The sequence below is a fragment of the Spirochaetota bacterium genome (genome assembly GCA_025061835.1).
Classification (GTDB): Bacteria; Spirochaetota; Brevinematia; order DTOW01; family DTOW01; genus SKYB106.
This window is the reverse complement of record JANXAC010000002.1, coordinates 57,672-115,342: the sequence shown is the minus strand read 5'-3', so window position 1 is coordinate 115,342 and position 57,671 is coordinate 57,672. Positions and strand designations below refer to the sequence as shown.

Sequence of the window (57,671 nt, the reverse complement as noted above, 5' to 3'; positions counted from 1 at the left end):
TGTTGATAAAGGAGATGTAGTAAGTGTTGAGGATGATGGGAGAGGGATACCTGTTGATATACATCCTGAGTATAAGGTTTCGGCTTTACAACTTGTGATGACTAAACTTCATGCGGGTGGTAAGTTTGATAATAAGACATACAAGGTTTCCGGTGGTCTTCACGGAGTGGGTGTTTCAGTTGTGAATGCTCTTTCTGAATTTCTTGAAGTGTATGTCAAAAGGGAAGGCAAACTATACTACCAGAAATACCGAAGAGGTGTTCCAGAGACGGAGGTTGTAATAAAAAAGACAGGTATTGAGGGAACTGGAACGATAGTGAGGTTCAAGCCTGATAAAGAGGTCTTTGACAAAGGTGTTACATTCAGTTATGATATCCTTAGTGCTAGGTTGAGGGAACTAGCATTTCTCAACAAGGGTGTAAGGATAGAGATAATCGATAGGCGGGGTGATCATGAAAGGAAAGAGTCTTTCTACTATGAAGGGGGGATTGTAGAATTTGTAAATGCTTTGACGCAGGAGATGAAACCTATCTCAAACACTTTCTATATCTACGGTGAGAAAACATTATCAAGCGGTAGGAGCATGATAGTGGAAATCGCATTTAGATACACAACCGACTACGAGGAGATAGGTTATTCTTATGTGAATTCCATAAAGACGATAGAAGGTGGAACTCATCTTACAGGTTTCAAGAGTGGTATTACAAAAGTAATGCTAGAGTTTTATGAGAGAACTGGTATGGACAAAAAGGAAAAGATAGAACTCTCTGGTGAAGACTTTAGGGAAGGTATAGTTTATGTTGTAAGTGTCAAACTACCAGACCCGCAATTTGAAGGACAAACGAAGGAAAAGTTAGGAAACAGTGAGGTTAGAGGGCTCGTTGAGGATGTTGTCTATGAAAAATTAGTTCCTATCTTTGAGAGAAACCTAGATGCAGTTAGGAAGATTTTGGAGAAGGCTGTTGAGGCTGCGAGAGCAAGAGAGGCTGCGAGGAAGGCAAGAGAGCTTGTGAGAAGGAAGAGTGCTTTGGATTCCTTCTCTTTACCAGGTAAGTTAGCGGATTGCTCCGAGAAAGAACCTGAGAGGACGGAACTGTTCATAGTTGAAGGTGAATCTGCAGGTGGTAGCGCGAAGCAAGCAAGAAATAGGGAATTTCAAGCGATCCTACCACTCAGGGGAAAGATAATGAACGCGGAGAAGGCTAGGATTAACAAACTTCTTGATAACGAAGAGATAAAAACAATTATCACGGCGATAGGAACTGGTATAGCAGACACATTTGACATTTCTAAAATCAGATACGGTAAGATAATTATAATGACGGATGCTGATGTTGATGGGTCTCATATAAGAACACTTCTCTTGACATTTTTCTATAGATATATGAAGCAACTTATAGAGGAGGGGTATATATACTCGGCTGTTCCGCCTTTGTATAAGGTATCGGTAGGACAAAAAAACTACTATGTATACTCTGATGAGGAGAAAGACAGGATAATAAAAGAACTAAAGTCAAAAAACTATACTGTTCAAAGATACAAAGGACTTGGAGAGATGAACCCCGAACAGCTCTGGGAGACTACTATGAACCCGTCAACAAGGAAACTCCTTAAGATAACGCTAGAGGATGCTATCAAGGCAAACAACATATTCTCAATACTTATGGGAGAAGATACTAAGAAGAGAAGAAACTTCATAGAAACTTATGCTAAAGAGGTTGTTGAGATAGATGTCTAGTAATGGCTGTTGGTTAGGCAATGGTAATGAGTTTGGATTTGGTTATCATTGAGAAGTAGAGGATAACAGAAAGGTCTTGGTTTGGAGATTAACATAAGTATTGCTATGGAATTTCAAATTCTTTTGAAAAATTCTATCGTTCCGATTATCATATAAGTATGAAGTATGTGTTGTATCAGGTAAGCAAATATACTTTGATAACTATAATTCTTATAGTTGTTGTCATATATCTTGCTAAGACTGACAGGTTACCTATGTTTCTGCCTGATAATGTAAGGAATACCCTTATTGATTTGAGTGATTACTTATTGAGTTATCAGACATTGAGAGTAGTGTATTCACCTTTTCAAAGTGCTTTAGATTTCATAGCGGATGATGGCTATTCTTACAAGTATTCTGTTTTACCTAAGACCATAGTTGATAGGCTTCATTCGGAATTCAGTTCAATTGAGAACTCTATAAATCTTTTCCTTAACAATCCCTTGTTTGAAACTTGGATCATACCTAACACATTTCCATCAGAAATACTAAAAGAAACATTTAAAAACTATTTCTACGAGGACTTCTATTCCGGTTTTTCAATATACTCGTCAAAGTTTATAGAGATATTCTCGTTAGGTGTTAGCACAAGTAATGAGGATTTCAGAAAGTTTCTGTTATCAACTGATACAGTGGAACATTATAAGGATTACATTCTTAAAGTAAGAAAGTTGTCAAAATATCTGGATTTCATAGATGGTTTTTTGGTTATTTATATTGATAAAAACAAGTTTTTCGAACATATACTAGGCAGTTCAAAAGATGATTTTGCTCTATTCTATATTTCACTTGATAAGGATATAGTGTATTCATCAACAAGTGTTCCTAAAGAGTATTTGCTAGAGAATATCGGGTCAGAGTATATATCGCTTTTTGGTAGAACATTAAGCCAGAAGGTTTTAAAATACGAGTCACTAGATATAGGTTTTGTTATACCTGAGCCGAGTTGGACTAGGTGGATATATGTATCTTTGAAAATATCTATCCTTATAGGTATTATTGTTATTCTTTTCTACATAAATAGGAATATAGTTTTAAAACTCAAGAAATCTTCAGAACTGAAGAAGAAAATGATAGATGAGATAAAGAAGATCATTAAAGATCAACCATTGCAGAGATCGGATATGGCCGTATCTAACCTACTTGTAAGAACGACAGAGGAAAACTTAAAATTTTTTGAGAATCTTGTTGAGAATGATGTAAAGGTATCCAAAGAGTTAAAGAAGAAGGTCTCTTTCTTTAGGTAGTCTAAGATGCCGTTGTTTGAATATTATGTTCCCTCGAATGTAATAATAGGTAATGACATAGACAACAGGATAGGCGAATTTTGTGATAAGTTGGGTAAGAGAGTTGTTGTTGTCTTGGAAAACTCTAAGTATATATCAGATAACAAGATTGGTGAGAGGGTAGAGAGTAGTATAAAGGTTTTCACTGATGAGGTATTGATTTATGATGAACTTGAGAGAAGCACTAACAATCAGATAAAGATAGATAACCTCAAAGATATAGTTCAATCTACTAGACCTGATATTATAGTTGGTGTAGGTGGATATCATGTATTGAGTGTTGCCAAGACTGTAGCGTCAATATATGATAAGATTTTGTCATCGGATGATGTTTTCAAGAAGCGCTATACACAGTTTAGAAGAAAGCGAGTGTCTTATATAGAGGTTCCGATAACATTTGGTATTGTTCCAGGTTTATCAAAATCTTGTTTTGTCTATGATAAGGATGTAGGCTATAAGACAGTATATAGCGATATGTATTCTTATGCTGATGCCGTGATATTTGATACATCTTTAATATCGTTTTTGCCACCGTATTACATAGGCACACTTGCAGTAGATGCTATGGCTGTAGCTTTTGATGCTTTCATATCAAGAGGATCAACTCCTATATCAGATGCACTATCGTACAAGGCTATAGAAACATTCTATGTAAATATAAAGAAGTTTATAAATGAACCTAGTAATATAAATATTATTCAAAATTTGTGTTACGCTGGTGTAATGGCGAGTATATCTGTTTCCCTAAGCTCACCAGGTCTATCAACTTCAATCGCACAGGCTGTGAATTCTATTTTGGATATACCTTCAGAGAGAGTGTCTTCTGTGATATTCCCGCATATAATTGACTACAACCTAACTTCAGTTCCAGGCAAGCTCATACAGACTGCGATGGCTTTAGGTGAAAAGATACAAGATATAACCGTCATAGAAGCGGCAATAAAGTCTGCAGAGTCCATAAGAAAACTACTACTTGACCTTAATATACCACTCAGGCTCTCAGAAATAGAATACTTTGACGAAAAGCAAATTGACAAGATATCAGATATATCGTCAAGGTATGATTTTATGGCACTATTACCACGACCTGCGAATAGAAATGAGATAAATGCTATTCTTCAAGCAGCGCTTTAGGAGTTTTAACTCTTCGGATATTCTATCCTCTGGTGTAGTATATACTTAAATGTTTCTTTTATAGCTTTTTTGATTTTATTCATATCCTGTAGTGTTAAATTACTCATAGACAGTTCCTCACTCAAAGTATGTCTTAATATTATATTATCAATCTCATCGGAGATCTTTTGAAAATCAATGTTCTTGTTAGAAGTTAGAGATCTAACTGTAGCTTCAATTTTGTCACATATAAAAATGATGCTTGACTCTTTTGAAGTTGGTTTATAGTTAGGATACCTGAACAGTCTTTCATCAACATTTGGGTTTTCTTTAAGTGCTTTGTTATAGAAGTAAAGTATCAGTCCTCCACCATGATGTTCTAGCATTATCCTTTCAATCTCAATCGGCAATCTGTATTTTTTGGCAAGATCCACACCTCTGTTTGGATGTTCCTTTATTATCTCTGCATATCTATAGATATTTACATCTTCTCTTGTCTTACCACCAATGTTTTCTGTAAAGTATTCGGCATTCTCAATCTTTCCTACATCGTGATACAGCGCTCCAACTTTTGCTAGCAGAGAGTTTGCTCCTATTTCGTTTGCACACGCTTCTGCAAGTATGCTAACATTCAGAGAGTGATAGTATGTTCCTGGAGCCCTTTCTAAAAGCATTTTGAGCAAAGGATTGTCAAGTGATGATAACTCATAAAGCTTGAATGGTGTTGCAATTCTGAAGAAGTATTCGTAGAGAGGTAATATAAGAAATACAAGCAATACATTCCCAAATACACTTACAAATGATAAACCACCTGATAATATTAAGTTTCCAAATTCAAATGATTCAACAAAATGTATCAACGAATAAATACCAAAACTTACCAGAAATATTACAGTAGCAACTATCACGAAACTGGATCTTCTCTTTATCCTGTATGACATCATTGATGCGACTACTATCAAAATAAACCAGTAAATAGCCACGATGTAACTACTATAAATTACCAGAAATATTGTTGCCGTATAGAATATTCCTATGACAATTGTTGATTTTCTTCCGCATATTAGGCTATTAACTATAGAAAACGAAGTGAAAAGTGAGACGAATAAAACTGCATCTCCCAAAGTCCCTTTGAGATAAAATTGTGGATACATTGAAGACATAAGGAAAAGAGAGTTTATCGTCAATATGTTTCTGTTTTTTACTTCCTTGAATATTGACAAAAGAAATATTGAGAAAACTACGAGAATTAGTATCAATATTTCAATAAAGATTGTTTTCCATATTAGCTTTGAGTTCAATTCATTGAAGTATTCTCTGACTATCCCTAATCTTTCTTTTGTTATCAACTCACCCTCTTTGACTATTTTGTCACCTTTCTTTATCATTATCTCAAAAGGTATGTTTTTTGTACTAAGGTATTTTTGGAACTCTTCTTCTTGAAGTGATCTATCAAATACAGTGTTAGGTATTATAGAGTTTGCTATAACATAAGACATTTCATCTTTGAGTATTGGAACGAATGTTTTACCGAATACTGCTTCAATAGCACTCTTTACATCCTCTTCTGAATTAAGTGGTAGAAATATAACTTTTTTAGGAATGTAGATATTAGTTCCATAGATGACTTTGAAATTTGATAGATTGTTGATGTTTATCATCTCATTACTATCAATGATTGCGGTCTCTTTCAGAAACCGAGCAAAAAAGTTTGTCATCAAAACTTTAGGGAGCTTTGGTAGCAATAACAATCTATTGTCCTGCTCTAAAACCTCAACAAACTTGGAAATTCTGTATATGTCTTCTTCTATTGATATGGTTCGCTTTAGTATTGTTGGGAAACTAGACCTTGCAGTTTCAATATCAAATGTATTTGTTAAAGATACATCTATTTGAGATACTATATCGTATCTGAAAACCTGTCCTTCTTTTATGTTTGATATTGTTTGATTGTTGATATTGATCTGTTCAAAATAGGTGAGTATAGGGAATGGTGATGTTGATAATACTAGAACTAGAAAGAGGAATTTGTATTTCAAAGATCCTTGAAAGGATCTTTTTATTAAACTCTCATCTACCATAACTATACTTTTTCTAGGATCAGTGAGAACACCTTGTTTATGTCTCCTGCTCCTAGAATGACTACTGCAGAGTTAGGTTGTATTACTTTTGAGACTATCTCTGCAACTTCATTTTTGTTTTCAACAAAGAAAGCATCTTCTGTTCTATTTAGTTTATATAGTTCATCTACTATCATTCTTGCTGATACACCGTCTATTCTATTCTCTCTTGCTCCATAGACTTCTGTTACAATAATCTTGTCGGCTATGTTAAGTGCCAAGGCAAAGTCTCTATACAGGTAATGTGTCCTTGACCACAGGTGCGGTTGGAATACTGCGATAACTTGATGTTTTCCAAGATTTTTTGCTGATGTTAGTGTTGCCTTTATCTCCGCTGGATGATGTCCATAATCATCAATGATCGTTAAGTAGTTGTCTTCATACTTTATCTCAAACCTTCTTTCAGCGTTCTTAAACTCTCTCAAACTTGCGGCTACCACTTCTGGTGCTACGCCTAGAGATATTGCAACACCAAAAGCGGCAAGTGAATTATAAACATTATGTATCCCTGGAACATTTATAGATAGAGTTGTGATGAACCTGTCATTAAAATACACATCAAAATCTGTCGTTCTATGGTTTAATCTTATCTTATCAGCAAATATATGGTTTCCTTCTCTTATACCGTAGGTTATACATCCGACTCTTTGAGACTCCATCAGTGAAATATGAGTATTGGGGTCATCTCCATTTACTATAACTACACCATCATCCTTCACGTTGTTTATGTAAGTTGCGAATGCTTTTATAACATTATCCATAGTTTTATAGTATTCAGCTACATGGTCATTGTCAACACTTGTTACAACACCTATGTCAGGATGGAAGTGTAGGAAACTACCAAAAGCTTCACATGCTTCATAAACCAGGTATTTACTGTTTCCCACTCTAGCATTACCACCTATGTATGCTAGGTTTCCTCCGTTTGATACAGTTGGGTCAAAGCCTGCGTCAATAAGTATCTTTGAAACCATTGAAGTTGTAGTTGTCTTACCGTGAGTTCCAGAAATTCCGATTGAAAAGTATTCTCTTTCTATCTCCGATAGCAATTCTGCTCTTGAGATGGTTCTTATACCTTTTTTTCTTGCTTCCATAACTTCGGGGTTATCATCACTAACAGCATTAGTATAGACAACAAGGTCTATGTCGTTGGTAATGTTTCTAGGATTATGTCCTATGTGGACCTTTATTCCGATCCTCTCAAGTTCTTTTGTTTTCTCACTTTCGGTTCTATCTGATCCAACTACCTCAATATCTTTGGATTTTAGGATTAAAGCAAGACCACTCATTCCAATTCCACCTATACCTACAAAGAAGACTTTTTTCATAAAACCCCCATTATTTCTCTAGAAAATTATCGTTTATTAGAACGATGTGTTTATATTTTAACTTAGTAGGTCTCTAAAAAACAATATCACAAAAATCAAAGTATGAAATTGTTTTAAAGATTAGATATATAAAACAATTTGACTACACGATTATAACTTTTATAAATTTTATTGTCATTTGGAGGAATCTTGTGAAGCAACAACCGCCAAACAAACCTTCTGGTAATTTTCAATCAAATAATGATCGTTCCAATTTATGGACCATAATTATAATACTTGGCATAGGGGCATTAATAATATACCTTGCATCTCCGATCGGTAATGTTAGGTTCACACCTGAGGTTAGCTTTACTGAATTCACTAGAATGGTTAAGAACAAGCAAGTTATAAAGGCTACGATAGAGAACGGTAAGGTAGTTTATGGTGAGGCTATATCAAAGGATAAAGGTGCAGTATTCTCGTTTAAAGTGATACTACCACATTTTGCTGATACAAAGTTTTTGGAATTTCTCACTGAAAACGGTGTTGAGGTTTATGGAAAGGATACGACAGGTTTCTCAGACCTTATAAATATGCTTATATTCATAGGGATACTAATAGGTGGCTTACTTCTTTTGAGTTGGTTTTTCGGTAGGCAAGTTGGTAATGCACCCGATAACACTAGAATATTTAATTTCACAAGAAGCAAAGCTAGGGTGTATAGGGATCCTCCGAAGAAAGTTACATTCAAGGATGTTGCAGGTATAGATGAGGTTAAAGAAGAAGTAATGGAGATAGTGGATTTTTTGAAAGATCCAAAGAAGTATATAAAGATTGGTGCTAGGATACCTAAAGGAATACTGTTTGTAGGACCTCCTGGGACTGGTAAAACATTACTAGCGAAGGCTATAGCAGGTGAGGCAGGCGTTCCATTTTTGAGCATGAGTGGTTCAGAGTTTGTTGAGATGTTTGTTGGTGTTGGTGCTAGTAGAGTGAGAGATCTGTTTGAGCAAGCTAGGAAGAATTCTCCTTGTATAGTGTTTATAGATGAGATTGATGCTGTTGGTAGGTTCAGAGGGGCAGGTTTAGGTGGAGGACACGACGAGAGAGAGCAGACTCTCAACCAACTACTTGCGGAGATGGATGGCTTTGACTCACAGGAGGGGATTATTGTAATTGCAGCAACAAATAGACCTGATATTCTAGATCCAGCTCTCCTTAGACCAGGGAGATTTGATAGGCAAGTTGTTGTTGATATACCTGATATCAAAGCAAGAGAAGAGATACTTAAGGTTCATATAAACAAAGTTCAGGTTGCCGATGATGTTAATGTGTCTATAATAGCAAAAGGAACACCAGGCTTTACGGGTGCAGACCTTGAAAATTTGGTAAATGAGGCAGCTCTTATTGCTGCTAGAGAAAATTCTGATAAAGTTCATATGTCTCACTTTGAGAAAGCAAGGGATAAAGTACTCATGGGACCTGAAAAAAAGGTTTATGTTATAACACCTGAAGAAAAAACAATAACAGCATTTCACGAGTCAGGTCATGCAGTAGTATCTCATTTGCTACCTTATGCAGACCCTGTCTATAAGGTGTCTATAATTCCTAGAGGTAGAGCTCTCGGTGTGACTCAACAGTTGCCTATAAATGATAGGAAACTATACAATAAGGAGATGCTCTATCAAATGATAATGGGTATTTTGGGAGGTAGAGCAGCTGAGGAGATTATTTTCGGGTCTAAATTCATATCTAATGGTGCTCAAAACGACATAGAGAAGGCAACAAAGATAGCTAGAGCAATGGTATGTGAGTGGGGAATGAGTGAATTACTAGGACCAATACAATACGGTGAAAAAGAGGGGCCTGTGTTTTTAGGAAAGGATATAGTCGTTAAAAAAACCTACAGTGATAGAATAGCTGAGGTTATTGATAGTGAAATAAAATCAATAGTTAACTACTGTTATACCGAGACATTGAATATATTGAAGAATAACATTGATAAACTTAAAGAGCTTTCAAAGGAACTACTTGAGAAGGAAACTTTAACATCAGAAGATATTGAACGAATCTTAGGAAGAAAACCAGAGAGAGAGAATATATTCTCCACAGTGCTATCGCAACTTCGCCCAGCAATATCTACTAACTAGTTATAGATTGTCACCTATCATAAAGATTGTTATGATTCTTTTAGAAATAACTCAAGTTTGAGAATAATTTGTGAGAGTGTTCAAAAAATTCCTGTGTGTCTTGAGAGATTTAGATGGGGAGAAGAATGTGTTCGTGAAAGTATATTAAATAATGTCTCTCAATGATATTCTTCTTGAAGAGTATCAAACGAATATACAGGGAGATAGAAAGAATAATCGGCGAAGATCATTACAGAGGTAGAAAGAAGAAACGCAAGGATGTTCTGATTATGCTGATAGGTCATTTCAAGAAAAGAGGGGTAAGGTGCTTGGAAGTTAGGGATGAGGAGGTGGAGTAGGAGTTTGGTGGTGGATGTATTAGGATTTGTAATGTTTGGGATGTTGGGGGTAAAAAATTTTTTTGTTTTTGGTGTTTTTATTACACTTGCAGGGAGGTATTAATCAGAACAAGGTATTCACAAGCATTACATACATTTTTTGAGCAGCCTCATATTTTCTTGACAAAATGATTCATTTATTATATCATTCTACTGACTGAAGAGGTAAATGTATGGTTAATAGGTATTTATTTTCTCTGGGAACTATAGATGTTTTTAATAAATCCCTACGACACTTCTATAAAACCAGCGGTGTCATGAATGCGATCAAATCAGGTCAAAATCCTGCCGATATGATAAACGAATATCTAGACAATGGTGATATTGAACCTTTACAGATTATACCTATATCCTACGCACTTTTAGTTCAAAAATTTAACTACAAGTATGTCTCATACAACCTCTCTAATTCTGTTGACAACTTTAACACAATAGTTAAAAAAATCTCTACTTGGGACAAAGTTGACATTGTGATAATTTACCATAATCCTACTGTAGGTTGTCTGGCTATAAACCCTAAATCGTTAAGACACTTCAACAAGGTAGGTTTTTTAGGTAAGAACCAGTTAGTCGTTGTTTATGCTAAATGCATTTCGGACAAGGAAGACAAAAAGGAAGAGATAGAAAGTAAAGCCTTGTCGCTGGTAATAGACCTTCTTGATGGTAAAGACATAGGAGATATGGATAGTGTTTTGAAAAGTAAGGATGTAAAGAAGTCAGAAGTAAAGAAAGAATCCAGTGAAGAAGTAAGTGATGAATCATTCCAGATAACTCCTAAGTATGGTGTTGAAGTAACTAACGAGTTATTCCACAATGGGAATGTGGAAGCGTGGAAAAATATTATTGAGTCATACAATGTCAAATATCCTCATCTTAAGGTTATGGTATTCCATGGAGGAGAACAGATTAACGACCTTAACGCTCTATTCAAATGGGGGAAAGTCAAACATGGAGATACCATATTCTTCTGTGTAGCAGGTAGAGGTATAAGAGATATAAGTAAGCTCAGAAAATATCTTTTCGAAGGAGCGAGTAATAGATTTCATACCTTCCTAAAGAAGGATGTTAATAAGCCACTTGAGTTGTTTTAATGGAGTATTTTTATGAAGAGTAGAAAAGAAGAAGACAATATTGAAATACTTAAAAAGAAACTTGAAGAGAAAGAGAAAATTATAAGAGATCTTGAAAAGATAATAAAAGCTTATGAATCTGTATCCGAGATAAGTAGAAATGAACTTTTAGATGCATACAAGACAATTGAAGCACAAGAACGTGTTCAGTTGTTGACACAATCAGAACTAAGAGAGAAAGATGAGATAATAGAGGCAGAAGAAAAGATTCTTGAGATGAGTGCGGATGAATTAAGACAAGCCAAGAAGGAGTTGGTAGCTAGGGAAATAGTTGAAGAGCTTGCCAGAAAAGAACTCCTAGATAGAGATAAGGTCATAAAGGCTATGGAAGTAGTTTCTGACATGATGGCTAAAGATATAAAGGAACGAGATAAAATAATACAGGCTTTTGAAGTAGCAGAAGAACTAGCAAGAGAGGAGATGATGTCTCTCAGAAAAGAAGCTGAGGCTAAAGATAGTGTTATACAACTAGCACAAGAGGAGAGAAAAGAGGCGGATAATATTATAAAGGCTTATGAGAGTCTTGAAGACTTCGCAAGAAAAGAAAAAGAAAATATTGTAAAAACAACTAAGTATCTATTTGATATTTTTATAGAATCTCTAATCAGACTGGGAATAGTTGATAGAAATAATGAGATCAAAATGAAAGAAGTAGCAAAAGAGTTGATAAACGAGAGATGGTATATTGCAATTCCTAAGATAGGGGAAATTGATTTACCTACAGCATTAAAGATAATAGAAGCACACGAGATCATAGAAGAGTTTATGAGAAAAGAGAAGATGGAGATGGATAATATACTCAAAGCTTATGAGATACTTGATGAGGTTAAGAGAAAACAGTTTATTGAACTGTATGGAATACTTTCTGCTTATGAAAATTTGCAGAGCTATATATCAAAAAACAGAGAATTCTTTGATAAGGTAATAAAGGCTTATGATTCTGTTCAAGAACTAGACAGACAAGAAAAGATTGATATGGATAAAACCATAAAAGCTCTTGAAGTTGTTGAGGAATTAGCAAGACAGGAACTCATAGAAAGAGATAAGATAAATAAAGCCTACGAGATTGTTGAGGATATGGCTAGAAAAGAACTGATAGAAAGAGATAAATTAATACAAGCACACGAGATTGTTGAAGAACTGGCTAGACAGGAGATCATCCAACTAAAGGAGATCACTAGAGCACACGAGATTGTTGAGGAACTGGCTAGAAAGGAACTTATGGATAAGGATAAGATTATTGATGCTTACGAGAAGCTATCAGAATATACGCTAGAAGAGATCAAAAAGATTAGGGAACAAGGGGAATAGCTATTCCTTATACTTCCGATATATCTCTTCAAATTTATGATGCAACTCTTTGAATGCTTGTAGTATATCTGGGTCAAAATGAGATGGTTTAGTCCTACCATCACCTTCAATAATTATTTTTACAGCTTTTTCATGTTCAAATTCTGGCTTGTAGGTTCTTGGTGATCTTAGCGCATCATACACATCTGATATTGCTACTATTCTAGCACTTATTGGAATTTTGTCCTTTTCCAATCCGTAAGGATAGCCGCTACCATCCCATCTCTCATGGTGTGATAATGCTATATCCTTAGCCATACTTAACTTCTGATGATCTCCTAAAATTATTGCTCCTGCTATTGTATGTTCCTTCATTATTTCAAATTCTTCTGGTGTCAGTATCCCTGGTTTTCTGAGTATCTCCCTAGGAATCTTTAACTTACCTATATCGTGCATTTGTGAAGCATAATATATAGAGTTGCAGAACTCATCACTGAATCCTAGGTATTTTGAAAGCATCTTTGAATATTCTCCTACTCTGTATATATGAAAACCTGTCTCTTCATCCATTTCTTCAGCTGCCCTTGCAAGAGATTGCATAGTATATACAAAGGCATTGTCCACCTCTTTAACCTCCTCATATATCGCTTTCATAAGTAGATAGTTAACTAGCAAAGATCTCATTAGGTCTATATCCCACGAAGATATTCTTGAGGAATAATTTATGGATATTATCGCCGAATCCTCTGTTGAAACTGCTAGAAAATTGTATATAGGATTAACTATGCTAGATATCTCTTTTGATATAAGGTTTGAGAATTCACGAGGAGGAATACCTTCTTCAACATAGTCTGAATAAATAACTTTGTTCCTGCCAAACTTCTTCCTAGAGTAAAACTCAATAGGGATATCCACAGTGTCCAAGTATGTTATTTGTCTTCCTTGCAGTATCGCAAACACTTTAGACCTTATGTATGTTCTCTTTATTTCACCTATGGCCAAAAATGAAGGAGTATTCACATCTGGTTGTAGGAGTAGTTTTGAAATTATCTCAATCTCTACATCATCAAACGAAGTTGTTTTGTAACCAAGTATCTTGTCTAATAATACTGTTGAATGTAAGCTTAAACTTGTTATGTTTTTAAAAGTCTTCTCAATCCTCTTTTTAGCTATTAGATTACTTATTACATAAGAAATCATGTTGTTTATGTAAAGAAAATCGTTTTTTACCATCATCTGGATATCTGAGAATGTTTCAAGTGTTTCTCTTGATGTCTCTTCGTTAAAGTCGTAGAATAAGAGCACACTAAAAATATGCGATTTTGTTGGTATAGACTCTATATTCCTTATAAGGCTAATGCCAGACTTATTATCAACCTCGTTATCACATATCAACAGGTCTATATCCATCTTTTCAAGGACCTTCAATGCTTCGTAATAATTATTCACACTGAAAACATTGAAATTGTTTATCAGAAGCGAAGTTGTTATCTCTTGTCTTAAATCAGTGTCTTTGATAAACAGCAAGGCACTATACTGAGAGTCTATTGCTAACTCTCTTGTAATTACTGATTGTGTTTCTAATAGTAGTAAGTGGAATATCTCTGATAGGAAAGTCTTCACTGCTCTATTTATCTCAAATCTATCAGATAACCTTATGGTCAATACAAATTTAAGCTCACCTTGATAGGTAATAGGTATCAGAATATCGTTATCAGACTTTTTGAAGAATTCAGGACTTTCAACATTATCCTTTGTGAAGAATTTGTGAAACCTTGAAACTAGAATATTTAAGTCTTTATCTGTAAGTTTAAAATTCTTTGCTGATTCCACAAAGCCCTTATCACCATCCAGCACTACAAATGGGTTCAATGTTTTCTCAAAGCTACTAAAAGTGTATAGCTCCACTATGTTCCTACCAAAAAACCTCTCAATGAATTTTTGAAGTCTATTGACTAACTCTCCTACCGTCAACGAAGATACTTCTTCTTCTCTTATACTACTTATATTCATTCTCACAAATTTAGTCAAAACATCATTAATCTTGTTAAGGATTAGTTTGTATATCACTACCGATATAAGTGCCGATAACATGAGTACAAAAAAACTTGAAATGACCAATAATTGGTGAGATGCATATAAATTGACTAAGGATATTATGCTAATATACAGAATTGGAAGGACCGTAAGAGACGCGCTTAAAAATAAGGCAAGTATCTTGACTCTGATCTCCTGATTGTATGATAGTGGTGAGATAGAAGATACAACAGAACGAAGTATTGGTGATATTGAAAATGGAATGAAGGATATAAATATTTCACTATCAACCCTATATAGATCCAAAACAACTGATACTAAGAGTGGAATTATTAGTGAAAGATCTTCAAAAATCTTTAATCTTGATATTTCATTAGTTATCTTCAAATATATTATTGAGAATATTGATATAGATGATGCGAGTATTATTAGGACTATGAGTAGATTTTTGAATGATAAATCATCTAGAAAGACTATTGAAACTACTACTAAGATAACAGCAGCTACGGATGAATAAACTAGTAGCAATCTTAAAAGATTAATTGTTTTGTATTTGTAAAACTTTTTAGTTCTTATGTAATCAGCAAGTCTGATATTAAGGATAATCAACGATAAAAATGCTGATAGATATATGAGTAAATCATATAGAAATACCTGAAGATTAAGGATCTTTAACAAGGTCGCCATAAGAAGAGAAATAAAGATTAGGAATATTGATAACTCTTGTAGGAAACCTAACAGTTTCTTCCTTTCTACCAGAGTTATCAGAAGAGAATATATTGTGAAAACGGAATAATTTATGAAACACGCTAATAATATCTCAATCATAACTTCACCTAGTGTCCAATAAAAATATAATTAACAATCAAATAGTTTCAAGAAATCTTACAGTCTGGAGCTTTGATAACCTGTGAGATAGACTTGATTGCTTTGGAATAATTGTTTGTTGAATTAAAACTTAACATTATTCATAATATAACCGATAATAGAGTTGAATAAGAGGTGCTTTTATGTTTATAAGAGGTGTTGGTGGTCCTGAACCAATAAAGCCAAATAATACTGTAAGCAAAGGTGGGAAGGTAAATATCAATCAAAATAACCAGGTTTCAAGAGATGAGGTTAGTATATCAGAAGATGCAAAACAGATACTTCAAAGAAAACAGGCTGAGGATGTAGCACTAGCAACCATAAGAAACACTCCAGACATAAGACAATCAGCGGTTGAGAGAGGCAAGAGGTTTATAGAGTCTGGTGAATACAAGAGTGAGAAAGCTATAGAAAATGTTTCAAAGAAGATAAGTGATGAGATTATCGCATCCGCTATGATTAGGAAAGAGGATGGTAAAATTTAACCATCAGTGATAAGGTATAAATTAACCCTTGATTTTGAATTTTCTTTCTAAACAGTCAGAGTAATTAGGATCGTCGATCTTATAATCTTATTGAGTTTGAAAAACTAGTTTTTGTCACCTATCTTTGGTTATCATCTATTTCTGCAAACAAATGCTATGTTAAGGTATGTGTGTGGCTGGATAGTGTAAATTATATTTTCATCCTTTTATCGTTATTATTGGTCTTAGTCGTGCTACCTTATTTGATATTCTTGATGAAGAAACAGACTCTATAACTTTGTCTATATCCTTGTATGCTTGTGGTGCTTCTTCAGAGATACCGGCTTTTGATGATGACAAAACAGTTATACCTCTATTTTCAAGTTGCTTTATAATCTTCTCGTAAGGAAAATTTTTCTTTGCTTGGTTTCTTGACAGAGACCTGCCTGCACCATGTATCGTTGAACCGAATGTTTTCTCCATAGCAATATCTGTTCCAGATAGAATGTACGAGAATGATCCCATTGAGCCACCTACTATCACAGGTTGTCCCGTCTTTGAATACTTCTCGGGAATACCTAATGTTCCAGGACCAAAACCTCTAGTGCTTCCTTTTCTATGAACGAAAACTTTTTTCCTCTTACCGTCTATATTATGTAACTCCTCCTTGACATTGTTATGACCAACATCATAAAGTATTTCCACTGATGTGTTTCTAAAAACCTTCTTAAATACCTTTCTTACCAAGTATGTAATAATTTGTCTATTTGCAAATGCGTAATTTATAGCACATTTCACTGCACCTAGGTATCTCCTACCTTCATCTGATTTTATTGGAGCACAGGCAAGTTCCTTTTCTTTAATAGGTATTTTGTATTTTTCAACTGCATTGAGAAATATCCTAATGAAGTCTGTATTTACTTGATGTCCGAAACCTCTTGAGCCAGTATGTATCGTTATCACAATTTGTCCTTCAAAAAGTCCAAATACTTCTGCTATACTTCTATTGTATATCTCATCAACAACCTGAACCTCTAGATAATGATTCCCAGACCCTAGAGTCCCAATCTGTCCCTTCTCCCTTTCTATCGCTTCTTCACTAATATAGTCTGGTATAGCAGATTCAACAGTTCCATTCTCTTCTATGTTTTCAATGTCTTCTCTTTCTGCATATCCATTATCAAGACACCATTTAACGCCTTCTGTTAAAACTTTGAAAAGTTCTTTCTTTGAGAGTTTAATATCCCCATCTTTGCCAAGACCGGCTGGGATAGTTTCAAATAGCTTCTTTGAAAGGAGTTCTAGATCCTTTTTTGAAATTCTTCCTAATTGTAAGTCTGTTTTTAATGTCCTAACACCACAGTTTATATCAAATCCCACACCTCCTACTGTAAAAACACCATTCTCATCAAAAGCAGTCACGCTCCCTATTGGAAAGCCATACCCCCAGTGTGCATCAGGAAGAACAATCACGTCCCCAACTATACCAGGTAGGTAAGAAACATTAATAGCCTGCGTCAAAACAGCATCATCCATACCTTCAAGAATTTCCTTTGAACAAAAAAACCTAACATTCGTATTCATCCCTTCTCTTCTTTTGTATATCCATTCGTATTCATTTACCATTTCAATATTTGTAGTTTTCATACATCACACCTAAGACGAATTAGGATTATTATGTTAATTATAAATGATTTAGTAGTATTTACCAGTTAGAAAATTTCAAAATACTACGGAATTCTATATTCAATACTGAACAGATATGTAACATTATTGAAACCTGTTGCACCACTCAATATCCAGGGTAGAGTTCCATTTACTATAACACTGTTCAGGAATGAATAACTTACGACCCAGTCCAGTGATAAATCCTTGATTGGTTTTATTGAGAAACCCAAAGACAGAGATGATAGAGGTGTTGAAAGACTGTTATCTATTACGGTCCCATTGATTTGCCTATTATTCACTTCAGAGTAATAATTCTGGTAGATATACTTTGATAATCCTCCTCTGATTAAAAACCAATCTACAAATGGTATTTCAAACGATGCGAATATCGGAACATACATTGATGATGTAGAAGTGGAAAACTCTTGATTACCTGAAGCAGTTTTCCTAAATGAATTCTGAATACCTAGAGAGAGACCTAAAGAAACAAGTATGTTATTTATGTAAGTGTTAAACGAAGCACCCGTTGTTATGATAACATTCTGGTAATCTTGGTTTACAGTCGTATCTGCTTCAAGATTACCATCGCCATTGATGTCAACTCTAATCACTTGAGATGCAGGTAGAGAATAGGTAAAGTATCTAGCAATACCTAGAAGATATGATGTTCCGCCGAGTCCTAGTCTTGGTTGAGCAGTTATATCTAAACCGAAAGCTCCTCCTGACTTCTCTTCTATAAAGTTTTGGTAGTTATTCACTTGAGGAACATTCGTTCTATAGGAATTTTCGTAAGAAGGTAGATAAATCTTAACACTAGCGTCAACCTTAATAAACGAAAGATCAACTATACTCCCTAATATTATCTTTATCTGAGATATAGATTGTCTTGCATTAACAGAGTTTGTTAAAGTATCTCCCTGATAGAGTGATATATTAAAGTTTGTATAATCACTAGCATATCCAAAACCTAAATATGGTCTTAATAGTTTGATGCCCAATATCTGACTAACACCTAACAAAACTTCAATTCTGTTTCTCAAGTGATCGTTTAAAGTAGTTGTTAATGAGACTACGAAGTTTGTTAATAGTGCGAGTTCGTAGTATGGGTAGTTAATTATAGCACCTATGTTAAGCTTCTCTATAGGTGTGTTTATTGAATACTTTACAACTCCATAGGAGTTATCAAATATACCTACACTTCCCTGTCTTGGTTCTATTACCAAGAAGTTTGAGTCAGAGTTCACATAACCGGAAATGTAAGTAATGTTGAAGTTATCCTCAATTAGTGATGATGTTCCTAGAGGGTTGTAATAATTAAAGTAATTCATCCCGACTAACCTTGATTCTGATGCATTCACACTTACACTGGTAACAAGCAATAATGATATTATAGTGAATATCAATGCGAATCTCACCATAAATCCCTCCATACTAGTAATATTTTTACAAATAAACTTGTGTAATTTTCAAATTTAGCTATGATTTTCACTAAACTCTCCTACAAACTTCAGTCCTTCAATCTTGAAAGTAGTAAATTACTTATTTACTATATCCTTGTGTTAGGAAGAGGTGTATGAAGTTTCTAAAAAGTATTTTACTTCTAACGACATTACTAGCATTGGCAAGTTGTAGTTGTGAATACCAAGAAGAAAAGGTTGGTTTGATATTCGTAAATCCTAAAAACGCGGAATTGGTGAAAGACAAAAATCTTGAGGTTCTTTTGAGGCTTGAGGGTAATATTCAAAATACAACAAAAGTTAGGGTTTTTCTAAACGAAAGACTTATACTCTTATCAGAGCCGAAGGAAGAATTATCTACTCGGGTAGAGTTGTCAGAGAGAACTAACAATTTAGTAGTTGTTTTAGGAGATAGAAACAACAACCTTTACACCAATCAAATAGTATTTCTATTCGTTCCTGAAGTCAAGCCGAAGGAGATAGTAAAAAGAAAGTACAAGGTTAAGCCTGTGAAGGTTAGGAATATTCCAAGGTATGAAGATGTTAAACCGGAATTGAAACCTGAAATAGTTCTACCACAAGTTGAGGAGATTCGTGAGAGTGAATACATATCATCAGTTGAGCTGAATATAGATGATGAAGGATTGGATTATTACAAGGACTACATAAATTTGAAATACAAGGTGGTATTTAACAAAGAGTTTGCTTCAACTGCTATTCAAAATTTCAAGATGACTTACATTGAAATTAACGATTTCACTGGACAGAACTTATTCTCTGAATCTAACAAGGAACCTGTAGGTAGTATGGAAATTGATATAACTTCTTTACCTACAGGATTTTATTCAGTATCCATTAGAGCTGAGGATATAAAAGGTAAATTCTACGAATCTTCTAGATGGATAAAAGTAGATAAGACTCCTCCTACTATAGTGGTTGAAGGATTAACAAACAAGACGATTGTTCGTGGTATTTTTGAGTTCTACGCTAAGTTTAGTGACGAGGATGTTGGATTATCAAACTACTCTGTTTCTATAGGTAATCAGACGATACAATCAAGGAGAGAAAAAGATAGAGTAGTTTTCACTTTTGATTCAACTAAGTTCAAAAATGGTTCTTACGAGATATTCATAACCGCTTTGGATAAGTTAGGTAATACTTCCAAAGTTAAGTTTTCTGTACTATTGGATAATTGGTTTGAGGAGATTGTAGACTCAACGTCCGGTTCAGGTTTCAACCTCTCATCATTCGTGGATAGTGATAACAACATACATCTTGCGTACTATAACTTCAACTCTAAAAATCTGTTTTATGCTTTTAGGAAAAATCAAAGCGACAGATGGATTATAGAAGTGGTAGATAAGGATGTAGATTCTGGTAGGTATCCTTCCATATTTGTTGACAATTTTAACAGGATACATATCTCTTACACGTACATAAACGAACGATGGGATGATGAGGACTTAAGGTATGCGATAAAGGAGGGTAGGGAGTGGAAAATCTTCACACTGGACAATCAAGATAAGGCAGGTAGATACACAAGCATAGTAGTTGATGAAAGAGGTGTTCCTCACATATCATATTACAACTATACACTAGGTAGTTTGAGATATTTGACATACAACATAAAGATGGATAGATGGGAAGTTTCAGTTCCTGATAGCTATGAGAATGTCGGTAGTGATACGAGTATTTCTGTTTTCAACAATGTTGTGCATATAGTCTATCTTGATAACGCTAACGGTGATATCAAGTATTGTAGGAAGGGAGTGGATGAAACAGAAGCAGGTTGGAGGTTTGAGGTAATTGATGCCGATGGTAAGGTAGGGTATTACTCAAGTATGAAAATTGATAAGTTTGGCAATATACATGTCTCATACTACGACTCAACTCTCAAAGCACTTAAATATGCAGTGAAAACCAAAGGTAAATGGAACATACAGGTAGTGGATAGAAAAGATGACCCTGGTAGGTTTACATCCATATTTGTTGATGAGAAAGGTAATCCTCACATATCATACTTCGTTGAGTCAAAGAAGGAGATAAGGTATGCTTACTATGATGGAAGCAAATGGGATATACAGGTGGTATCAAGTATGAAAGCAGGAGGCTACTCATCTATTATCGTTTATAACGGCAAACCTATGATATTCTTCTACGATGTGAGGTCAAATCAACTGAAACTTGCTAGAAAATAAAACCTTGCTTGAATCCGAATAAATTAAGTTATCCAAGTTTGTAGGGTAGGGGGTTAAGTGAAATCAAACTGGTGCAAAACGAAGGTAGTTGTTAGGATGGAGAAAACAGTAGTATTAACTGAAAACTATGTATAAGGAAAGTTATTAGACAAAAAGGTGAGTTGAATGTTGTTAAAGATGAAGTATGGTGTTGAAGAGAGTCTAGACTTAATGATTCTATGTTTTTATTCCTAGTTGCTTCTGTAATTCTTCTTCATCTTTTGTCATTCTATCGTACAAATCCCTGCCCATCTCAAGAACATCGGCAGGTTTATCGGGGCTTTTCTTTCCTATACCTACGAATTTTGCTATATCTCTTTTGCAGTCGGAGAGTATTTTAAGTTTCTTTTCAGGGTCTTCTTCAAGAAACAAAAGTCTGTATTTCAAAACTGCTTGAATGTATATGATACCGTCAAAACCAAAGTCCTTGTCAGTATCTGGGCCAAAGAATTTTATACCGTCAATTGTTTCTTCTCGTCTTGATTGTTTTTCAATGAATGTAGTGTAAAATTCAAGAGCCTTTTTGTATAGTAGTAGCTGTAATCTAGCGTATTCTTGTTTCTTCTCTTCCTCAAGTAAATCTCCTGCTAACCATGCCCCCCTTAAGGCAGATACAGCCTTCTTGAATGAAGGTGCGAGTTTTTTTGATTGAAATGAGTATGAACTAATAGCGAGTATATAACTAAGTAATCCATGCTTTAGGTCTCTTTGTCTCTCAAAATCAACTGTTCGTATTATTGATATAGCATACTCACCTCTAACTTTCCTATAACTCTCTAACCTTGTTATCTCTTCTTGCGAGAGATACTTATTGACAAAGTCATCCTTATACGCCGCATACAAACAGTTAGGACACACTGTAACTGGATATATAAGTGGGTTTACTTTTCCCCACTTCTGGGTTGGGATATATAACCTTCTTAATTCTTCGGTTAGCCTACCTGCGTTTAATCTACCACCACCACTCATTAGTTCTTCTCGCTTAAAAGTATAACCACAAACAGGACATTCTATAGGTTCTTTTGAAAAGAAAGTAAGTTCTGGCATAAGTGAAATCTGAAAAAATCTATACTACTGTGTCAAATTAAAGAATTTTAAAGTATTTCTGCTATCTGGACTGCGTTGAGTGCTGCTCCTTTTCTTAAGTTATCTGCTACTATCCACATTACAAGACCGTTTTCAGTTGAAATATCCTCTCTTATCCTTCCAACATAGACATCGTCTGTGTCATGTCCGTTGAAGATGGGAGTAGGATAAACATCCTTGAATGGGTCATCCATAAGTTTAACACCTTTAGCATTACTTAATAATTCTCTTGCTTTCTCCGATGTTACCTTTTTTTCAGTTTCTATCCATACAGCCTCGCTATGCCCTTTTACAACAGGTACTCTGACGGTAGTTGCTGATATCTTTATTTCATTATCGTGAAGCATTTTCCTCGTCTCATTAACTATCTTCATCTCTTCCTTTGTGTATAAGTTATCAAGCACAACATCAATCCTAGGTATAACATTCATAAAGATAGGATAAGGGAATTTGGTAGGTTTATAGTTTAGTATTCCATCTCTACCTAATGTTGAGTAAGTTTTGATTTCATCCTCTAGTTCCTGAATTGCCATTCCTCCTGCTCCTGAAACTGCTTGGTATGTTGATACTATGATTCTCTTTATTCTTGAGTAGTCATAGATAGGTTTTAGAGCGACAAGCATCTGGATTGTAGAGCAGTTTGGGTTTGCTATTATGCCTTTGTGCCACTTCACATCTTCGGGATTAACCTCTGGTATCACTAACGGAACGTTATCATCCATTCTAAAAGCACTGGAATTATCAATAACTATTGTTCCGTCTTTCGCTGCGATAGGAGAAAACTTTTTTGATGTATCAGCACCAGCGGAAAATAATGCAATCTCAATCCTATACTTCTTAAATACGTCTTCTTTGAGTTCCAAGACTTCAATATCAACACCTTTGAATTTAAGTTTCTTTCCCTTACTTCTTTCGGATGCGAAAAGATAGAGTTCTTTGACAGGAAAGTTCCTTTGTTCTAATGTTTTGATCATCTCTTGTCCGACTGCTCCAGTTGCACCAACTACTGCTACTATCTTTTCAGACATATTCAACTCCTTATAAGACTATGTATTATCAAAGAGATAAAATTAGTGTTTCAAAAAGAATAGAAACTTGAAAAGTTTATGCTGATAAGAATGTCTTCTTGAGTGGTGATTTTAATATTTCTTTCATCACCTTCAATAGTTTTTACTCTTGAAATTCCTTCCTTAATGACTAAAGAGCTGTCATCAGGCAAATCAACGAATTTGCCTAAATACCTTCTATATGCCTCAAATATAACCTCATACTTGAAGCACTGGGGGGTTTGAACTCTGAATACTGAGTTTCTATCAAGAGTATTCGCGACATATCTATCGCTTCTTACTTCAACGAGTGTATCAACAGATCTTAAAACAGGTATGACTGCACCGGTTTCTTCAACATTTGAAAGCAATTGTCTTATAAGTTCGTTTGTTACGAATGGTCTAGCACTATCGTGTATCAGCACATAAGAGTTTAGATTCCTAACCGACATAACTCCGTTCATTGATGAAAGACTTCTTGTCTCGCCACCAACAACAACATCACTGACTTTATGGAAAATATTACATATATTTCTCGTTGCTTCCAAGTATTCTTTGTTAGAAACGACGATTATTTCGTCAATAAAGTGATCTGAGTTAAAAACCTTTAATGAATAATAAATTATTGGATGTCCGTTTAGTTCATATAATTGTTTAGGTATATCTTTACCAAACCGTTGTCCTTTGCCACCTGCTAGGACGATGGCAATAACTTGTCTATCATTATACATTATACATATTCAGATAGTTTCTTAATTCTCTTAAGCATGTTAGGATGTGTTGTAAATAACTCCATCATTTTTTCTCCTAGCGAAACTCTTATTTTACCTCTCTTAAGTTGCTCAAGTTCAGATCTATCAATTTGGAAGTTTCTATTAGTATCCAACTGTGCTAGTTCTCTTATCTCTTCTTCTGCTACGCTTGGGTCATTCAAGAAGAATGCTTTGAGACCTGCAACTTGGGCTTTTTCTTCCTCTTCCGCTACGGCAGAAGAATAAACCAACTTATACAAAGCGCTTGCCAGGTGTTCTGGGGGATTACCGAACTTCACGGAGCCGTAGTCCGCTAGGTATTCTCTTACCCTTGAGATTGCGAGGACTAGGAGATTTGAGATAAAGTATAAGATTAACATCAGGATGCCAATCAAAGCACCAGGATTCCCTTCTCTGTTATTACCTCCACCAAAATACATAAAGAAGATAGAAAGGTTGTATAGTATCATAGGTATTACGGAGACGAGTGTTGTTATAAGCATATCTCTATTCTTTATATGGGCAATCTCATGACCTATCACTGCTCTGAGTTCATCTCTATTCAGAATTCTCATAATCTCGGTGGTAAGTGCTACTCTTCCATCTCTTACACTTCTTCCAAACGCAAATGCGTTTGCTATTGGCATATCAGATATTCCAATCTTTGGTTTAGGTATTCCTGCTTGTTGTGCCATCTCTTCTACCATTCTGTGTATTTCCGGATACTCGTTGTCAGAAATGTATCTTACTCTCATACTCCATTCAACTATTTTTGGAGCTATGAGATATTGTATGAGCAAGATAACTCCAGATAGTGCTAGATTGAACATCACTCCTTGCTGACCTACCAGTGCTATCACGAGATATAGGATACCGAATAGTGCCCCTATGATGAATACCATCCTCATGGTAAGAGAGAGCATAATTAACCTCCATTACATAAAAGCCGTTATAAATATAATAAAATTCCAAGATTCTAGTCAAGTAGGTAAGGAGTTATATTATCTAAATTTTACTCTTGACATTCACAATTAAGTATTTTTGTAAATTTTTTAGGATTTATTACTTTGACACAGTGCTATTATAATTTCTTTGAGATTTCCTGTAGCAGTTTTATTATCTCATCAAACTTTGGGTTCATAATGCTTGAACTTATGAATGTCACTATTCCTGAAAATATCCCAAAAAGGAATACCATTAACCACTGTAGGAAACCTATCCTTCTGTTGATATCTTCAAACCTTTTGTTGATATCTTCAAACCTTTTGTTAATATCTTCAAATCTTTTGTTAATGTCTTCAAACCTTTTGTTATTATCTTCAAATCTCTTATTTATGTTTTCAAACCCAATCTTCACAGTTTCTGAAAGGACCTTTATATCAGACCTTATTCCTTGTAATTCCTCTTTTATTTCACTTCTATCTGCTTTGGAGTCTATTTCTGATTTAAAACCTAAGTAAATGTCGTCGTATATAAGTTCAACCATCTCTTCAACACTATCTTCATCAAAATCCTTAAGAACTCTCCTGATCTTATTCTTAACTTTTTCTCTATCTAGAAGTGTAGGCATATTATTTTCTTACGATGATATTTTAATCAAAGTGAGATTTATTTTCCACATTTGCATTCAGTGAAGTTTAAAAACTCACAAAAGATGACCTTCACTTAATCCTTAAATATTTTAGATTTATGTTTTCTCTAATTTTGCTGTTATTTACTTTCCCAGTAGTTGTAAAATTCCTAATAAGATCTCGGACTTTATTGAGCCACATTTGAGCAAATTCAGATTTATATCTGTGTTTAATTATAATCTTAATGTATGACTGTTAGGGAAGTTGTGAGAGATAGATTGAGAGAGGCAATAAGGAAAGATTTTGAAATACATTATTCACAAGAAGAAACAAGCATTGACTATCCCCAAAATAGACAGTTTGGAGATTACTCAACTACTATACCTTTTAAGGTATTCAGAGAACTTAGATCAAAAGGTGTTCAAATGTCTCTTAATGAAGTCTCGGGTAAGTTGAGGGATAGTCTTGTTTATCTTTTTTCTAGTTCTTCTCCACCTTTATTTTCAGAAGTATCTGTTGCTAATGGTGGTTTTATAAACTTTAGGGTTTCATCGGAGTTTCTAGAGGAGTTAGTAAGAAGGGTAGCAGAGGATGAGGAGTATGGTAAGTCAGAGTATGGTAAAGGTAAAGGAAGAATACTTCTTGAGTATGTAAGTGCTAATCCAACAGGGCCTCTTCATATAGGTCACGCAAGGTGGGGAGCAATCGGAGACTCTCTTTACAGAGCGTTTAAAACATCAGGATATGATATACAAACAGAGTTCTATATAAACGATGCTGGAAATCAGATTAGACTACTCTATGAGTCTGTGGAAGCAAGAAGGCAAGGTAGAGAGATACCTGAGAATGGATACTCTGGAAGCTATATTGAGGAGGTAGCACAAACAGATGAGGACCCTGTTGAAGTTATACTAAAGTGGCATAGGAAGGATCTTGATGATTTCAGAGTTCATTTTGACAATTGGTTTTCTGAAAAAACGTTACACGCAAGCGGTGAGGTTGAAGAAACTATAAACTTCCTTGCTGAAAAGGGGTTTGTGTATGAGAAGGATGGAGCATTATGGTTCAGAAGCACTGCTTTTGATGACGATAAAGACAGAGTTGTAAAGAAATCGGATGGAGAATACACTTACTTTGGTGTGGATATTGCCTATCATGTCAATAAAATAAGGAGAGGTTTCAATAGACTTATAAACATTTGGGGAGCAGACCATCACGGCTATGTAAAGAGACTCGTATCTGCTGTAAATTCCATATACAGTGATGTCAAGATTGATGTTATACTTGGGCAACTTGTCTCTCTTTTCAGAGGCGGAGAACCTGTGAGAATGTCAAAAAGGACAGGAGACATTATAACCTTGAGAGAGGTGATTGATGAAGTTGGGGTTGATGCTGTAAGATACTTTATGGTTTCAAAAAAAGTTGATACTCATATCAATTTTGATCTAGAGGAAGCAAAGAAGCAGAATGAAGAAAACCCTGTGTATTACTTACAGTATGCGCACGCAAGAATTTCAGGTATATTGAGAAATACCGAAGGTCTTGAGAGAGTACCATCTCCTATTATTGATCAAAGTTCATCAATTACGAGAGAAATAGCAGTTATGATACTAAGGTTTCCTGAAGAAATAATAGACATAACAATATCCTTGGAACCTCAAAGGATGACGAATTATCTAAATGAACTTGCTACGATGTTTCACAAGTTCTACTCTGAGTGTAGAGTAATTGACTACGGAAAGGTTCTTGAAGGAAGGGAGATACTTGTTAGGGCTGTTAAGAATGTTTTGAAAAGAGGACTTTGGATAATTGGAGTATCTGCTCCTGAGAGGATGTAATGTGGATTGATTTTGGAGGTATTGCTTATGATAATGTTGGTTAAAATGGCTTTTAGAAATATATGGAGAAATAGTAGAAGGTCCATTCTTGCTATAACTTCCGTTGCTATTGCAATCATGGCAGTTGTTATATTACAGGGGCTTGTTAGTGGGATTATGGACAATATTGTTAGAAATTCAACAAAGAGTGATACAGGACACATTAGGATATCTACAAGAGAATATATGGAAAGGATAGAACAAATGCCTGTCTATTACCTTGTTAGAAATCCTGAAGAGGTTTTGAAGATAGTCAGCGAAATTCCAGAAGCAAAGCGTAATATTGTTTTATCTACTGAGAGGATTAAGTTTCCAGCGCTTATAGAGTTTGGTGGTAGAAATAAAGTAGGAATATGTATCAGTGGAGATATTGAGAAGGAGAAGGAATTACTGATGCTACACAAAAGTATCATAGAGGGTAGATATTTGAGTGGTTCTGTGATTGAAGAAGACGGATTAAAATACAGAGAGATTATAATAGGTAAGAAGATGGCGGATGTGCTTGGGATAAAGGTAGGAGATACGTTTCCGCTTATGCTACAAGGCAGTGATCTAGGTATAAGAATACCTAGATTTAAGGTTGTTGGGATATTCAGCACGGGTATTAACTTGCTTGATGATAATGTGTTTATGTTGTCCATTGAGGATGCAAAAGAAGTCTTAGGAACTGGAGGAGGTGTGCAAGAGATCATAATTATGCTCAAAGACTACGATTCCGCAGGATGGATAGCAGAGAAGATAAACCAAAAACTATCTTCTTATGTAGAATACAACAATGTGATGGCACTTGACTGGAGGAAGGCTGGTGGAATAGCGGGTATATTTGACCAGGTTCTGAGTATCTACATATTAATCTACCTTATAATAGTAGCTCTTGGAACTCTGGTAATAATAAGTATAATGACGATGGTAATACTTGAGAGAAGAAGAGAAATAGGTATCCTCAAGGCCATGGGTTTCAGTAAGCCAAGAATTCTGGCATTATTCACACTTGAAGGAACGATACTAGGAGCATTTGGAACAATACTAGGAGTCGTGTTGGGCATACTAATAAGCATACCTCTTTCAATATATGGTATAGATTTTTCTTCTTCGATGGGGAATATGAATATTCCAATGGACAATGTGATAAAGTGGTTGATAACCATAGGAGGAATATTCAACGCTATCGTTGTTGGAGTCTTAGTGTCTTCGGTTGTGTCGCTAATACCTTCTAGGCATGCGGCAAGTATGAACCCTGCTGAAGCAATAAAGGCATAGAATGTAGAAGTCAATTATTTCTGATTGGTTATCATTTTTGAATTTTTACCGAACCTAGTAGTAGGATTTGCTATCCTACGAGGTTGTAGTATTTTAATTATATGAGTGTGGATAAGAAGTTATTGTTATTCATAATAGGAACTGTATTCTTGTTCTTTGTTTACAACGGATACTCGCAGAGTAGCAAGAAGAAGTTTGGAATAGATAAATTGACTGGAAGTGGTATAAATACGGAGGAAATTGTTGAAAAGCTCGTTGAAGCAGAGAGTAGCAAGGGAGAAAAGTATCAGCAAGAGATAAGTAACCAGACTATAAGAAAAGCAATTATAAATTTCGTAGAGCTTAACCTTAGGGAGTTGAGGGACATAGCAAAGTCTCTTTACGACTACAGGTCTCCGTTTCAGAACAGGGTTGGATATTCAAGTGATGATAGTATAGTTCAAGTTTTACCGAATAGAGGAGCTGAAGTTGGGGATATGAGAGTAAGAGTTGAAAGGATGGCAAAACCAGATGTATTCGTATCAGACCCTCTGCCTTTGGATACCGAACTTAAGCCTTTCAAAATAAAAATATCACTACTTGATAAGGAAGTAGAGATTGACTTTGGTGGCGGTAAATTGAGAGACCTTGCCAAACTTATTAACGAAAAAGCATCTCAAATAGTTTCTGCTTCTGTTATTAAGATTGATGCTAACAACGAAGTTTTAAGAATAGAAGGTAAGAAGACAGGCAAAAGTGCTAAGGTTATTATAAATGGAGACTTGTCTGAACTTGTGAGAATTGGATTACTTACAAGGGATAAGGTTATAACATCTCCACCAAACGAGTTGAACATACTATCACAATTTACCTCGCTACCTTCACTAACACTCAAAGATAAGGAAGAAATAACCAGAGATATTAGGTATGTGGTATCCAAAAATACTATTTTAGAAGTATCAAACCTATTCACTCAACAACCTATTCCTAAACCAAAAGAACTTGAGATTAGAGTTATGGAAAGTGTTAAAGTTAGCAACGTTGAAGTAAAAGGTGGAACACCTATAACAACCTTTGACATACTCAAGGAATACACGACCAATGATTTCGTATTTATAGTCATACATTTAGTAGATGGAACGAAGTATGAATTAAGAATACTTCCTTCAGAAACTTCCAAAATCACCACTCTTTCAATGTTTGAAGGGAAAGAAGTTGAGAAGTTTGTTTTGAGAAATAACAACGACCTATCAAGAATGACTTTCTATAGAATAGTAATCAAGGACAAAGTTGAAGAGGTTAGAAGACTTTCGGAATACGAACCTAAAAACTACATATCCAGAGCAGAGAATGCAGTTGTCTATGTAAATGGTGTTAAGATTGAGAGGGAGGAGAATGATTTGAAGGATATAATTAATGGAACTTTGAAAGTAGTTGGAGAGAACCCTAGTAAGGAGGTTACTACTAAAGTAGATTACGATTACAAGTCAATAACCAACAGTATATCAAATCTGATTGAAAAATACAACGATGTTATGATTTACCTTTCCAAGATAACCAAGCCGATGGTAGATAGGAGACAACTCTATGAAAAGCCAGATGAGGAGAAAGAGGAAGGATCATTTGCTACAGATATGGAATTTATAAGGTTGAAGGATAAGTTAAGAATGTTTGCGATGCAACCTTACCAGACCAGACAAACTAATATTAGACTACTTTACCACATAGGAATATATACAAAGAACATATCAACCAAACTGGATTTTGAGTCTGATTTATGGGAGTATGTTAGGAGAGGTATTTTAACGATTGATAATGACAAGCTTGTTAGTGTCGTTATTGAAAACATAATGGCTGTAAGTGATGTGTTTAGTTATGATACCAACGGAGACAAGGTTGTTGACACAGGATTTGCTTACAATATAACTGTGGTTTGTGATGAATACACTAGAGCAGGTGGTGTCATAGCAAACAAGAAAAAACAGATTGATAACATTATAAAGTCAAACAAGGACCTTTATACAAAGTTTCAGGACAGACTTGAAGACTACAGAGTTTCACTTGAGAGGAAGTTTGGAAAACTACAGCAAGTGTTGAGAGAAAGCAAATCTAAACAAGACTGGTTCAATAGTCAGGTAAAGGTATTAAGCGGTGAGAATAACAGGTAGAACCTTATAGTAGATTTGTCAAATTGTGTTTTCAATCCTTACGTAGTTTTGGTTTAGGGTTAGTAATAGAACTATCAGGGTTCTATGTATCTTGGTTTTCGGTGTTTGGAAGAGGTGGATTTTTTAGATCTGTACATCTGTTGCTTTGTTATCATTTTTTCAAACTTTGATAATTGTAGAACCTGAAGGAAGTGTGCTTTCAGAGTAGGGTTAGTAGGAATTATTTGTTATCGTAACTCTCAAGGTATTTCACGAGCTCTAGGATTTTTGATTTTATCAAATCTCTGATAGGTCTTACTTCTTCTATTGGTTTGTCTTTGGGGTCTGGGATGTTCCAGTCTATGTATTCTTTTGATGGGTAGTAGGGGCAGGTATCTCCACATCCCATATTCACGACGAAATCAAACTTATCAATTGGTAAGTCTGAAAATCCTTTTGGTCTTTCGTTGAGTATTTTGACTCCGATCTCTTCCATACATTGTTTTACAACTGGGTTAATTTCTCTAGCAGGATTTGAGCCAGCACTGTATGGATTGATTATATGACTTCCTAACTCCCGAGCGAAGGCTTCTGCCATCTGACTTCTACCAGCATTCTGAACGCAAAGGAACAACACATTGTATTTCATAAATCTTATTCTTTATGAGAAACTTAAACAATTTGTAAATGTTTCGTAAAGATAAAGTCAAATGTTAGTTTTGGAAATTTTTACTCAATCTTGTCGTTTATTTCATAGACAATTGGTTTTTTGAGGGTTTCGTAGGATATTTTGCCGTCTGCAATAAGTGATAGTGTTTTAACTAGTATCTTATGTTCTTTCTCAAGGACTCGCCTTGATAGTGTGTCAGGAGTATCGTTTGGAAGAACCTTTACCTTTGCTTGCATAATTATCTTGCCGCCATCAACAATCTCATTAGCGAAATGGACCGTGCAGCCGTGAATTTTCTCACCGGCTTCTAGAACTCTAGCGTGTGTTTCAAGTCCGGGATACTTAGGTAAAAGCGATGGATGGATGTTTATTATCCTGTTTTTGAATGAAGAGAGTAGGGGGGTTTTTATTATTCTGATAAATCCCGCCATAACTACTATGTCAACACAGTGTCTTTTGAGTATCCTAACATATTCCCACTCTCTTTCTTCCTCAAATTTAGTTTTATACTTGCCCGGATAAACGTATATAGCCTTGACACCATAACTTCTAGCAACTTCAATACCTTTTGCATCTGGTTTGTCGCTTATTACAATTACTACTTTCCCTCTAATCTTGCCTTCTTTGCAGCCCTTTATAACTGCTTCCATGTTTGAACCGCGCCCAGAAATAAGAATACCTATCCTAATCTTGTCTTTTTTGCCTAGAATTGACAGAAAGAATCTTTTGAGTTTAATAAGAAAGCAATACATAGTTTTAGATACTTCTTAAGAAACCACCATCAACTTGGATACTAGTACCGTTTACATAACTTGCTTTTTCAGAGCAGAGGAATGTAACAAAGTTTGCTATCTCTTCTACACTTCCATATCTTCCGAGAGGTATGGATGATTCCATACTTTTCTTTACTTCTTCAAACGGTTTTTCTGTTTTTTTGCTTATGTATTCAAGGAGGCCTTTAGCCCTTTCTGTCTGGATGTTGCCCGTATAGATTACATTGAACGTTACATTATCCTTTCTTATCGTTCTTGAAAGTGATTTTGAGAGAGCATTTACTCCTGAACGAAAGACATTTGAAAGCAGTAGTTCGTCTATTGGCTCTTTTACTGCTACTGATGTTAAGTAGATAATCCTTCCCCAGCCGTTGTCTATCATTTTCGGTAGTAGTTTCTTTGTAAGTCTCACTGCTGACATTAATACAAGTTCAAACGCCCTATACCAATCTTCTTCTTCAAGTTCAAAGAAGTATCCAGGTTTAGGTCCTCCTGTGTTGAAAACGAGAATATCAATCTTTCCAAAATCTCTCAAAACCTCATCCGCAAGCTTCACAACATCACTAGCCTTGGATAGATCACAAACATAAGAATAGACATCAAAACCTTTTTGTTTTAGCTCCATTTCGGTTGATTTTATGTTGTCTAGATTGCTTGAAGATACTATTACTCTAGCACCTTCGCTAGCCAAAGCGGTAGCTACTGCCTTACCTATACCTTTACTACTAGCAGTTACCAAAGCAGTCTTTCCTCTTATGCCTAGATCCATAGTGAAATTATTTAGATAAGAATCTTTTCTATTCAAGTATTTACTACCTGAAGTTTGGAGTAGGGTTTTGTAAAAATTGATGTTAGAAAACTTCCTTTTACTTTTGTAAGATAAAGGCAAGAGGAGTGAAAAAGTGAACTTTTCAAAGGTGAATTCTTTAGGAATTTAGCAGATTTTATTCTGGGCGAAGTATAGGTGTTTGAAGTGAGGATAGAGAGTATTATGAAAAACGAAAAGTTTTACCTAATGAATATCATAGGTGCTATTAAAGGATGGCAGACTAGGAACAATCAAAGACATTCCTAGTTCTACACTCTCTGAAATTCTCAACATTACTCTTAAACAAATTTAAGTTTGTCTAAGTTACACTTTTGAAACTTTATCATTTATAATATTTTTGAGGAAACTTTAGATGAGTTTGAGAATACTACATCTTACTGATTTGCATATAGATAGCATCAACTTGTTCTCTAGGAATTATGTTAGAAATATAGAAATTTTGAGGATGAACCTTAATCTGCTGTCTCCTGATGTAGTTATAATTTCTGGTGACATAGTTGAGTTTGGCGAGGGAATTTTAGCAAAGTCAAACTATGAGATATTAAATGATCTATTCTACTACTCCGATGGTATTTTCTACTTTGACAGAGAGATGAAGATACCGCTGTATTTTGTCCCGGGTAATCACGAATACGGAACACTTTTTAAATTCTCTCTTAAGGATATCCCAAATTACAGAAGTTTCATTGGAAGTGAATTTTTGAATTACTATGTTGATATTAAGAATGTAAGGCTCATATTCCTTGACACGGGGTATGACTATAGTTATTCCTTCCATCTACACAACTTGATGATACCTAGTTCCGAAGGTGTTGGTCTATTTAAGCATCAACTAGAATTTCTTGAAGATGCGCTGAAAAACTCTAGCAATACAAACATCATCATTACCCACCATCCTTTTTTAAGCCCGAAAAATGGAATACAAGAGGATGTATTCATACTAGGTAGAGAAGAGTTTCAGAGGATAATAACAAGTTACGATGTATCTTTGATATTGTCAGGTCATACTCACAAAAACAGAGTTTTTGATAATGGATCAAACCTTATAACATCCTTCCCATTGGTTGCAAAAGGAGTAGGTCCTTACCATGTTCAAACGGGTTCAATAGGTAAAGATGGTTATTATAGGATGATTGAGGTTAGAGATCAAACCGTAATAGTTTATGATGCCGAGAACTGTGAGGATTACCTAACTTACAACACACAGGAAGACGAAGAAGTTTCTGTATTTGATGAGTCATACTAGTATCCAATAATACTTCTGAACTATCGTTTAATAAAATTTAGACTCAAGGGGTTTTGAATGTAAGTTTTTAAAACTTACGGATGTTTAGTCAAAATTTAGTTATGAGGAAGGTTATAATTATTCTGGTTATTTTGGTGTCAGCAGTTTATTCTGTTCTAACCGTTTGGTTTGGATTTAGCCTATGGAATACTATGGTAGGTAAGTTCAATATGTTTGAGATTTCAAATAAGATTGGAGAGATTAGGGCTCTTGTTAGCAGAGGAGAGATTGAGAAGGTTGAAAAGGAACTAATGTATCTGGATAGAAAGATTAGTTTTTTGTTAGTCTCGCAAGAGGAGATATTTAGGAATGCTATGAACAGTGTGATAAGAACATCAGGTGCTACCTTTCTAGTTTTTGTTCTGTCCTCTGTGCTACTTTCTTTACTGATAACAAGGCAGTTGAGGTTGCTAGTTGATTTTCTTACTAACTTCAAGTTCCCAGTTAGTCTAAATATAGCGTTTCCTAAACCTATATTTAAGGATATAGGTAAGATATCGTTGTCGTTTCAAAACCTAGTGTCTAGGTTAGTTGAGTATGAAAAAAGGGTTGCGGAACTTGAGAGGTTTGAAGGTTGGAGAGATGTAAGTAAAGTTATGGTTCATGAGGTTGGTAATCTTCTTACGCCGGTATATACGGAAGTAAAAAACTCAATTCAAAGCGGTAAAGGTTTAAACGTTGAAACTATTAGAAGGATTGACAAAATATTGGATAATATAAACCAGTTTCTTTCCAAAATAAGAGAGATTTCATCTCTTCCGAAACCAGTTCCTAGAAAAGAAAACTTGATTTCTATTCTTGAAGAGTTGAGGCTATTTTTCCAGTTTGAGTTTGAGAGTGGTGAAAGTGAAGTTTTCGTTATGGTTGATAGGGTTTTGCTTATGAACGCTTTTGTTAATATACTCAAGAATAGTTTTGAGGCTACCGATGGTAAGGGTATTGTTAGAGTTAGTGTATCTAGGGATGGAGATTCTGCTATTGTAAGATTTTGGGACAATGGTGGGGGTATTCCTAAAGAGATTTTGGATAAGATATTTGACTTTGGAGTATCATATAAGAAAGGTGGAAGGGGGATAGGGTTAGCAATTACAAGGAAGATAATACTTGAGAGTTATGGTGATATAACGGTAAACTCTAGCGTTTCTGAAGGTACAACAGAAGTAGTTGTAAGACTACCAGTTGTGTCATAGTCTATACTTTATTTCAACACTCAGTTTTCTGCCCCATACAGCTCTTGAAGGATCTATATCACTAAACTCCTGATACTCAAAAAACGGTTCTGCTTTTATCCTTACCGTTACTTCTTCTCCTTCTATTCCAGACTTTGGAAGAAGAATGTTTATTTGGTTCATAACAGTTTTTACTTCCTCTATACTGTTTATTGTAATACTTTTTGTCGTAGCATTCTTATGAAGATGAACCAGAAACATATTCTTTGAGTTATTGTATGTAACTTTGTTAGTTATTGAGACATTCACAAGTATCTTGGTTGTTTGGAATGAAACATCTATAGCATATCCTGATGTTATCCCTCTTTCAACAAGCCTTTGGAACTTATCGTTGAAGGTGTTTTTTAGGTTGAATGAGAAGATCAAGTTTCCTCTGTTGTCTTCAAAAAACCTAGGATTTTCCAAACCAATTTCGGTAGAGGATAGAGCAGTAATACCTATTAGAACTCCTATTATTCTAATTCCTTCTACCAAGGGGTAAAAGATACTACCGATTAGTCTAATTATATCTAACACTAGTTAATTTTCAAAGGGTGGCTGTGCCACCCTCAAATTGTAAGTTATAACTTCTCGCTTTTGCCACCGAAGGTTATGGATAAACCTAGACTGATAGTATGATCTCCAAAACTTGGTTCTGATATTATAGAGTCATCATTACCTATTATTGAGAAGATATAACTAGCCTTTAGTATTAGTCCTACTGTGCTGTATGATTTGATTTTCAGGTCATCGCATAGTTGGATTATGTTTTCGGATAGGATTAATTTACCATAGGTAAGTATTCCAACTTCAATGCTGAAGTCTCCATAAGATATTCCGTTCGCATAGGAGTATGGATTTTTGGCTATGGTATCAAAATCGTAAGCCTCAGATTTTGACTTAAATGAAAGCGTGTAGCCGCCTCCACCAATGCCTAGAATAGGTGCAAATTCAAAATTAGGAGCTTTAATAACAGCGTATCCAAACTCAAAGAAACCAAAACTACCAGATAATGTTGCTACTACATTCGTTCCGTTAAACTTTCCTTCTATTGAGGATGATATAATTATAGAGCCACCTCCACCCATTAGTACATTGCCAGTATAGCCAAATCCTTGTCCTCCTATTCCTAACAAAACTTCACCAAATCTCTGTTGGTATCCTAGTGATTGTAGTTTTTCATTCAGACTAGCTATACTAGGAATGTAAAAAGCACTGACTATTGGACCTCCAAAACCCTCACCTTTAAACATATTGTCTGAGGCTCTTGTTACCTTAATATCATCCTCAGCATTGATATGTGTAGCGGTTAGAGCAAACACAACCGCTATAAGCGACAAAACTGACACTCTCACTACTTGTTTCATACATACCTCCTTTTACATATATTAATGCTTTTCAATTAGCGTGCCAAAACTTTCATTTGGAAGTGTCTAGTTATTACTAGTGAAATTTGCTTTTAGATTGAACCTAGAAACTTCTTAATAGGTATCCTTAAGCCCATTTGAATGTAAGTTTTTAGTAAGTAGGTGGATTTGTCGTAATCTAATACCGTTCTAGAAGTTAAAAGTTCTGTCACTGTATCAAAAGTGATATATCGTAGTTGATAGTGATTATGTTTGTTGTGTGATAACTATCTTTGAAGTTTTTGTAGCGTTTTTCTTTGAGAATGTTTAGGTTTTTTAATTCTTAATCAATGATTTTGACTTTTGATGTTTCACAATTTTTATGTTTATTTCAAACCTAGTTCTTTGAGTCTTCTTAATAGGTTGTTTGGTAGGATACCTAATGAGAGTGCAGTTTTTGAGACGTTGTTTTGGTTTTTCTCAAGGTGGTGCTTTAGGTAGATTTTTTCAAATTCTTCTCTTGCGGTGTTGGGTGGTAGTTTGGATGATAGGATTGATACAAGTTTATCGTAATCTCTATTGAGATTGGTTGTTGCTATAACTTTATTGACATCTTCCTTGGTTATAACTTCCTTTTCTGATACTATGACAAGCCTCTGAATGATGTTTTTAAGTTCTCTTACATTACCGGGGTAGTCATAGTTTTCAAGCAAATGGATTGCTTCGTCTGTTAAATACTTGTTTGGTAATCCTTCTTTTTGTATCGTCTCTTTTAGGAAAAATTCTGCGAGTATTTTTATATCTTCTTTTCTTTCTCTGAGTGGTGGTAGATGTATTGTGATGACATTTATTCTGTAAAACAAGTCTTCTCTGAATGCTTTTTCTTTGACCATTCTCTCAAGGTCTTTGTTGGTAGCAGATACTATCCTAACATCAACCTTTATTGTTTCTTTACTACCTATTTTGGTTATCTCTCCGTATTCTATTGCTCGTAGGAGTTTTGCCTGATGTTCCAGAGACAAATCGCCGATCTCATCTAGGAATAGTGTTCCACCGTTTGCTATTTCAAACTTACCTTTCTTACTTTGGTATGCTCCAGTGAATGAACCTTTTTCGTATCCAAACAACTCAGACTCAAAAAGTTCAGAAGGTATAGCAGAACAGTTGAGTTTAACAAACTCTTTATATCTTCTCTTACTTAAATTATGGATGAGAGATGCTATTCTCTCCTTACCAGTTCCAGATTCGCCGAGTATTAGAACTGGAAAACTAGTGGATGCGGATTTTTCAACGAGTTTGATTATCTCTTTCATCCTAGGGTTTTGAGTAGTTATTCCTTCAGAGAGGATTTTGTTTTCTAGTAGTTTTCTTAATTCTAGATTTTCAAGAGCATTCTTGATAGCAACCTTCAATCTAGCTGGTGAGATAGGTTTCTCAACAAAATCAAAAGCACCTAGTTTGATGCTATCAACGATATTTTCAATATCAGTGTAGGCAGATATGACTATAATCTGTGTCTTCAAGTCCCTCTCTTTGATAGATTTTATGATCTCCCTACCGTCCCTATCTCCTAGTTTTAGGTCAATTAATGCTACATCAGGTTGTATTTCTTCCAGTATTTTTAGAGATAGAGAAAAGTCTCTTGATACTAATACATCAAACTCTTCTTGGAGGATGTTATTTATTGAGACTAGTATTTCAGTCTCATCATCTACAACTAGGATAGTAGTTTTTTTATACATTTGTGTAGATAATATAAACAATCTGGATGGGAGGACTAAAGATAAAACCTAATATCCTATTCACCTTCAAAGTTTGGTAAAGTAGTATTTAAAAGGTAATATACCCTTAAGGTTTTGCTGTAATCCTAGTGTGAGTAATTTCCTCTCTACATAGGTGTGTTTCTTTTGAGTTGTGATAAAGTTTAGTGTTTTTTCTAACGATTTAGGCTGTCTTTATAAAATCTAATCTATTTTGGTTATGTAAAATACTACAAGTATTGTAGATTTTTCAAACTTTGATATAATTATCTCAATATATTTATTATACTATATACTGTTTGTAGTTTATGGAGGCTTTTATGAAGTGCGTGATAGTAGGTGGTGTTGCTGGAGGTATGTCAACTGCTGCTAGGTTGAGAAGACTGGATGAGAGGGCAGAGATAGTGGTTTTTGAGAGAGGTGAGTATATATCTTATGCTAACTGTGGGTTACCTTACTACATAGGTGGTGTGATAAAAGAGAGGAGTAATCTTTTGGTTCAAACAGTTGAAGGCTTTATCAGGAGGTTTAATGTAGATGTTAGGGTTAGGAGTGAAGTTTTGAAGATTGATAGAGAGAAAAAAGAAGTTTTAGTTAGGGATTTGAGAACTGGTAATGAATATACGGAGAAGTATGATAAACTTGTGCTTTCACCGGGAGCAACACCAGTTAAACCACCGATACCGGGTATAGATTTACCAAATATCTTCACTCTTAGAGACATAAGAGATACTGATAGGATAAAGGAATTTATTGATTCAAACAAACCGAGGAGAGCGGTGATAGTAGGGGCAGGATTTATTGGGCTTGAGATGGCGGAAAATCTAGCGCATAGAGGCATTCTGGTTACGATTGTTGAAGCGATGGAACAAGTTATGGGGGTTATTGACTTTGAGATGGCTGCTTTGGTTCATCAGCACTTAAAAACGAAGAATGTTGAGTTCTATCTTAAGGATAGTGTAGCAAGTTTTGATAAGGACCTTGATGGTAGGATAGTAGTTAACTTGAGTAGTGGTAGAAAACTATCAGTTGATATGGTGATACTTTCTATTGGTGTGCGACCAGAGAGTAAACTAGCAAAGGAAGCGGGACTTGAGATAGGAGAGAGAGGACATATAGTTGTGAATGATTACTTACAAACTTCGGACCCTGATATATATGCTATTGGAGATGCTATTGAAGTTTATCATCCTGTCATAAAGAAGAAGATAGGTATTCCTTTGGCGTGGCCTGCTAACTTACAAGGTAGGATTGTTGCCGATAACATAGTCTTTGGTAATGTTAGAAGGTATAAGGGGTCTATAGGAACTGCTATAGCGAAGGTTTTTGATATAACTGTTGCTGTTACAGGTGCAACTGAAAAACTACTCAAGAGAGAAGGGATACCGTATAAGTATGTTATAATACACCCTTCATCTCACGCAGGGTATTATCCTGGTGCTCTTCCTATGTCTCTCAAGCTCATATTTTCTCCTGAAGATGGTAGGATACTTGGGGCACAGGCTGTTGGATATGATGGAGTTGATAAAAGGATAGATGTTCTATCAACAGCTATACAAGCAGGATTAACTGTTTATGATTTGATTGACCTAGATCATGCTTATGCTCCACCATACTCTTCGGCGAAAGATCCTGTTAACATAGCAGGTTATGTGGCAGAGAATGTTTTGAGTGGGAAGCAGAAGATAATAACTTGGGATGAGTTTTTGAACAGTGATAAATCTAGTATTTTTGTGCTTGATGTTAGAACCAAAGATGAGTATGATCTTGGACACATTGAAGGTTCTGTTAATATACCTGTTGATGAACTGAGAAATAACCTTGATAAGTTGCCAAGAGATAAAAAGATAATTGTGTATTGTGGAGTTGGCTTAAGAGCTTATGTTGCTTGTAGGATACTTTATCAGAATGGATTTGAGGAGGTTTATAACCTTACGGGTGGATACAAGACTTATGAAGTAGTAACCCAGAAGCAAGGTAATGAGGATATATATACTGGATATAGAGTTGACCTATCTGACCTTGTGACTCAAGAACCACTTAAGGAGACAAAGGAAGGAGTAGTTGTTGAAGTTGATGCTTGTGGATTACAGTGTCCAGGTCCTATACTCAAGTTGAAACAGAGTATGGATTCTCTCCAAAGAGGTGCAAAAGTCGTTGTAAAGGCAACTGACCCGGGTTTTGCTAATGATGTCAAGGCTTGGACCGATGTTACAGGTAATAAATTACTATCTCTAAAGCAAGATAAGGGAATAATTGAGGCTGTGATAGAAAAGTCTTCGCAAGAAACACTCTCTACTTCAAATGTTATCTCAACTAACAATTCTGCTACCATAATAGTATTTGATGATGACCTTGATAAACTGATAGCGTCATTTGTTATAGCAAACGGTGCCTTATCTGCGGGAAAGAAAGTTAGTATGTTTTTCACATTCTGGGGTCTGAATGCTCTTAAGAAAAACTCTAAGGTAAAAGTCAAGAAAGATCTCATATCAAAGATGTTTGGTATGATGCTACCAAAAGGGACTGAAAACCTAAAATTGTCAAAAATGAATATGTTTGGCATAGGACCTAAGATGATAAGATGGCTTATGAAGAAGAAGAATATCTCAACTCTTGAAGAACTGATACAGAATGCGATGAGGAGTGGCGTTGAAATTGTTGCCTGTCAGATGTCTATGGATGTTATGGGAATAAGAAGAGAAGAACTCATTGATGGTATAAAAATAGGAGGTGTTGCTACTTACATCGCAAACGCTTCAAACTCAAACATTAATCTGTTTATCTAGGCTGGCTGTGGGTTTTGAATACTTTTGATAACAGAAGTGTATTATTAAGACAATACCCTAATCCTTGTTTTGTTTTTAGAAATATCTGGACAATATCTTGAGCCTTTAAGGTTATTACGATTTTAATTACTTACGGAGTATCAGAATATATTCGTATCGCATCGTTGTGTCAGTATTTCCTTTTATGTTGGAGGGAGAATTTTGAATTGGTATTCTCTTGTTATGGATTTTTCTAACTATTGTTTTAATATGTTCTAGTCCTTCATTAATAAAGAATTCAGCAGAGATTATATCCGTTGGAAGATCTACTTTTCTAACTCTTCTGTTTCCGACAACAAAGCATACATAACCACCTCTCTTTACCGATTTTGCTATTACCTTTATAGCGTTGTAAAGATCTTCGTAGAACGAAAATATTTCTACAGCTCTCCTTTCATCAACTTTTAGAATTTCCTTGAGGGTAGTATATAAAGTCTCTGAAGGTAAGTTAGTATGAATTTTACTAATCTTGCCTCCTAGTGATTTTTTGTCAATATTTTCGTTTATTCCTATCCATTGTAGAGATAGTCTTGAAAACTGACCATAGGCAACAGTAGTTCTAGAGTCACCATAAGGAGGAGAGGTTATAATTAAGTCAGCAGGGTAGTCAAAGTCCAATCCATCTAATATGTTCCTAACTTGAATTGAGATTATTTTGCCTGAAACTTCATTGGTTCTGTAAAAATCTGTTAGTAGTTTTATGTTTCTTTGGGAGATCTCGTTAAATGTTTTTATAACATTAACATCTTCTACTATCTTTGAACTGTCTTTCAAAAGCTTATATTCATTATGGTCTGTTAGTGATACCTTTCTTACCGTTTCTGAAAATGCTACTAAGAAAAAGTCTCTTACTCTATCCTGTATCTGCAGGATTGTTTTCTTTATTTTTGATAGAGATTTAGCCACACTCTCATTAAACCAGTAATCAATATTTGTGAAGGAGGGTTTTTCAGCTGCTTGATTATCAAAATTTTGAACTATGAAGTTGAGAGTCTCTAGAAGTTCTCTTGTTGGTATAGGTGTTGTCCTAACTTTTGATATTAAAACACCTAGAGGGTTTATGTCGTATCCTATGAAATTTCTCCTGCTTATTATACTCTCAACAGCACTGACTCCCGAGCCTAGGAACGGATCAAAAACAATGCTATTATCATTTGAAAAATTCTTTATTAACTCTCTAACGACTCTGTAATGGAACATTGCTGGATATGGGTGAATGCCGTAAATACCTTCACTAGCTTTAATTCCCTTAAAGTCAAAATAAGGCTCTCTTTGTCTCTTGTGAGAGGTATCTGATGCTAGGAAGTCAGTATTAAATAGACCTTTGTCAAACAGTTCTTTCTGTATCATATTCTACCTCTTTGCTCTTCCTATCTTTTGTTTTATGTCTTTGGGTAAATTTGATAGTCCTCTTATCCAAGGCTTGTTTATATTGCGTGCTACACTATCCTTTGTGAAAGCTATTAAACCCATATAACGTATTTCTTCGGCTTTTCCTTGACTTATATCATCGTCAATAGTTATCAGGTACACTGTCTAGTTAGGTCCTACTTGAGGGACTTCTTGTTTCCATCTTTCTCTCAATGTCCTTTTACAGGTTAGAAATACAGACCTGTCTGGATAATTTATGGCTTGCTGAGATGATGGTATTACTATATCTATTCTCTTTAGCCTATTTCTATATTCTCCTTTCGGTATCTCACAAGTAATCTCTATCATTCTAAGAAGTATTAGAATGATCTTTTCAAAGCTCTTTCCTCCTCTTGCTTTTCTCATATTGCCAAGATGTTTTTCAAGATTTTGGATTGCTTTTGCGAATTCAAGAAACTCGTTTTTAAGTTTTTCTACGTAGTTTTCACAGTTGAGGATCTTTATTTTCTCTATGTCGTCTAGTCTTCTTTGTCTTATCCATTTTTGTACAAAAGTTTCCAAACATTTGTTTTCATATTCATTATATATACCATTTGCTATTCTTTCTAAAGTTTCTACTGAATCGGAAAAGTTTTCTTCTACATCTTGGGGAGTAAAATTGTGTCTCTTGAGAGATTCTGAAATTATTTCATCTACTGAAGGGATTACTTTTGTAGATATTGAGATCATTTCCTTAAGAGACATAGCTTCTTCTGATATATTATACTTTTACAGAGAGAAGATTTCAAAAATTTTTGATTGAATTTATAAAACTTGCTTGAACAATCTTGAAGAACCTTGAATTGAATATCTTAAAGGTTTATGTAATCCTAGATGAATTCGGTAGTTATAGTTTTTTAAAATATGGAATAGAGGTTCTAATATGCACTACAACTTTGAAGAGATTGAGAAGAAATGGCAGGAGATATGGGAGAGAAAAGGAGTTTTTAGGTCTGAAGTTGATAGTAGTAAAAAGAAATATTATGTTCTTGTGATGTTTCCATACCCTTCGGGTAGAATACACATGGGGCATGTGAGAAACTATACGATAGGTGATGTTGTTGCTAGGTATAAGAAGATGAAAGGATTTAATGTTTTACATCCTATGGGATGGGATGCGTTTGGACTACCAGCGGAGAACGCGGCTATTAGTAAAGGTGTCCATCCAGCGGTTTGGACATATGATAATATTGCAACTATGAAGTCTCAACTCAAGAGACTTGGTTTTGCTTATGACTGGAGTAGGGAAATTACAACCTGTGATCCAGAGTATTACAAGTGGAACCAATGGTTATTCCTAAAGATGTATGAAAGAGGTTTAGTTTATAGAAAGTCTTCTGCAGTGAACTGGTGTCCTGATTGTAATACCGTTTTGGCAAATGAGCAGGTTATAGATGGTAAGTGTTGGAGGTGTGGGACAGAGGTTGAGATAAGAAATATTGAACAATGGTTCATAAAGATAACAGAATATGCGGATAGATTACTAGAGGATCACTCAAAACTCGGTAAATGGCCCGAGAAGGTTATATTGATGCAGAAAAACTGGATAGGTAAGAGCTTCGGTGTTGTTGTGAATTTCAAACTTGATGATGGTAGAGACTTTCCAATATTCACAACTAGACCTGATACTATTTTCGGTGTTACTTTTATGGCAATATCACCAGAACATCCTCTAGTTGATGAGTTTATGAAGGAAAATCCTAGTATTGAAAGTGAAGTCAAAAGAATGAGAAAGGAGGATTACAAGTTGAGAACTTCAGAGGAGTATGAGAAGGAAGGGGTATTCACTGGGAGGTATGTAGAAAACCCGCTTACTGGTGAAAAAGTTCCGTTGTGGGTTGCTAACTTTGTGCTTATGGAATACGGAACTGGTGCGATAATGTGTGTGCCTGCTCACGATGAGAGAGACTTCAAGTTTGCTAAGAAATATGGACTACCCATAAAAGTTGTTATACAACCTTCTGATAAAAGTCTTGATCCAAGCAAAATGACTTCTGCATATACCGAAGAAGGTATAATGGTTAATTCTTCTTCCTTCTCGGGAATGAAAAGTAGCGAGGCAATTATGAAGATAATTGAATACATTGAAGAGAAAGAGCTAGGTCAGAGGAGGTATAACTACAAGATAAAAGATTGGCTTATATCAAGACAGAGATATTGGGGAACACCTATACCGTTTGTGAAGTGTGAGAAGTGTGGTTATGTTCCAGTTCCTTACGAGGATCTACCTGTTGTTTTACCTAAAGGTGTTGAATTTACGGGTAGAGGTAATCCGCTTGAGACTAATGAAGAATTTCTCAAGGTAAAGTGTCCCAGTTGTGGTTCAATGGCGAGAAGAGAGACTGACACGATGGATACTTTCTTTGACTCAAGTTGGTATTACGCAAGATATACATCTCCAAAGAATGATAAAGAACCGTTTTCAAAAGAAGAGAGTAGGTATTGGCTTGATGTTGATCAATACATAGGAGGAGTAGAACATGCAATACTACACTTACTCTACGCACGATTCTTCCACAAGTTTATGAAAGATATAGGACTGGTTGATAGCGATGAACCGTTTGTAAATCTATTGACGCAGGGTATGGTGAATAAACGATGGGTCGGTATTAATATGCTACTCAATGCTTTAGGTCTTGATGAGAACGATACAATTAGAACTCTTACCAAAAAGCTTTCAGAACGGTATCAGAATTTGAAGGTTAATGTTGTTGAGGATGATAGAAAGATTAAGGATGTTCTGGAAGAATATCACTTGACACTGGCTAGTAACATATCTCTTTTGTTTGGGGTTATTGGGAATAGTGATGGTGCTTGGAATGATGTTATTTCAAAGTTGGAGGAAGAGATAGGTGAATCTGCAAAGATGTCAAAGTCAAAGCATAACACTGTTGATCCTGATGATATGGTCAGAAAGTATGGTGCTGACGCTGTTAGACTTTTTATTCTTTTTGCGTCTCCTCCAGAGAAGGATTTGGACTGGAGCGATGAAGGTATTGAAGGAGCGTATAGGTTCTTGAATAGAGTTTGGAGACTTGTAGTAGGGAAGTTGGATACAATCAAGGAGTCAAAGAGTTTTGATTACAGTTCAGTCCAGAACCTTTCCAAAAAAGCGAAAGACTTACTTACCAAGATAAATATCACTGTCAAGAAGGTAGGGGATGATATTGAGAGAGACTTTAGTTTTAATACTGCTATAGCATCACTTATGGAACTCACAAATGAACTCTATTCATTTGAACCTAAAGATGAAGTTGAAAGGAGTGTGTTTAGGGAAGGAATTGAGAAACTTATTGCTCTTATGTATGTATTCACACCACACATAGCAGAAGAATTGTGGAGTTTGATAGGTAATGAATTAATGCTGTGTGAAAGTTTATGGCCTTCTTATGACCAAAGGTTCCTTTCCTATGATACAGTTGAAGTTGTGTTCCAAATAAATGGAAAGGTAAAAGCAAAAGTTCAAGTTTCAATAGATATAACTGACGAGGAAATCAAACAGATGGCGTTGAGTAATGAGGTAATCAGGAGATCATTGAATAACTCACAACCAAAAAAGATTATTGTTGTTCCTAAAAAACTTGTAAATATTGTTGTCTAAACTTTGTAGCATCTTCTAAATAATAGATTGAGTGAGACGTTATGTTTCAATAGATAGAATTTAGCAATATGAGTGTTAGGAAGTGGTAATATAGATAGTTTTTGATACAGTAGGTCTGTAGGTGGCGAGTTTGAGTTGTTGATATTTCTTATACGATAATATAACTGCTATGAGGTTGATTGTTTGGTTTTTGGTAATTATTGTATTTCTCTTTTTAGGTAATATCTGTATAGCACAGGTTGTTTCGCTTATAACATATGGTATGGAGGATGGAGATGTTTTTGTTTATTGGAAGTCCTTGAATACTAATGTGTCGTTTTCCATCTATAGAAGCCCTATTTACATATCAAACTCTGTTATGTTTTCTAATAATATTTCCCTAATTACTAAAGTTGGAACATACAGGTATGATGAACTTGATAGAAGAGGGGAGTTTCTATATGTTAAAGATCCAACTCCTAACATAGGAGCTAATTATTATATTGTTTTTGTGAATAAGGGTGGTAAGGATATTTTAGAGTTTGTTTCCGAGCAGAATGTTTCTATCAGTTTTGTTATTTATACACCATTACCTAAAGTTGAATTGGATTACATAAACGATTCTAGGAATGTGGTTATAAAATGGAGCAGGATTAATGGTTGTGATGGTTATTTCGTGTATAAAGTTGATGAGAATTTTCAGGGTAATCTAGAAAATTTGAAACCAATATCAGTTTTATCTCCTGATGAGACGATATTGTTTGACATTCTTCCGTCTGATACTAATTTTTCTTACATAGTTATACCATTTTTTAAGAGTGTTACGAATTACTACTTTTCAAGGAAGTATAACAGTGTTGTTGTAAGTAGATCTAGGTATGATGATATGTCCTCTCCAAAAATTTCTACCAATCTAATTGTTCAAAGATCATCAATGGATAAAGCCTTGTCAGTTGATGCTAACATGAACGTTACCACAAATACTGTATTCATAACTAATTATGTAACTAATTTTTTTACCAATGAAGTAAAGACATTTACAACTAATCTCGTTCTTATAACTAACGGAAGTGGCCGAATACCTGTTTCAGGAAAGTTTGATTCGTCTAGTGTCAAATCTACTTTGGGGTATAGCAGTGATAGTGATTTTGAAGGAAATCTAAAGTATATAGTTAAGAACTACTTTAATGTCAGAAACTATAGTGAAAGTAGTTTGAGATTGAGAGGGTTGCTTGAGAATTTTGATGAGGATTCTTATCTTAAAGGACTTGTTATGGTTTATCTGGCAAGGAGCGAGTATGCGCTTGGCAGGAAGAAGGAAGCAATAGACCTACTGTTCAAAGCCAGAAGGTTAATTCCAGAGGAAGCGGATTTTTGGTTGAGTAGATTTCTTGTGAATAAGTAATCCGAAATTAATTTTCTAAGTTATTAAGAGTGTTTGCTGAAATTTAGTTGTCTTTTAAGTTAGTGTTTTCTTTGTCTAATTTCTTTTTCTTACACTAACATAATTTTCGGTTAGAGGAACTTCTATTCTGGCTAGGACATAGTTATTGTTAGGTCCGGATATTCTGAAAAGTGAAGGGTCAATACCGACTCCCTTAAGGAGCATTACAATAAGGGCAATTCCTAATCCTGCTCCCTCAAGTTCATCACCTTGTTCTAAGTAAAACTGTGATATATCTTCGTAACCCATCGCTTTCTTAAGTTTCTCTCTTATCCTTTTGTTTTCGAATTCACTCATGCTTACATTATTCACAACTTCAATCCTAACACCATCTTTGGAATGGTAAAATGCTACACTTATGTATAGATCCTTGTTTGCTAGTTTTGGAATATATTTAGGTAGGTTTATCTCGGAAAGTTCTTCTTTGAACTTCATCATACCTACCAAGAAGCTCTTTTCATCATTTACATCAACATTATGTTCTTCAAACACTATTCTCTTTATGTTAGCTTTGCTAGCGTTGAGGATTAGTTCTTTAACACAAGTATATACAATGTCAGATAAGTCTCCCCTTTCGTAATTCTCAAAAATCTTAGTGATAGCTAGATTTACCCTTCTTTCAATTTCTGGTGATATACCGTAGAACTTTAAGTAGAAATATTTACCTTCTTTTATGAACTTGTTAATTAATTCAACAAAGTCATTATCGTTCTTGATATTTATGTCAACTTTATCATACATAGTATTATCTCCTTCACTGAAGAATTTAAGATACCCTATACCTATCAAGTTTTCCATTCAACCTCCGCTTTAGACCTTTATGCTAACTAAATTACTGTAAAACAACTTTTCAAACTATGGTAAAGATTATCGGAATTATCATACCTTATTTTGATTATAAAGATTGACTAATAGATCTTCAATAGATTTATCAAAATTTTTGCCTCTTCTTGAGAACATGGTTTTAGTCATACTTAAGAACCTGTCCAAAGGAAATTTTTTGTAAGGTTCTTTACCACCCCATGCGAAGTTTGGAACAAACTTTCTTACGAGTTCCCCTTCAAAAAACACATTTGCTCCGACGCCTATCACAGTTCCAGTATTTATCAATACACCTATACCTATCTTTGAAAAGTCACCTATAAAACATCCAACCTTGAGGATTCCGGTATTTATAACTTTTCTAGGTTGAATAAAAACTTTTACCTCATCATAAGTATTTTTCAAGTCACTATTTGTTGCCATAGCACCTATATTAACCCACTGTCCTATGTATGAGTGTCCTATGAAACCTTCATGGTTTTTGTTCGTGTATGAGTCAATTATACTCTCTTCAACCTCACCAGATACCTTACAGACATTCCTAATATTACATCCTTCTCTTATTCTTGCTTGACTTATTACAGTTCTTTTGCCTATGTATGTAGGTCCTGTGATTACTGTGAGTGGATGTATAGTTGCTTCAGAGTCAATATACACAGGTCCTTGAGTTGTATCTATGAAAACTCCTTTTGAAACTACTGCTTTTGGAGATATAAATAAGAGTTCCTTGTTACCTTGTACGTCAAAGCTAGACTGATTACCTCCTATCAGTTCGTTCCTATTTGATAGAAGCTCAAAGTCCTTAACCATAAGAGATGAGTTTAAATAAACCGTATCCCACGGGTAAAAGATGAAGTTTTTTAGATTTTGTATCTTTATTTCTTCAATAGGTGTATTTATAGAATCTTTTATCTTCTGAATATCGTTTTGATACAGTCCATCGTAAAGTAGTTCTGGCTTTTGGATTTCACTGGATCTTGTGTGTAGGTATATTATTGTTCCTTCATAAGTTCCTACGGTGTTCATGCTTGCTCTGAAATCTTCGGATGGATATACATAACAGGAGTTTATGAATATTATTTCGTTCTTTTTAGTTAAATCTTGCATAGACAAAACTTTAGTCTCTGGAAAGTAGAATAACATCTCTTTTCTTGATATCACCTTCACTTCAAAGTTGTATAGGTAGGATAGTCTTTCATATACTGTTAATATACCTGTCTTTAGGTCCTGTAGTGGTCGTGTAGGTGAGAATGGGAAGAGTCGTTCAACTGAATATTTGTCTTCAAATAACACTATCATTATTTAACCCTTTTTGGCTTTTATTTTTAGATAAATCCTTTTACCAAGCACAACTTGTGGTAGCCTGTCGCCAAATGTTCCTGCTTCTTTGAATAGCGTTTCAAAATATGAGATTGCACTGTCATACCTTTCTTGAGAGTATTCTATGAAACCTATCTCGTATATAGCCCAAAGGTAAGTTTTCCTATCTTTATCACCAGGTGATTGTAGTTGTGAATACTTTTCTATTACTTTTTGGTATAAGAACTTTGCTTCGTTTATGAGCCCTTCAGAGTAGTATTTTACCGCTAGTCTGTAGGTTTCTTGAATATCTGCTTTTTCAATCTCCTCTGGAGTTTCTCTTATAGCAAGCCCACAACTGCTCACTAGGAGTGTTAACCAGATAACATTGATTATAAGTTTTTTCATACTTCTAATTTAATTCTAATTTAGTAGCATCGTTTTTCTCAATTAGATGCGACTGAAGTCAATAAATTCCAAAATTTAAGAGTTATTTGGGTATAGTTAATGCTTTTAGTGTCTATCAAGTGTTGCTCTAGCAGATAACTACAAGTCTGTTTTTATATGTTCTCCAGATGCCCGTTAAGGTATTTCATAATTTTCTTGTCCTCTCGTATATGTTGCATATCATCTCTCCTCACATCATATCACCTCCTTTTGGTGTTGTTTTGAAAAGAAAGAAAACAGAGTAGCAAGAGGTGTGATATACTAAAAATATCCATCTCCATAACCTTAAACTATTTTATGAAACATCTCACAAAAAATTTTAGACTTTATTGTTATAATCTTTGATAACTTGAGAAGAAGTTTTAAGAGGACTTAAAATAAAAAGAAATATAGATTTTAAGGAGGTAGTTCTATGTCAGATGTTATTATTGATATTGTTGGACGAGAGATCCTTGATTCTAGGGGTAATCCTACCGTTGAAGTGGATGTGATATTGGAGGATGGAACCATAGGTAGAGCAGCAGTTCCTTCTGGTGCGTCTACTGGTGAAAACGAGGCGGTTGAGCTAAGAGACGGAGATAAAAATAGGTATCTAGGTAAAGGTGTCTTGAATGCAGTTAAGAATGTTAATGAAGTTCTAAAGAAAGAAATTGTAGGTATGAGTGTTTTTGATCAAGTTGGTATTGACAGAAAGATGATAGAAATTGATGGGACTAAAAACAAATCAAAGATAGGTGCTAATGCTATACTTGGTGTTTCATTAGCGGTTGCTAGAGCTGCTTCTAACTTGCTCGGAATACCTTTGTATAGGTATATTGGCGGAACTAATGCAAAAGTTTTACCAACACCTATGTGTAATGTTCTAAATGGTGGAAAGCACGCTGATAGTAATGTTGATTTTCAAGAGTTTATGATAGTTCCTGCTAATGCAAATTCTTTCAAAGATGCTATAAGGATGGCTGCCGAGACATTCCACTCTCTCAAGAAGGTTCTGTCTTCTAAAGGACTATTTACAGGAGTTGGCGATGAGGGAGGATTTGCACCTAATCTGTCATCAAACAGACAGGCTATTGAAGTTATCATTGAGGCGATTGAAAAGGCGGGATACAAACCTGGGAAGGATATATACCTAGCACTTGACCTTGCGTCAAGCGAACTTTTTGATACTAATAGAAAAGTTTATGTGCTCAAAGGTGAAGGTAAAGAACTTTCAACTGAAAAGATGGTTGAGTTGCTTGAAGATTGGGTTAAGAGCTATCCTATTGTATCAATAGAGGATGGTATGTCAGAGCATGACTGGGATGGTTGGAAGATGCTTACAGATAGGTTGGGTAAGAAAGTTCAACTCGTGGGTGATGACTTGTTTGTAACGAACGCAAGCATACTAAGAGAAGGTATAATCAAAGGGATCGCAAACTCTATCTTGATAAAAGTCAATCAGATTGGAACATTGACAGAGACTCTTGATGCTATTGAACTAGCAAGACAGGCAGGTTATACTTATGTAATTTCTCATAGATCTGGAGAGACCGAGGATACAACGATAGCAGACCTTTCAGTTGCTACAAACTCTGGTCAAATAAAAACAGGATCTTTGTCCAGAACTGATAGACTAGCAAAATATAATCAACTTATAAGGATTGAAGAGGAACTTGGTAGAAGTGCAATATACAAAGGAATAAGATCCTACCAAGGCCATATATTTGAGTAGTATCGGAGGTAGATTATGCCAAAGTCAAACAAGCCAAACACTTCTGCGCAGAAAAGGTTTAAAATCACGGGATCTGGTAAAATACTTAGAAGACAACAAGGTATGAGACACTTACTATCTGACAAATCAAGAAGAAGAAAAAGAAGACTTAGTCAGGAGTTAGAACTCACTTACGCCCAAGCAAAGAAAGTGAAGAGAATGATTTTCTAGATGAACTTAATCTTCCCTTCTGAAAAGAGGAAGATAATGTTAGGGGAGGTGGTGAAGCTAGACTCCCCAACTCTTATTGTAAATCCTCGCTTGAACCAAGAGTTTATAAATTTATCACCTTTAAAAATTATCGGGTACAAATCATTCAAATTCTTCAAGGGTGATACTAGAGATCATGAGGTGTTCATCATAGACCCTGAATTTATATATCCTCTATCACCCCTGTATAGAGAAAAGTATAGAGAACTCTACGAATTTGTTAGAGGATCAGAATTCAAGAAGGTTTCTGTCGTTTCAGGCTGCATGAACAGAAAAAACTTGAGGAAATTTCTTAAGAGTCTAAAGTCCTATTCTAGTTTAAAGGTTGAAGTAAGAGAAAATTACGAATACAAGATATCTGTGTTTTTTACTAGCAAAAAATTGGAATTCATTACTAGAGATTTAGGTAATCTACAAACGAGAAGGACTTTAATCATATCAAAAGATATTACTCAATCTCTTTTGATCAAGAACTCTCTAAAGGATATTAGTTGTTTAGTGCTTAAGGATATTGATTTTTATACTAGAAGAGTAGTCTTGAGCAAGTTCAAGGTTGAAGGAGGTTTTCTAGTTGTTCCATATAAATTTCGCTTCCTAGTCAGGAATGTGAATTTTAACAATGTAGTTTATATAAGGATACCTAAAATACTTTCAGAATTCATACACGATACACTAAACATCCCTTCTGATAATTATACGATAATAGTATCACATAAGGATGAAGGAATATTGGCGAGAAGGTTAGATAAGTATCCTAGATTAAGAGAAGAGTATCTTGAATGGTTAAACTTTCTTGGATTTAAGGGAGATAAAAGAGAGTATCTGTCTTGCTATCTCATGTCTAAAAGACTAAAGTATTTAAAACACAACAAAAACAACACAGAAGTGCTAGATAGAAACGAAAGAATAATCTGTAGTTCGTTTCAAGGTAAATATGTAGAATTTGAAGAGGGAGTAAAGTCTCTTATGGGTGTGAATGATAGATTTCTTTGGGAGCACTTTGGTAGTTTAAGAGGTCTTGAGAAAGATAAGGTAGTTTCTAGTGTTAATGAGCTCGTTAATAGAGGATTACTAGGTTTCAGGTACTTCTATAATGGTAAAGTTGTCAAGAAAATTTACTAAAAGGTTTTCATTCCTAGAGAATTTTTGAAATAATCTTAAAAATTCTTATATTTTTCTATTATCTGATGTATGTTTGTCATTGCAAGTAGTAATCATAGCATAGTTAGTCTACTTTCAAGAATATACTCTGATGTTATAGTATTGAACGGTAAAGGTTCTCCATATTACCTTATACCTAACAACGAAATAGTAATAACTGATACATCAGCATATATAAATTTTGTAAGGAACAATCTATTAAAAGAAGGTAATAGAAACATACTAGTTTTCATATCAGGAACTTACAACAGGTTCTACAAAGGGAACATTTCACTTTCATATAAAGAAGAATTTTTATTAGGCATTATTGACACTTTGATACACCATGGTAGTGATGTGAATTCGTTTATTCCTGTTGAGATAATGAATAATACTCAAAGAGACTCAGTTATACTAGAAGGTAACATAAAACTTATTCCTGAGGAACTAATGGACATCATAGTATCATTTCTAGATTACTTTGAAGTTGGTGATAAAGTTGACAGGGCACATATTATTATATCATCTTCAGAGATCATAGATAATATAGTTGAGGCAAACATAAGTCTTAATAGGTCTAGTGCTAAAGTTAGAGTTGACCTAATGGTAAATTCTGAGATGCTTATTATAAGAATAAATGATTATCTTGGTATGTCAGATATATATGAGATATCAAAGTCCATTGAGAGTGAGGGAAGGAATAACATTATTGGATTTTTGGCTAGGAATGATTTCATTCAGAGTATTCCTGTAAGAGGTAGAGGCTATACTCTAATGATGCAGACTTCTGATATGGTTATAACCAGAGTGATGAAGCCTGAAAGTATCGGTAAGTATAAACAACAGTTTCCTTTCACTGAAACATCAATAGTATACTTTTTCAAGGATTGTAAGAGGAAGCAGAGGATAGGTGTAGTAATAGAGTATGTTTGATGGATCGGAGGGGGAGGGATTCGAACCCCCGGTACCCTATAGAGGGTACTACAGTTTTCAAGACTGTCGCCTTCGTCCGCTCGGCCACCCCTCCCAATAAACTAACCAACCAGATTTGATTTCTTGATAGCCTCTCTCACAAAAACATAACTGCCGTTGTAGCCAGGTACTGCTCCTTTAACGAGGATAAGGTTTTTCTCTTTATCAATATGAATAACTTCCAGATTTTGGACTGTTACCTTTTCACCACCCATCCTACCGGGCATTTTCTTACCTTTCCATACTTTAGCGGGGAATGTATGCTGTCCTATTGAACCAGGTCTTCTGTGGAACACCGATTGTCCGTGTGAGTCAGGAGCTCCGGAAAAGCCCCATCTCTTCATAACACCTTGAAAGCCTCTACCTTTTGAGTATCCACTTACATCAACATACTTGATGCCTTCAAGATAAGAAACATCTAGAGTATCTCCAGCCTTAAACTTTGTAGGGTCATCAACTCTAAACTCTTTTATTATAGCAGGTTTATGTATTATCTTATACTTTGTCTTATCACTCTTATCTTTTACCCTAGACTTGACAGCTCCAAAACCGAGTTTGATTGCACTGTATCCGTCTTTTTCAGGTGTCTTGACTTGTAATATGGTGCAAGGACCTACTTCTATAACTGTAGTTGGAACAACGTTTTCACCAACGAATATTTGCGTCATTCCTATCTTCTTGCCTATAAGCCCCTTTCCGGTAAAAGACTTTCCCATAACTTCCTCCAAATAAAATCTAGGTATTCTTGATCTATAACTAATCTTGTTTTATCTCCACATCAACTGAAGGTAGTATTTCCAATCTTAAGAGAGCATCTATAACTTCTTGAGATGGCTCAAGTATGTCTATTAGCCTTCTGTGAAGTCTATATTCAAAATGCTCTCTTGAGTCTTTATCTATGTGAGGAGATCTTAAGACAGTGTATCTCCTTATTTTTGTTGGTAATGGTATGGGGCCTACAGTTTTAGCCCCTACATTCTTGACTACATTACATATGTCTTTGGCAGTTTTGTCAATTACTTCAGCGTCGTATGACTTTAGTTTTACTCTTATTTTTGAAACCATAGAACCACCGAAACTACTCAATAATGTCTGTTACAACACCTGCACCGACTGTTTTACCACCTTCTCTTATAGCAAATCTAAGTCCCTTTTCCATAGCAACAGGGTATATTAATTCAACCTCAACATTCACATTATCTCCTGGCATTACCATTTCTCCTGGTATCTTCGTAACAGTTCCAGTGACATCTGCGGTTCTAAAGAAGAACTGAGGTCTATAACCAGCAAAGAATGGAGTATGTCTTCCACCTTCTTCTTTCTTCAGAACATATATCTCTGCCTTGAATTTCTTATGAGGTGTAACTGACCCAGGCTTACAGATAACCTGTCCTCTCCAAACTTCATCCTTTCCAATACCTCTTAGAAGCAATCCAGCGTTGTCTCCGGCTATAGCGGAGTCAAGTTCCTTTCTAAACATCTCTATTGATGTAACGACAGTTTTCTTGACCTCATAAGAAAGTCCTACTATCTCAACTTCTTCACCTGGAGTGATCTTACCTCTCTCAACTCTACCGGTAACTACAGTTCCTCTACCTGAGATGGAGAATACATCTTCAACAGGCATAAGGAATGGTTTATCAATCTCTCTAACGGGTTCGGGGATAAACTTGTCAAGAGCATCAAGGAGCTCTAATATACTCTTACCGTCTGTGTTTGGGTCAGGGTTTGTCATGGCTTTGTAAGCAGAACCTCTTATGATAGGAACTTTGTCACCAGGGTAGCCGTACTTCTTCAGGAGATCTCTTACATCTTCTTCAACTATATCAATGATTTCAGGGTCATCGACCATATCAATCTTGTTTAGGAATACTACAATGTAAGGAACACCTACCTGTCTGGCGAGCAAGACATGTTCTCTTGTTTGAGGCATAACACCATCATTAGCAGCGACAACAAGTATTGCTCCATCCATCTGTGCTGCACCCGTAACCATATTCTTAACATAGTCTGCGTGTCCTGGACAGTCTATGTGTGCGTAGTGTCTTGTATCACTTTCGTATTCTATGTGCTGAATCTGAATAGTTATACCTCTAGCTTTTTCTTCAGGAGCATTGTCAATATCTTCATAATTCTTTTCTTTAGCGTAGCCCTTTTTTGATAGAACTTTAGTAATAGCAGAAGTCAAAGTTGTTTTACCGTGGTCAACGTGACCTATAGTCCCTACATTGATGTGGGGCTTCTTTCTCTCGAACTTACCTTCAGCCATAAAAACCTCCTACAACTAAACTTATTTTACACTAATTATAACCAATTTGAGTTTTTCAATACAAATTTAGATAACTTCTATAGCGAGATATGAAACTTTACTGATTACTTATGTAAATTGCCAGGAATTCTATGAAGTTTTTGACTCAGGAGTTTCAAATCTTTACCTTATCTACTTTTTCAGAGTAGTGTTTAATATTATTTAATTTGTTTTTTTGCTGATGTTTTGTTTTTAATTCTTTTGTGAAGGTTTATAATTTTGGTCAGTATTTTCCGAAAATACATAGTAGCGTGTATATATCTGATAATGCTAGGGTGATAGGCAATGTTGAGATAGGTCAAGATAGTAGTGTATGGTTTGGAGCAGTAGTAAGGGGTGATGTTTGTTTTGTTAAGGTAGGTAGATGTTCTAATATTCAAGATAATGCTGTAATACATGTTAACCATAGTATTCCAACCATAATAGGTGACTATGTTACTGTAGGTCACAATGCGATAGTTCATGGTGCTACTATATCAGATTATGTTATAGTTGGTATGGGATCAATACTGTTGGATAATGTGAAGGTTGGTAGAAATGTAATAATAGGTGCAGGGACATTAATTACTCCTAGAACAGAGATACCTGATGG

General features: G+C 35.2%; 47 protein-coding genes and 1 tRNA gene (2 of these 48 cut by a window edge). 22 read left to right on the top strand and 26 right to left on the bottom strand.

Annotated elements, in window-relative coordinates:
- The 3 genes from gyrB to NZ579_01800 all read left to right on the top strand — a co-directional run.
- Nucleotides 1-1,738, top strand: the 3' portion of a protein-coding gene (gyrB, locus tag NZ579_01810; protein MCS7298681.1) for a DNA topoisomerase (ATP-hydrolyzing) subunit B. It extends 185 nt beyond the left edge of the window; 1,738 of the gene's 1,923 nt are visible here — the last part of the coding sequence; the start codon falls outside the window, past its left edge; the stop codon is at nucleotides 1,736-1,738.
- Between the two features lie 158 nt (nucleotides 1,739-1,896).
- The gene (locus NZ579_01805; protein MCS7298680.1) at nucleotides 1,897-3,024 is read left to right on the top strand and encodes a hypothetical protein; all 1,128 of its coding nucleotides are present in this window, start codon (nucleotides 1,897-1,899) and stop codon (nucleotides 3,022-3,024) included.
- Nucleotides 3,025-3,030: 6 nt separating this feature from the next.
- On the top strand, nucleotides 3,031-4,197 hold the full coding sequence (locus NZ579_01800) for an iron-containing alcohol dehydrogenase (GenBank protein MCS7298679.1): 1,167 nt from the start codon (nucleotides 3,031-3,033) through the stop codon (nucleotides 4,195-4,197).
- Between the two features lie 5 nt (nucleotides 4,198-4,202).
- Here the strand turns inward: NZ579_01800 and NZ579_01795 are convergent, their stop codons facing one another.
- Together NZ579_01795 and murC are read right to left on the bottom strand one after the other, a co-directional pair.
- Nucleotides 4,203-6,257, bottom strand: a complete 2,055-nt coding sequence (locus NZ579_01795) for an HDIG domain-containing protein (protein MCS7298678.1) — start codon at nucleotides 6,255-6,257, stop codon at nucleotides 4,203-4,205.
- A gap of 2 nt (nucleotides 6,258-6,259) precedes the next feature.
- Entirely contained in the window at nucleotides 6,260-7,624 is a 1,365-nt protein-coding gene (gene murC, locus NZ579_01790; GenBank protein MCS7298677.1) for a UDP-N-acetylmuramate--L-alanine ligase, read from the bottom strand.
- Nucleotides 7,625-7,815: 191 nt separating this feature from the next.
- Here murC and ftsH point away from each other — a divergent pair, with 191 nt between their 5' ends.
- The 4 genes from ftsH to NZ579_01770 all read left to right on the top strand — a co-directional run bounded on the left by ftsH (nucleotide 7,816) and on the right by NZ579_01770 (nucleotide 12,571).
- Complete coding sequence (gene ftsH / locus NZ579_01785) at nucleotides 7,816-9,753, top strand: ATP-dependent zinc metalloprotease FtsH (GenBank protein ID MCS7298676.1); 1,938 nt, start codon at nucleotides 7,816-7,818, stop codon at nucleotides 9,751-9,753.
- A 161-nt stretch (nucleotides 9,754-9,914) separates the two neighbouring features.
- Nucleotides 9,915-10,091: a hypothetical protein gene (locus NZ579_01780; GenBank protein MCS7298675.1), complete on the top strand. Its 177-nt coding sequence runs from the start codon at nucleotides 9,915-9,917 to the stop codon at nucleotides 10,089-10,091.
- Nucleotides 10,092-10,303: 212 nt separating this feature from the next.
- The gene (locus NZ579_01775; protein MCS7298674.1) at nucleotides 10,304-11,221 is read left to right on the top strand and encodes a hypothetical protein; all 918 of its coding nucleotides are present in this window, start codon (nucleotides 10,304-10,306) and stop codon (nucleotides 11,219-11,221) included.
- A 12-nt stretch (nucleotides 11,222-11,233) separates the two neighbouring features.
- Nucleotides 11,234-12,571 (top strand): hypothetical protein, encoded by a 1,338-nt coding sequence (locus tag NZ579_01770; protein MCS7298673.1) that lies wholly within the window; start codon nucleotides 11,234-11,236, stop codon nucleotides 12,569-12,571.
- Here the strand turns inward: NZ579_01770 and NZ579_01765 are convergent, their stop codons facing one another.
- Entirely contained in the window at nucleotides 12,572-15,415 is a 2,844-nt protein-coding gene (locus NZ579_01765; protein ID MCS7298672.1) for an HD domain-containing protein, read from the bottom strand. It abuts the gene before it with no gap.
- Between the two features lie 182 nt (nucleotides 15,416-15,597).
- Here NZ579_01765 and NZ579_01760 point away from each other — a divergent pair, with 182 nt between their 5' ends.
- Nucleotides 15,598-15,939, top strand: a complete 342-nt coding sequence (locus tag NZ579_01760; GenBank protein ID MCS7298671.1) for a flagellar biosynthesis anti-sigma factor FlgM — start codon at nucleotides 15,598-15,600, stop codon at nucleotides 15,937-15,939.
- Nucleotides 15,940-16,137: 198 nt separating this feature from the next.
- Here NZ579_01760 and NZ579_01755 read toward each other — a convergent pair whose 3' ends face one another.
- Complete coding sequence (locus NZ579_01755; GenBank protein MCS7298670.1) at nucleotides 16,138-17,565, bottom strand: RtcB family protein; 1,428 nt, start codon at nucleotides 17,563-17,565, stop codon at nucleotides 16,138-16,140.
- An 83-nt stretch (nucleotides 17,566-17,648) separates the two neighbouring features.
- Nucleotides 17,649-19,016, bottom strand: coding sequence for a hypothetical protein (locus NZ579_01750; protein MCS7298669.1), 1,368 nt, complete (start codon nucleotides 19,014-19,016; stop codon nucleotides 17,649-17,651).
- Nucleotides 19,017-19,159: 143 nt separating this feature from the next.
- On the opposite strand from NZ579_01750, the gene NZ579_01745 reads away from it, so the two are divergent.
- Nucleotides 19,160-21,241, top strand: coding sequence for a hypothetical protein (locus NZ579_01745; GenBank protein MCS7298668.1), 2,082 nt, complete (start codon nucleotides 19,160-19,162; stop codon nucleotides 21,239-21,241).
- Between the two features lie 216 nt (nucleotides 21,242-21,457).
- Here the strand turns inward: NZ579_01745 and NZ579_01740 are convergent, their stop codons facing one another.
- The 5 genes from NZ579_01740 to NZ579_01720 all read right to left on the bottom strand — a co-directional run bounded on the left by NZ579_01740 (nucleotide 21,458) and on the right by NZ579_01720 (nucleotide 25,734).
- Nucleotides 21,458-22,327, bottom strand: coding sequence for a DUF2225 domain-containing protein (locus NZ579_01740; protein ID MCS7298667.1), 870 nt, complete (start codon nucleotides 22,325-22,327; stop codon nucleotides 21,458-21,460).
- A gap of 47 nt (nucleotides 22,328-22,374) precedes the next feature.
- The gene (locus tag NZ579_01735; GenBank protein MCS7298666.1) at nucleotides 22,375-23,394 is read right to left on the bottom strand and encodes an aspartate-semialdehyde dehydrogenase; all 1,020 of its coding nucleotides are present in this window, start codon (nucleotides 23,392-23,394) and stop codon (nucleotides 22,375-22,377) included.
- 50 nt (nucleotides 23,395-23,444) lie between these two features.
- Nucleotides 23,445-24,143 (bottom strand): 2-C-methyl-D-erythritol 4-phosphate cytidylyltransferase, encoded by a 699-nt coding sequence (gene ispD, locus NZ579_01730; GenBank protein MCS7298665.1) that lies wholly within the window; start codon nucleotides 24,141-24,143, stop codon nucleotides 23,445-23,447.
- Nucleotides 24,143-25,087, bottom strand: coding sequence for a zinc metalloprotease HtpX (locus NZ579_01725; GenBank protein MCS7298664.1), 945 nt, complete (start codon nucleotides 25,085-25,087; stop codon nucleotides 24,143-24,145). The genes ispD and NZ579_01725 overlap by 1 nt, the downstream gene beginning before the upstream one ends.
- Before the next feature lie 158 nt (nucleotides 25,088-25,245).
- Nucleotides 25,246-25,734: a hypothetical protein gene (locus NZ579_01720; GenBank protein ID MCS7298663.1), complete on the bottom strand. Its 489-nt coding sequence runs from the start codon at nucleotides 25,732-25,734 to the stop codon at nucleotides 25,246-25,248.
- A gap of 249 nt (nucleotides 25,735-25,983) precedes the next feature.
- On the opposite strand from NZ579_01720, the gene NZ579_01715 reads away from it, so the two are divergent.
- From NZ579_01715 to fliD, 3 genes are all read left to right on the top strand, one after another.
- On the top strand, nucleotides 25,984-27,573 hold the full coding sequence (locus NZ579_01715) for an arginine--tRNA ligase (GenBank protein MCS7298662.1): 1,590 nt from the start codon (nucleotides 25,984-25,986) through the stop codon (nucleotides 27,571-27,573).
- Between the two features lie 27 nt (nucleotides 27,574-27,600).
- Nucleotides 27,601-28,872, top strand: a complete 1,272-nt coding sequence (locus NZ579_01710; protein ID MCS7298661.1) for an ABC transporter permease — start codon at nucleotides 27,601-27,603, stop codon at nucleotides 28,870-28,872.
- 101 nt (nucleotides 28,873-28,973) lie between these two features.
- Nucleotides 28,974-31,019 (top strand): flagellar filament capping protein FliD, encoded by a 2,046-nt coding sequence (gene fliD / locus NZ579_01705; protein ID MCS7298660.1) that lies wholly within the window; start codon nucleotides 28,974-28,976, stop codon nucleotides 31,017-31,019.
- Between the two features lie 220 nt (nucleotides 31,020-31,239).
- On the opposite strand, the gene NZ579_01700 is transcribed toward fliD, so the two are convergent.
- The 3 genes from NZ579_01700 to NZ579_01690 all read right to left on the bottom strand — a co-directional run bounded on the left by NZ579_01700 (nucleotide 31,240) and on the right by NZ579_01690 (nucleotide 33,210).
- Nucleotides 31,240-31,647 (bottom strand): arsenate reductase ArsC, encoded by a 408-nt coding sequence (locus tag NZ579_01700; protein MCS7298659.1) that lies wholly within the window; start codon nucleotides 31,645-31,647, stop codon nucleotides 31,240-31,242.
- 80 nt (nucleotides 31,648-31,727) lie between these two features.
- Entirely contained in the window at nucleotides 31,728-32,420 is a 693-nt protein-coding gene (gene purN, locus NZ579_01695; protein ID MCS7298658.1) for a phosphoribosylglycinamide formyltransferase, read from the bottom strand.
- 4 nt (nucleotides 32,421-32,424) lie between these two features.
- Complete coding sequence (locus NZ579_01690; GenBank protein ID MCS7298657.1) at nucleotides 32,425-33,210, bottom strand: SDR family oxidoreductase; 786 nt, start codon at nucleotides 33,208-33,210, stop codon at nucleotides 32,425-32,427.
- Nucleotides 33,211-33,622: 412 nt separating this feature from the next.
- Here NZ579_01690 and NZ579_01685 point away from each other — a divergent pair, with 412 nt between their 5' ends.
- Entirely contained in the window at nucleotides 33,623-34,516 is an 894-nt protein-coding gene (locus tag NZ579_01685; protein MCS7298656.1) for a metallophosphoesterase, read from the top strand.
- A gap of 101 nt (nucleotides 34,517-34,617) precedes the next feature.
- Nucleotides 34,618-35,745 (top strand): sensor histidine kinase, encoded by a 1,128-nt coding sequence (locus NZ579_01680; GenBank protein ID MCS7298655.1) that lies wholly within the window; start codon nucleotides 34,618-34,620, stop codon nucleotides 35,743-35,745.
- On the opposite strand, the gene NZ579_01675 is transcribed toward NZ579_01680, so the two are convergent.
- The 3 genes from NZ579_01675 to NZ579_01665 all read right to left on the bottom strand — a co-directional run bounded on the left by NZ579_01675 (nucleotide 35,740) and on the right by NZ579_01665 (nucleotide 38,851).
- Nucleotides 35,740-36,300, bottom strand: a complete 561-nt coding sequence (locus tag NZ579_01675; protein MCS7298654.1) for a hypothetical protein — start codon at nucleotides 36,298-36,300, stop codon at nucleotides 35,740-35,742. The two genes, NZ579_01680 and NZ579_01675, sit on opposite strands and share 6 nt — an antisense overlap.
- A 44-nt stretch (nucleotides 36,301-36,344) precedes the next feature.
- Nucleotides 36,345-37,130 (bottom strand): hypothetical protein, encoded by a 786-nt coding sequence (locus NZ579_01670; GenBank protein MCS7298653.1) that lies wholly within the window; start codon nucleotides 37,128-37,130, stop codon nucleotides 36,345-36,347.
- Nucleotides 37,131-37,495: 365 nt separating this feature from the next.
- A complete protein-coding gene (locus NZ579_01665) occupies nucleotides 37,496-38,851 on the bottom strand; it encodes a sigma-54 dependent transcriptional regulator (protein MCS7298652.1) in 1,356 nt (451 codons plus the stop codon).
- 338 nt (nucleotides 38,852-39,189) lie between these two features.
- Here NZ579_01665 and NZ579_01660 point away from each other — a divergent pair, with 338 nt between their 5' ends.
- On the top strand, nucleotides 39,190-41,658 hold the full coding sequence (locus NZ579_01660) for a CoA-disulfide reductase (GenBank protein MCS7298651.1): 2,469 nt from the start codon (nucleotides 39,190-39,192) through the stop codon (nucleotides 41,656-41,658).
- Nucleotides 41,659-41,784: 126 nt separating this feature from the next.
- Here NZ579_01660 and NZ579_01655 read toward each other — a convergent pair whose 3' ends face one another.
- Genes NZ579_01655 through NZ579_01645 form a run of 3 tightly spaced genes read right to left on the bottom strand, consistent with a single transcriptional unit; the run spans nucleotide 41,785 to nucleotide 43,812 of the window.
- Nucleotides 41,785-43,047, bottom strand: a complete 1,263-nt coding sequence (locus tag NZ579_01655) for a site-specific DNA-methyltransferase (protein MCS7298650.1) — start codon at nucleotides 43,045-43,047, stop codon at nucleotides 41,785-41,787.
- Between the two features lie 3 nt (nucleotides 43,048-43,050).
- On the bottom strand, nucleotides 43,051-43,230 hold the full coding sequence (locus NZ579_01650) for a hypothetical protein (protein MCS7298649.1): 180 nt from the start codon (nucleotides 43,228-43,230) through the stop codon (nucleotides 43,051-43,053).
- 3 nt (nucleotides 43,231-43,233) lie between these two features.
- Nucleotides 43,234-43,812, bottom strand: a complete 579-nt coding sequence (locus tag NZ579_01645; GenBank protein ID MCS7298648.1) for a type II restriction endonuclease — start codon at nucleotides 43,810-43,812, stop codon at nucleotides 43,234-43,236.
- A gap of 178 nt (nucleotides 43,813-43,990) precedes the next feature.
- Between NZ579_01645 and leuS the strand changes: the two genes are divergently transcribed.
- Nucleotides 43,991-46,708, top strand: coding sequence for a leucine--tRNA ligase (gene leuS / locus NZ579_01640; protein ID MCS7298647.1), 2,718 nt, complete (start codon nucleotides 43,991-43,993; stop codon nucleotides 46,706-46,708).
- Between the two features lie 169 nt (nucleotides 46,709-46,877).
- Entirely contained in the window at nucleotides 46,878-48,092 is a 1,215-nt protein-coding gene (locus NZ579_01635; GenBank protein ID MCS7298646.1) for a hypothetical protein, read from the top strand.
- Between the two features lie 75 nt (nucleotides 48,093-48,167).
- Here the strand turns inward: NZ579_01635 and NZ579_01630 are convergent, their stop codons facing one another.
- The 3 genes from NZ579_01630 to NZ579_01620 all read right to left on the bottom strand — a co-directional run bounded on the left by NZ579_01630 (nucleotide 48,168) and on the right by NZ579_01620 (nucleotide 50,660).
- Complete coding sequence (locus NZ579_01630) at nucleotides 48,168-48,929, bottom strand: histidine kinase (protein MCS7298645.1); 762 nt, start codon at nucleotides 48,927-48,929, stop codon at nucleotides 48,168-48,170.
- Between the two features lie 81 nt (nucleotides 48,930-49,010).
- On the bottom strand, nucleotides 49,011-50,252 hold the full coding sequence (locus NZ579_01625) for a putative sugar nucleotidyl transferase (GenBank protein ID MCS7298644.1): 1,242 nt from the start codon (nucleotides 50,250-50,252) through the stop codon (nucleotides 49,011-49,013).
- Nucleotides 50,253-50,255: 3 nt separating this feature from the next.
- Entirely contained in the window at nucleotides 50,256-50,660 is a 405-nt protein-coding gene (locus tag NZ579_01620; GenBank protein MCS7298643.1) for a tetratricopeptide repeat protein, read from the bottom strand.
- Nucleotides 50,661-51,111: 451 nt separating this feature from the next.
- On the opposite strand from NZ579_01620, the gene eno reads away from it, so the two are divergent.
- The 4 genes from eno to NZ579_01600 all read left to right on the top strand — a co-directional run bounded on the left by eno (nucleotide 51,112) and on the right by NZ579_01600 (nucleotide 54,732).
- Complete coding sequence (eno, locus tag NZ579_01615) at nucleotides 51,112-52,410, top strand: phosphopyruvate hydratase (protein ID MCS7298642.1); 1,299 nt, start codon at nucleotides 51,112-51,114, stop codon at nucleotides 52,408-52,410.
- A 15-nt stretch (nucleotides 52,411-52,425) separates the two neighbouring features.
- On the top strand, nucleotides 52,426-52,620 hold the full coding sequence (gene rpmI / locus NZ579_01610) for a 50S ribosomal protein L35 (GenBank protein MCS7298641.1): 195 nt from the start codon (nucleotides 52,426-52,428) through the stop codon (nucleotides 52,618-52,620).
- Nucleotides 52,621-53,781, top strand: coding sequence for a hypothetical protein (locus tag NZ579_01605; protein MCS7298640.1), 1,161 nt, complete (start codon nucleotides 52,621-52,623; stop codon nucleotides 53,779-53,781). It begins immediately after the preceding gene.
- A gap of 69 nt (nucleotides 53,782-53,850) precedes the next feature.
- Nucleotides 53,851-54,732, top strand: a complete 882-nt coding sequence (locus NZ579_01600; protein ID MCS7298639.1) for a hypothetical protein — start codon at nucleotides 53,851-53,853, stop codon at nucleotides 54,730-54,732.
- Between the two features lie 5 nt (nucleotides 54,733-54,737).
- On the opposite strand, the gene NZ579_01595 is transcribed toward NZ579_01600, so the two are convergent.
- From NZ579_01595 to tuf, 4 genes are all read right to left on the bottom strand, one after another.
- Nucleotides 54,738-54,826 (bottom strand) — tRNA-Ser (locus tag NZ579_01595).
- Between the two features lie 7 nt (nucleotides 54,827-54,833).
- On the bottom strand, nucleotides 54,834-55,487 hold the full coding sequence (rplC, locus tag NZ579_01590; GenBank protein ID MCS7298638.1) for a 50S ribosomal protein L3: 654 nt from the start codon (nucleotides 55,485-55,487) through the stop codon (nucleotides 54,834-54,836).
- 40 nt (nucleotides 55,488-55,527) lie between these two features.
- Complete coding sequence (rpsJ, locus tag NZ579_01585; GenBank protein ID MCS7298637.1) at nucleotides 55,528-55,836, bottom strand: 30S ribosomal protein S10; 309 nt, start codon at nucleotides 55,834-55,836, stop codon at nucleotides 55,528-55,530.
- Between the two features lie 13 nt (nucleotides 55,837-55,849).
- Nucleotides 55,850-57,040 carry an elongation factor Tu gene (gene tuf, locus NZ579_01580; protein ID MCS7298636.1) on the bottom strand — a complete coding sequence of 397 codons (1,191 nt, stop codon included), beginning with the start codon at nucleotides 57,038-57,040 and terminating at the stop codon, nucleotides 55,850-55,852.
- A 242-nt stretch (nucleotides 57,041-57,282) separates the two neighbouring features.
- Here tuf and NZ579_01575 point away from each other — a divergent pair, with 242 nt between their 5' ends.
- A protein-coding gene (locus NZ579_01575) for a gamma carbonic anhydrase family protein (GenBank protein ID MCS7298635.1) crosses the window boundary here: on the top strand, nucleotides 57,283-57,671 show its 5' portion. The gene runs 118 nt beyond the window's last position; 389 of the gene's 507 nt are visible here — the first part of the coding sequence; the start codon lies at nucleotides 57,283-57,285; its stop codon lies beyond the right edge, outside the window.

Coding starts and splice junctions, on each gene's coding strand:
- NZ579_01805 (MCS7298680.1), top strand. CDS start 1,897: ATGAAGTATGTGTTGTATCAGGTAAGCAAATATACTTTGATAACTATA.
- NZ579_01800 (MCS7298679.1), top strand. CDS start 3,031: ATGCCGTTGTTTGAATATTATGTTCCCTCGAATGTAATAATAGGTAAT.
- NZ579_01795 (MCS7298678.1), bottom strand. CDS start 6,257: ATGGTAGATGAGAGTTTAATAAAAAGATCCTTTCAAGGATCTTTGAAA.
- murC (MCS7298677.1), bottom strand. CDS start 7,624: ATGAAAAAAGTCTTCTTTGTAGGTATAGGTGGAATTGGAATGAGTGGT.
- NZ579_01780 (MCS7298675.1), top strand. CDS start 9,915: ATGATATTCTTCTTGAAGAGTATCAAACGAATATACAGGGAGATAGAA.
- NZ579_01775 (MCS7298674.1), top strand. CDS start 10,304: ATGGTTAATAGGTATTTATTTTCTCTGGGAACTATAGATGTTTTTAAT.
- NZ579_01770 (MCS7298673.1), top strand. CDS start 11,234: ATGAAGAGTAGAAAAGAAGAAGACAATATTGAAATACTTAAAAAGAAA.
- NZ579_01765 (MCS7298672.1), bottom strand. CDS start 15,415: ATGATTGAGATATTATTAGCGTGTTTCATAAATTATTCCGTTTTCACA.
- NZ579_01760 (MCS7298671.1), top strand. CDS start 15,598: ATGTTTATAAGAGGTGTTGGTGGTCCTGAACCAATAAAGCCAAATAAT.
- NZ579_01755 (MCS7298670.1), bottom strand. CDS start 17,565: ATGAAAACTACAAATATTGAAATGGTAAATGAATACGAATGGATATAC.
- NZ579_01750 (MCS7298669.1), bottom strand. CDS start 19,016: ATGGAGGGATTTATGGTGAGATTCGCATTGATATTCACTATAATATCA.
- NZ579_01745 (MCS7298668.1), top strand. CDS start 19,160: ATGAAGTTTCTAAAAAGTATTTTACTTCTAACGACATTACTAGCATTG.
- NZ579_01740 (MCS7298667.1), bottom strand. CDS start 22,327: ATGCCAGAACTTACTTTCTTTTCAAAAGAACCTATAGAATGTCCTGTT.
- NZ579_01735 (MCS7298666.1), bottom strand. CDS start 23,394: ATGTCTGAAAAGATAGTAGCAGTAGTTGGTGCAACTGGAGCAGTCGGA.
- ispD (MCS7298665.1), bottom strand. CDS start 24,143: ATGTATAATGATAGACAAGTTATTGCCATCGTCCTAGCAGGTGGCAAA.
- NZ579_01725 (MCS7298664.1), bottom strand. CDS start 25,087: ATGCTCTCTCTTACCATGAGGATGGTATTCATCATAGGGGCACTATTC.
- NZ579_01720 (MCS7298663.1), bottom strand. CDS start 25,734: ATGCCTACACTTCTAGATAGAGAAAAAGTTAAGAATAAGATCAGGAGA.
- NZ579_01715 (MCS7298662.1), top strand. CDS start 25,984: ATGACTGTTAGGGAAGTTGTGAGAGATAGATTGAGAGAGGCAATAAGG.
- NZ579_01710 (MCS7298661.1), top strand. CDS start 27,601: ATGATAATGTTGGTTAAAATGGCTTTTAGAAATATATGGAGAAATAGT.
- fliD (MCS7298660.1), top strand. CDS start 28,974: ATGAGTGTGGATAAGAAGTTATTGTTATTCATAATAGGAACTGTATTC.
- NZ579_01700 (MCS7298659.1), bottom strand. CDS start 31,647: ATGAAATACAATGTGTTGTTCCTTTGCGTTCAGAATGCTGGTAGAAGT.
- purN (MCS7298658.1), bottom strand. CDS start 32,420: ATGTATTGCTTTCTTATTAAACTCAAAAGATTCTTTCTGTCAATTCTA.
- NZ579_01690 (MCS7298657.1), bottom strand. CDS start 33,210: ATGGATCTAGGCATAAGAGGAAAGACTGCTTTGGTAACTGCTAGTAGT.
- NZ579_01685 (MCS7298656.1), top strand. CDS start 33,623: ATGAGTTTGAGAATACTACATCTTACTGATTTGCATATAGATAGCATC.
- NZ579_01680 (MCS7298655.1), top strand. CDS start 34,618: ATGAGGAAGGTTATAATTATTCTGGTTATTTTGGTGTCAGCAGTTTAT.
- NZ579_01670 (MCS7298653.1), bottom strand. CDS start 37,130: ATGAAACAAGTAGTGAGAGTGTCAGTTTTGTCGCTTATAGCGGTTGTG.
- NZ579_01665 (MCS7298652.1), bottom strand. CDS start 38,851: ATGTATAAAAAAACTACTATCCTAGTTGTAGATGATGAGACTGAAATA.
- NZ579_01660 (MCS7298651.1), top strand. CDS start 39,190: ATGAAGTGCGTGATAGTAGGTGGTGTTGCTGGAGGTATGTCAACTGCT.
- NZ579_01655 (MCS7298650.1), bottom strand. CDS start 43,047: ATGATACAGAAAGAACTGTTTGACAAAGGTCTATTTAATACTGACTTC.
- NZ579_01645 (MCS7298648.1), bottom strand. CDS start 43,812: ATGTCTCTTAAGGAAATGATCTCAATATCTACAAAAGTAATCCCTTCA.
- leuS (MCS7298647.1), top strand. CDS start 43,991: ATGCACTACAACTTTGAAGAGATTGAGAAGAAATGGCAGGAGATATGG.
- NZ579_01635 (MCS7298646.1), top strand. CDS start 46,878: ATGAGGTTGATTGTTTGGTTTTTGGTAATTATTGTATTTCTCTTTTTA.
- NZ579_01630 (MCS7298645.1), bottom strand. CDS start 48,929: ATGGAAAACTTGATAGGTATAGGGTATCTTAAATTCTTCAGTGAAGGA.
- NZ579_01625 (MCS7298644.1), bottom strand. CDS start 50,252: ATGATAGTGTTATTTGAAGACAAATATTCAGTTGAACGACTCTTCCCA.
- NZ579_01620 (MCS7298643.1), bottom strand. CDS start 50,660: ATGAAAAAACTTATAATCAATGTTATCTGGTTAACACTCCTAGTGAGC.
- eno (MCS7298642.1), top strand. CDS start 51,112: ATGTCAGATGTTATTATTGATATTGTTGGACGAGAGATCCTTGATTCT.
- rpmI (MCS7298641.1), top strand. CDS start 52,426: ATGCCAAAGTCAAACAAGCCAAACACTTCTGCGCAGAAAAGGTTTAAA.
- NZ579_01605 (MCS7298640.1), top strand. CDS start 52,621: ATGAACTTAATCTTCCCTTCTGAAAAGAGGAAGATAATGTTAGGGGAG.
- NZ579_01600 (MCS7298639.1), top strand. CDS start 53,851: ATGTTTGTCATTGCAAGTAGTAATCATAGCATAGTTAGTCTACTTTCA.
- rplC (MCS7298638.1), bottom strand. CDS start 55,487: ATGGGAAAGTCTTTTACCGGAAAGGGGCTTATAGGCAAGAAGATAGGA.
- rpsJ (MCS7298637.1), bottom strand. CDS start 55,836: ATGGTTTCAAAAATAAGAGTAAAACTAAAGTCATACGACGCTGAAGTA.
- tuf (MCS7298636.1), bottom strand. CDS start 57,040: ATGGCTGAAGGTAAGTTCGAGAGAAAGAAGCCCCACATCAATGTAGGG.